Origin of the sequence: Variovorax rhizosphaerae, assembly GCF_037889975.1 — a bacterium.
Lineage (GTDB): Bacteria > Pseudomonadota > Gammaproteobacteria > Burkholderiales > Burkholderiaceae_C > Variovorax > Variovorax rhizosphaerae.
In genome coordinates this window covers 1-56,985 of record NZ_JBBKZT010000005.1, presented here as the reverse complement: position 1 = coordinate 56,985, position 56,985 = coordinate 1, and the positions used below count along the sequence as shown (strand labels likewise).

The 56,985-nt window shown below is 67.0% G+C and carries 51 protein-coding genes and 1 tRNA gene (1 of these 52 only partly in view); 33 read left to right on the top strand and 19 right to left on the bottom strand.

Translation table 11 applies throughout. The features are described from left to right. The 4 genes from WKW82_RS11735 to WKW82_RS11720 form a co-directional block, all read right to left on the bottom strand. A tRNA-Leu gene (locus WKW82_RS11735) sits at positions 1–73 on the bottom strand; it reaches 14 nt to the left of the window's first position. Positions 74–147: 74 nt separating this feature from the next. Beyond that, a complete protein-coding gene (locus WKW82_RS11730; RefSeq protein ID WP_340342476.1) occupies positions 148–3,333 on the bottom strand; it encodes an efflux RND transporter permease subunit in 3,186 nt (1,061 codons plus the stop codon). Positions 3,334–3,473: 140 nt separating this feature from the next. After that, positions 3,474–4,652, bottom strand: a complete 1,179-nt coding sequence (locus WKW82_RS11725; RefSeq protein WP_340342475.1) for an efflux RND transporter periplasmic adaptor subunit — start codon at positions 4,650–4,652, stop codon at positions 3,474–3,476. Between the two features lie 128 nt (positions 4,653–4,780). After that, positions 4,781–6,625, bottom strand: a complete 1,845-nt coding sequence (locus tag WKW82_RS11720) for a potassium transporter Kup (protein ID WP_340342826.1) — start codon at positions 6,623–6,625, stop codon at positions 4,781–4,783. 108 nt (positions 6,626–6,733) lie between these two features. On the opposite strand from WKW82_RS11720, the gene hpnC reads away from it, so the two are divergent. From hpnC to hpnE, 3 genes are read left to right on the top strand one after another with little or no spacing between them, the layout of a single operon-like run. Then, complete coding sequence (gene hpnC / locus WKW82_RS11715) at positions 6,734–7,588, top strand: squalene synthase HpnC (protein ID WP_422823461.1); 855 nt, start codon at positions 6,734–6,736, stop codon at positions 7,586–7,588. A 46-nt stretch (positions 7,589–7,634) separates the two neighbouring features. Further along, complete coding sequence (gene hpnD / locus WKW82_RS11710) at positions 7,635–8,477, top strand: presqualene diphosphate synthase HpnD (RefSeq protein ID WP_340342473.1); 843 nt, start codon at positions 7,635–7,637, stop codon at positions 8,475–8,477. Between the two features lie 58 nt (positions 8,478–8,535). Further along, a complete protein-coding gene (hpnE, locus tag WKW82_RS11705; protein WP_340342472.1) occupies positions 8,536–9,801 on the top strand; it encodes a hydroxysqualene dehydroxylase HpnE in 1,266 nt (421 codons plus the stop codon). Between the two features lie 155 nt (positions 9,802–9,956). On the opposite strand, the gene WKW82_RS11700 is transcribed toward hpnE, so the two are convergent. After that, entirely contained in the window at positions 9,957–10,685 is a 729-nt protein-coding gene (locus WKW82_RS11700) for an HAD family hydrolase (protein WP_340342471.1), read from the bottom strand. A gap of 15 nt (positions 10,686–10,700) precedes the next feature. Between WKW82_RS11700 and hemH the strand changes: the two genes are divergently transcribed. Then, positions 10,701–11,732, top strand: coding sequence for a ferrochelatase (gene hemH / locus WKW82_RS11695; protein WP_340342470.1), 1,032 nt, complete (start codon positions 10,701–10,703; stop codon positions 11,730–11,732). A gap of 133 nt (positions 11,733–11,865) precedes the next feature. Next, on the top strand, positions 11,866–12,126 hold the full coding sequence (locus tag WKW82_RS11690; protein WP_340342469.1) for a hypothetical protein: 261 nt from the start codon (positions 11,866–11,868) through the stop codon (positions 12,124–12,126). Here the strand turns inward: WKW82_RS11690 and WKW82_RS11685 are convergent. The 8 genes from WKW82_RS11685 to WKW82_RS11650 all read right to left on the bottom strand — a co-directional run bounded on the left by WKW82_RS11685 (position 12,108) and on the right by WKW82_RS11650 (position 19,728). After that, complete coding sequence (locus WKW82_RS11685) at positions 12,108–12,614, bottom strand: DUF1993 domain-containing protein (RefSeq protein WP_340342468.1); 507 nt, start codon at positions 12,612–12,614, stop codon at positions 12,108–12,110. The genes WKW82_RS11690 and WKW82_RS11685 overlap by 19 nt on opposite strands. 53 nt (positions 12,615–12,667) lie before the next feature. After that, positions 12,668–13,549 carry an alpha/beta fold hydrolase gene (locus tag WKW82_RS11680; RefSeq protein WP_340342467.1) on the bottom strand — a complete coding sequence of 294 codons (882 nt, stop codon included), beginning with the start codon at positions 13,547–13,549 and terminating at the stop codon, positions 12,668–12,670. Then, a complete protein-coding gene (locus tag WKW82_RS11675; RefSeq protein WP_340342466.1) occupies positions 13,546–14,610 on the bottom strand; it encodes a branched-chain amino acid ABC transporter permease in 1,065 nt (354 codons plus the stop codon). The genes WKW82_RS11680 and WKW82_RS11675 overlap by 4 nt, the downstream gene beginning before the upstream one ends. A gap of 157 nt (positions 14,611–14,767) precedes the next feature. Beyond that, a complete protein-coding gene (locus tag WKW82_RS11670) occupies positions 14,768–15,751 on the bottom strand; it encodes a branched-chain amino acid ABC transporter permease (RefSeq protein ID WP_340342465.1) in 984 nt (327 codons plus the stop codon). Positions 15,752–15,899: 148 nt separating this feature from the next. Then, positions 15,900–16,619 carry an ABC transporter ATP-binding protein gene (locus WKW82_RS11665; RefSeq protein ID WP_340342464.1) on the bottom strand — a complete coding sequence of 240 codons (720 nt, stop codon included), beginning with the start codon at positions 16,617–16,619 and terminating at the stop codon, positions 15,900–15,902. Continuing rightward, on the bottom strand, positions 16,616–17,383 hold the full coding sequence (locus tag WKW82_RS11660; protein ID WP_340342463.1) for an ABC transporter ATP-binding protein: 768 nt from the start codon (positions 17,381–17,383) through the stop codon (positions 16,616–16,618). Before WKW82_RS11660 ends, WKW82_RS11665 begins: the two co-directional genes overlap by 4 nt. Positions 17,384–17,545: 162 nt before the next feature. Next, complete coding sequence (locus WKW82_RS11655; protein WP_340342462.1) at positions 17,546–18,742, bottom strand: substrate-binding domain-containing protein; 1,197 nt, start codon at positions 18,740–18,742, stop codon at positions 17,546–17,548. 152 nt (positions 18,743–18,894) lie between these two features. Then, on the bottom strand, positions 18,895–19,728 hold the full coding sequence (locus WKW82_RS11650) for an AraC family transcriptional regulator (protein WP_340342461.1): 834 nt from the start codon (positions 19,726–19,728) through the stop codon (positions 18,895–18,897). 101 nt (positions 19,729–19,829) lie between these two features. Here WKW82_RS11650 and WKW82_RS11645 point away from each other — a divergent pair, with 101 nt between their 5' ends. Together WKW82_RS11645 and WKW82_RS11640 are read left to right on the top strand one after the other, a co-directional pair. Next, complete coding sequence (locus WKW82_RS11645; protein ID WP_340342460.1) at positions 19,830–20,816, top strand: Bug family tripartite tricarboxylate transporter substrate binding protein; 987 nt, start codon at positions 19,830–19,832, stop codon at positions 20,814–20,816. Positions 20,817–20,818: 2 nt separating this feature from the next. Then, on the top strand, positions 20,819–22,129 hold the full coding sequence (locus WKW82_RS11640) for a PhzF family phenazine biosynthesis isomerase (protein ID WP_340342459.1): 1,311 nt from the start codon (positions 20,819–20,821) through the stop codon (positions 22,127–22,129). A 5-nt stretch (positions 22,130–22,134) separates the two neighbouring features. Here the strand turns inward: WKW82_RS11640 and WKW82_RS11635 are convergent, their stop codons facing one another. After that, positions 22,135–23,667: a sigma-54 interaction domain-containing protein gene (locus WKW82_RS11635; protein ID WP_340342458.1), complete on the bottom strand. Its 1,533-nt coding sequence runs from the start codon at positions 23,665–23,667 to the stop codon at positions 22,135–22,137. A 222-nt stretch (positions 23,668–23,889) separates the two neighbouring features. Between WKW82_RS11635 and WKW82_RS11630 the strand changes: the two genes are divergently transcribed. Both WKW82_RS11630 and WKW82_RS11625 read left to right on the top strand, forming a co-directional pair. Further along, on the top strand, positions 23,890–25,950 hold the full coding sequence (locus WKW82_RS11630) for a carbon starvation CstA family protein (protein WP_340342457.1): 2,061 nt from the start codon (positions 23,890–23,892) through the stop codon (positions 25,948–25,950). 10 nt (positions 25,951–25,960) lie between these two features. Then, on the top strand, positions 25,961–26,170 hold the full coding sequence (locus tag WKW82_RS11625; RefSeq protein ID WP_340342456.1) for a YbdD/YjiX family protein: 210 nt from the start codon (positions 25,961–25,963) through the stop codon (positions 26,168–26,170). A gap of 6 nt (positions 26,171–26,176) precedes the next feature. On the opposite strand, the gene WKW82_RS11620 is transcribed toward WKW82_RS11625, so the two are convergent. After that, a complete protein-coding gene (locus WKW82_RS11620; protein WP_340342455.1) occupies positions 26,177–27,076 on the bottom strand; it encodes a toll/interleukin-1 receptor domain-containing protein in 900 nt (299 codons plus the stop codon). Between the two features lie 138 nt (positions 27,077–27,214). Between WKW82_RS11620 and WKW82_RS11615 the strand changes: the two genes are divergently transcribed. From WKW82_RS11615 to WKW82_RS11595, 5 genes are all read left to right on the top strand, one after another. Next, on the top strand, positions 27,215–27,949 hold the full coding sequence (locus WKW82_RS11615) for a CerR family C-terminal domain-containing protein (RefSeq protein WP_340342454.1): 735 nt from the start codon (positions 27,215–27,217) through the stop codon (positions 27,947–27,949). Then, a complete protein-coding gene (locus WKW82_RS11610) occupies positions 27,946–29,490 on the top strand; it encodes an efflux transporter outer membrane subunit (RefSeq protein ID WP_340342453.1) in 1,545 nt (514 codons plus the stop codon). The genes WKW82_RS11615 and WKW82_RS11610 overlap by 4 nt, the downstream gene beginning before the upstream one ends. Continuing rightward, the gene (locus WKW82_RS11605) at positions 29,487–30,653 is read left to right on the top strand and encodes an efflux RND transporter periplasmic adaptor subunit (protein ID WP_340342452.1); all 1,167 of its coding nucleotides are present in this window, start codon (positions 29,487–29,489) and stop codon (positions 30,651–30,653) included. The genes WKW82_RS11610 and WKW82_RS11605 overlap by 4 nt, the downstream gene beginning before the upstream one ends. 9 nt (positions 30,654–30,662) lie before the next feature. Continuing rightward, positions 30,663–33,770, top strand: a complete 3,108-nt coding sequence (locus WKW82_RS11600) for an efflux RND transporter permease subunit (RefSeq protein ID WP_340342451.1) — start codon at positions 30,663–30,665, stop codon at positions 33,768–33,770. A gap of 120 nt (positions 33,771–33,890) precedes the next feature. Next, complete coding sequence (locus WKW82_RS11595; RefSeq protein ID WP_340342450.1) at positions 33,891–34,235, top strand: hypothetical protein; 345 nt, start codon at positions 33,891–33,893, stop codon at positions 34,233–34,235. Positions 34,236–34,289: 54 nt separating this feature from the next. Here the strand turns inward: WKW82_RS11595 and WKW82_RS11590 are convergent, their stop codons facing one another. Then, positions 34,290–34,418 (bottom strand): hypothetical protein, encoded by a 129-nt coding sequence (locus WKW82_RS11590; protein ID WP_340342449.1) that lies wholly within the window; start codon positions 34,416–34,418, stop codon positions 34,290–34,292. 467 nt (positions 34,419–34,885) lie between these two features. Here WKW82_RS11590 and WKW82_RS11585 point away from each other — a divergent pair, with 467 nt between their 5' ends. The 15 genes from WKW82_RS11585 to WKW82_RS11520 all read left to right on the top strand — a co-directional run bounded on the left by WKW82_RS11585 (position 34,886) and on the right by WKW82_RS11520 (position 49,996). Further along, the gene (locus WKW82_RS11585) at positions 34,886–35,308 is read left to right on the top strand and encodes a holo-ACP synthase (protein WP_340342448.1); all 423 of its coding nucleotides are present in this window, start codon (positions 34,886–34,888) and stop codon (positions 35,306–35,308) included. Positions 35,309–35,513: 205 nt separating this feature from the next. Then, positions 35,514–35,627, top strand: a complete 114-nt coding sequence (locus tag WKW82_RS40855; protein ID WP_479694180.1) for an acyl carrier protein — start codon at positions 35,514–35,516, stop codon at positions 35,625–35,627. Between the two features lie 110 nt (positions 35,628–35,737). Further along, entirely contained in the window at positions 35,738–36,940 is a 1,203-nt protein-coding gene (locus WKW82_RS11580; RefSeq protein WP_340342447.1) for a DUF1972 domain-containing protein, read from the top strand. Between the two features lie 261 nt (positions 36,941–37,201). Next, positions 37,202–38,125, top strand: a complete 924-nt coding sequence (locus WKW82_RS11575; RefSeq protein WP_340342446.1) for a polysaccharide biosynthesis/export family protein — start codon at positions 37,202–37,204, stop codon at positions 38,123–38,125. Positions 38,126–38,225: 100 nt separating this feature from the next. After that, entirely contained in the window at positions 38,226–39,536 is a 1,311-nt protein-coding gene (locus tag WKW82_RS11570) for a Wzz/FepE/Etk N-terminal domain-containing protein (RefSeq protein ID WP_340342445.1), read from the top strand. After that, entirely contained in the window at positions 39,533–40,105 is a 573-nt protein-coding gene (locus tag WKW82_RS11565) for a P-loop NTPase family protein (RefSeq protein ID WP_340342444.1), read from the top strand. The genes WKW82_RS11570 and WKW82_RS11565 overlap by 4 nt, the downstream gene beginning before the upstream one ends. Continuing rightward, entirely contained in the window at positions 40,102–41,607 is a 1,506-nt protein-coding gene (locus tag WKW82_RS11560; RefSeq protein WP_340342443.1) for an O-antigen ligase family protein, read from the top strand. The genes WKW82_RS11565 and WKW82_RS11560 overlap by 4 nt, the downstream gene beginning before the upstream one ends. Beyond that, positions 41,604–43,040, top strand: a complete 1,437-nt coding sequence (locus WKW82_RS11555) for an oligosaccharide flippase family protein (RefSeq protein WP_340342442.1) — start codon at positions 41,604–41,606, stop codon at positions 43,038–43,040. The genes WKW82_RS11560 and WKW82_RS11555 overlap by 4 nt, the downstream gene beginning before the upstream one ends. Positions 43,041–43,056: 16 nt before the next feature. Further along, on the top strand, positions 43,057–44,184 hold the full coding sequence (locus WKW82_RS11550) for a glycosyltransferase family 4 protein (protein WP_340342441.1): 1,128 nt from the start codon (positions 43,057–43,059) through the stop codon (positions 44,182–44,184). Between the two features lie 60 nt (positions 44,185–44,244). Beyond that, positions 44,245–45,192, top strand: a complete 948-nt coding sequence (locus WKW82_RS11545) for a glycosyltransferase family 2 protein (protein WP_340342440.1) — start codon at positions 44,245–44,247, stop codon at positions 45,190–45,192. Beyond that, positions 45,168–46,838: a hypothetical protein gene (locus WKW82_RS11540; RefSeq protein WP_340342439.1), complete on the top strand. Its 1,671-nt coding sequence runs from the start codon at positions 45,168–45,170 to the stop codon at positions 46,836–46,838. Before WKW82_RS11545 ends, WKW82_RS11540 begins: the two co-directional genes overlap by 25 nt. Then, positions 46,835–47,974: a glycosyltransferase family 4 protein gene (locus tag WKW82_RS11535; protein WP_340342438.1), complete on the top strand. Its 1,140-nt coding sequence runs from the start codon at positions 46,835–46,837 to the stop codon at positions 47,972–47,974. Before WKW82_RS11540 ends, WKW82_RS11535 begins: the two co-directional genes overlap by 4 nt. Beyond that, positions 47,971–49,101, top strand: a complete 1,131-nt coding sequence (locus WKW82_RS11530) for an acyltransferase family protein (protein WP_340342437.1) — start codon at positions 47,971–47,973, stop codon at positions 49,099–49,101. The genes WKW82_RS11535 and WKW82_RS11530 overlap by 4 nt, the downstream gene beginning before the upstream one ends. Then, entirely contained in the window at positions 49,098–49,325 is a 228-nt protein-coding gene (locus WKW82_RS11525) for a hypothetical protein (RefSeq protein WP_340342436.1), read from the top strand. The genes WKW82_RS11530 and WKW82_RS11525 overlap by 4 nt, the downstream gene beginning before the upstream one ends. Beyond that, on the top strand, positions 49,322–49,996 hold the full coding sequence (locus WKW82_RS11520) for an SGNH/GDSL hydrolase family protein (RefSeq protein WP_340342435.1): 675 nt from the start codon (positions 49,322–49,324) through the stop codon (positions 49,994–49,996). The genes WKW82_RS11525 and WKW82_RS11520 overlap by 4 nt, the downstream gene beginning before the upstream one ends. A 27-nt stretch (positions 49,997–50,023) precedes the next feature. Here WKW82_RS11520 and WKW82_RS11515 read toward each other — a convergent pair whose 3' ends face one another. The 3 genes from WKW82_RS11515 to WKW82_RS11505 form a co-directional block, all read right to left on the bottom strand. Then, positions 50,024–51,544 carry a tripartite tricarboxylate transporter permease gene (locus tag WKW82_RS11515; RefSeq protein ID WP_340342434.1) on the bottom strand — a complete coding sequence of 507 codons (1,521 nt, stop codon included), beginning with the start codon at positions 51,542–51,544 and terminating at the stop codon, positions 50,024–50,026. 2 nt (positions 51,545–51,546) lie between these two features. Beyond that, on the bottom strand, positions 51,547–52,083 hold the full coding sequence (locus tag WKW82_RS11510; RefSeq protein ID WP_340342433.1) for a tripartite tricarboxylate transporter TctB family protein: 537 nt from the start codon (positions 52,081–52,083) through the stop codon (positions 51,547–51,549). A gap of 336 nt (positions 52,084–52,419) precedes the next feature. After that, positions 52,420–53,379 carry a Bug family tripartite tricarboxylate transporter substrate binding protein gene (locus WKW82_RS11505; protein WP_340342432.1) on the bottom strand — a complete coding sequence of 320 codons (960 nt, stop codon included), beginning with the start codon at positions 53,377–53,379 and terminating at the stop codon, positions 52,420–52,422. Between the two features lie 240 nt (positions 53,380–53,619). On the opposite strand from WKW82_RS11505, the gene WKW82_RS11500 reads away from it, so the two are divergent. The 4 genes from WKW82_RS11500 (at position 53,620) to WKW82_RS11485 (ending at position 56,885) form a co-directional block, all read left to right on the top strand. Continuing rightward, on the top strand, positions 53,620–54,300 hold the full coding sequence (locus WKW82_RS11500; RefSeq protein WP_340342431.1) for a response regulator: 681 nt from the start codon (positions 53,620–53,622) through the stop codon (positions 54,298–54,300). Further along, entirely contained in the window at positions 54,297–55,703 is a 1,407-nt protein-coding gene (locus tag WKW82_RS11495) for a sensor histidine kinase (RefSeq protein WP_340342430.1), read from the top strand. The genes WKW82_RS11500 and WKW82_RS11495 overlap by 4 nt, the downstream gene beginning before the upstream one ends. Continuing rightward, the gene (locus WKW82_RS11490; protein ID WP_340342825.1) at positions 55,703–56,137 is read left to right on the top strand and encodes an RNA-binding S4 domain-containing protein; all 435 of its coding nucleotides are present in this window, start codon (positions 55,703–55,705) and stop codon (positions 56,135–56,137) included. The genes WKW82_RS11495 and WKW82_RS11490 overlap by 1 nt, the downstream gene beginning before the upstream one ends. 172 nt (positions 56,138–56,309) lie before the next feature. After that, positions 56,310–56,885: a hypothetical protein gene (locus WKW82_RS11485; RefSeq protein ID WP_340342429.1), complete on the top strand. Its 576-nt coding sequence runs from the start codon at positions 56,310–56,312 to the stop codon at positions 56,883–56,885. The last annotated feature ends 100 nt before the right edge of the window (positions 56,886–56,985 follow it).

Below are 56,985 nucleotides of genomic sequence, written 5' to 3'. Positions count from 1 at the left end.
GGACTCGAACCGGCACGTTCTTGCGAACGTCAGGACCTAAACCTGGTGCGTCTACCAATTTCGCCACCCGCGCGGTCCGATGAAATCAACGAAAAACGGGCGGTCCTGAAAGCAGACCACCCGCTCGAAATCGGTCAACTGCGCATTTTAAACTGGAACGGAACCCGCTTTCGGCTCGCGCTTGATGCGAAACGCCGCGGCGTACATTGCGGGCAGCGCCAGCAGCGTCAGAACCGTGGCCACGATGAGGCCGCCCATGATCGCCACGGCCATCGGGCCCCAGAAGACGCTGCGCGACAGCGGGATCATCGCCAGCACCGCGGCGGCGGCCGTCAGCACGATGGGGCGCAGCCGGCGCACGGCCGATTCGACGATCGCATCCCAGGCCGGCACGCCGGCACGACGGTCGCTTTCGATCTGGTCGATCAGGATCACCGAATTGCGCTGGATCATGCCCATGAGCGCGATCACGCCCAGCAGCGCGACGAAGCCGAAAGGCCGGTCGAGCAGCAGCAGCGCACCGGCCACGCCCGCGATGCCGAGCGGCCCGGTGATGAACACCAGCAACGAGCGGCTGAAGCTGTGCAGTTGAAGCATCAAGAGCGTGAAGACCAGGAACAGCATGATCGGCACGCCGGCCACGATGGACGAGGAGCCCTTGCTGCTCTCCTCCACAGCGCCGGCCACGGCGATGCGGTAGTTGACCTGGCCGTCGGCATGCCACTTGGCTTCCAGCTCGCGCAGCTTGGGCAGCAGTTCGTTGGTGACCGTCGCGCCTTGCAGGCCCTCGACGATGTCGCCCTGCACGGTGATGGCGTAGTCGCGGTTCTCCCGCCACATCACGCCGGGCTCCCAGGTGAAGACCGGCTTGGCGATCTGCGTCAACGGGATCGAGCGGCCCGACGCGGTGGGCAGGTAGGCGTTGCCGATGTCGGAGATGGCTTCGCGCTCGTCGGGCGACTGGCGCAGCACGATGTCGATGAGCCGGTCGCTCTCGCGGTACTGGCCGACGGGGGTGCCGGTGAACATGGTGCGCGAGGCCTGGGCGATCGCCTGGCTGGTGATGCCGAGCGCGCGCGCCTTGGCCTGGTCGACTTCGAGGCGGATGACCTTGACGGACTCGTTCCAGTTGTCGTTGACGCCGCGCATGTGGTCGTTCGCGCGCAGGGCCGCCTTGACCTCGTCGGCGCGCGCGCGCAGTTGGGTCGGGTCGGTGCCGGTCACGCGGAACTGCACCGGGTAGGTGACCGGCGGGCCGTTGGGCAGCAGCTTCACGCGGCCTCGCACCTCGGGGAATTCACTGGCCAGCAGCGCGGGAACCTTCACGCGCAGCGCCTCGCGCTCCTTCAGGTCGCGGGCCAGCACGATGAACTGCGACACGTTGGTCTGCGGGAACACCTGGTCGAGCGGCAGGTAGAAGCGCGGCGCGCCAGAGCCGACCCAGGTGGCGACCGAGCTCACGCCGGCTTCCTCCATGAAGCGGCGCTCGACGCGCTTTGTCACTTCTTCGTTGGCCGCGAAGGAGGTGCCTTCCGGAAACCAGATCTCGACCATGAGTTCCGGCCGGCTCGAATCGGGGAAGAACTGCTGTTGCACCTTGCCCATGCCGAAGATGCCCAGGCCGAAGATCAGCACGGTCGCGCCGATGGTGATCCAGCGGTGCGTCACGCACCAGTTCACCGCGCGCCGGAAGCTGTTGTAGAACGGCGTGTCGAACAGCTCGTGCGGCGGCGCTTCAGGATCGTGCGGCTTGATCTTGAGCAGCACGGTGCCGAGGTAGGGCACGAAGTACACCGAGACGATCCACGAAAGCACCAGCGCCACCACCGTCACGCCGAAGATCGCGAAGGTGTATTCGCCGACCTGCGACTTGGCCAGGCCGATCGGCAGGAAGCCGGCCGCGGTGATCAGCGTGCCGGTGAGCATCGGCATGGCCGTCACTTCATAGGCGAAGGTGGCGGCGCGGACCTTGTCGTAGCCCTCCTCCATCTTGCGCACCATCATCTCGACGGCAATGATCGCGTCGTCCACGAGCAGGCCGAGCGCGATGATCAGCGACCCCAGCGAGATCTTGTGCAGGCCGATGCCGAAGTAGTTCATCGCTAGGAAGGTGACGGCGAGCACGAGCGGGATGGTGATGGCCACCACCAAACCCGGGCGCAGGTCGACATACCAGCCGCCAGTGAAGCGCGTCCAGCCCTGCTTGCTGCCCTTGTGCAGGCCGAGCGAAATGAAGCTCACGCCGAGCACGATCACCACCGCCTCGATCAGCGTGCCGACGAACTCGTTGACCGAGCGCGACACGGCCACCGGCTGGTCCTGCACCTGGGCCAATTGCACGCCGGCCGGCAGGCGCTTCTGGATGTCGGCGGTGGCAATGCGCAAGGCCTTGCCCAGCGCGATGATGTCGCCACCCTTGGCCATCGAGATGCCGAGGCCGATCACCTCCTCGCCCTGGTAGTGCATCTTGACGGCGGGCGGATCGACGTAGCCGCGCTTGACCTCGGCGATGTCGCCGAGCTTGAGCAGGCTGCCGGAACTGCCGCGGATCGGCATCGCGCGCAGTTGCTCGACGCTGGTGAACTGGCCGCCGACGCGCACTTGCAAGACGTCGTTCGGCGACTGGATGGTGCCGGCGCTTTCCACCGCGTTCTGCGCGCCGAGCTGGGCCAGCACGGCATTGAAGTCGAGGCCGAGTTGGGCGAGGCGCTTCTGCGAGACCTCGATCCAGATCTTCTCGTCCTGCACGCCGAACTGGTCGACCTTGGCCACGTCCTTTACGCGCAACAGTTGCTGGCGCACGTCGTCGGCGAAGTCCTTGAGCTCGGCGTAGCTGAAGCCGTCGCTTTCCAGCGCGTAGATCACGCCGTAGACATCGCCGAACTCGTCGTTGAAGAACGGGCCCTGGATGGTGCCGGGCAAGGTGTAGCGCATGTCGCCGATCTTCTTGCGCACCGTGTACCAGACGTTGGAAACGTCGGCGGGCTTCGAGGAGTCCTTGATGGTGAGGATGATCTGCGACTCGCCGGGCTTGGAATAGCTGCGGATGCGGTCGGCGAAGGGGACTTCCTGCAGCGTCTTCTCGAGCTTGTCCGTGACCTGCTCGGCCACCTGCTGCGCGGTGGCGCCGGGCCAGTACGTACGCACCACCATCGCGCGGAAGGTGAAGGGCGGGTCTTCGTCCTGGCCGAGCTGGAAGTACGACGCGAAGCCCAGCAGCATCAGCACCAGCATCAGATAGCGCGTGAGCGGGCCGTGGTCGAGGGCCCACCTGGAGAGGTTGAAGCCGGGTTTGCCGGGGCTCGCGGGGCTTGCCGTCTCCACGCTGGACATCAGATGGCCACCCTGCCCCTCAAGGGGGTGCGAGCTTGCTTCAGGTTGGCTCGGCGCGGCATTCATCGATGCTTCCGCGCCCAGCACTTCGCGGTCTCGCTGCCCGCCGGGAAGAGGCGAGCCTTGTTCGCCAGCCGCGCTCATCGTGCGGCACCCGCAGCCAACGGGTCGAGCGCCTTCGCTTCCCGCTGCGAAGGCGCGGCGGGTGCCGATATCACCTTGGGCTCATAGAGCGTGACCTTCTGGTTCGGCTGCAGCACATGCACGCCCGCCACAACCACCATCATGCCCGGCGTGAGGCCGCCCGCGACCACGGCTTCGTTGCCATCGGCGGTGGCGAGTTGCACCGGCTGCGAGCGCACCGTCATCGTGCTCTTGTCGAGCACCCAGACCGCGCTGTTCAAGCCGTCCTGGCGCAGCGCGCTGGTCGGCAACTTCATCACCGCCGCGCCACCATGCGAGAGCGACTTCGGACGCGCGTAGACAGTGCTGCCGAGCGGGGGGGATTTCGCGGCGTCGATGGCGACTTTCACCGTGTAGGTCCGCGTCACCGGGTCGGCGCTGGCGGCAACCTCGCGCACCGCGCCGTCGATCTCGCGTTGGTCCGACCACCCCCGCACCGCGACCGGGGAGCCGACCTTGACCAATCCCGCACGGTCTTCCGGCACGGCAAACACAACGTCCCGGGCGCCGTCCTGCGCAATGCGCACCACCGGCATGCCGGCCGTGACGACCTGCCCCGGCTCGGCCTCGATGGCCGTGACCACGCCGGACACATCGGCCACCAGCGTGGTGTAGCTGGCCTGGTTGCCTTGCGACGAAAGTTGCGCCTGCGCCTGCTCGAACTGGGCTTGCGCAGCCTTGAAGGTGTTCTCGCGGTTCTCCAGATCGGCGCCGCTGATGAAGTTCTGATCGCGCAGTTCCTTGTAGCGCTTGAGATGGGCCGCCGCCAGGTCGCGATTGGTGGTGGCCGCGGCCAGTTGGGCACGCGCCGCTTCGGCGGCGAGTCGGTAGTCCTGCGGATCGAGCTGGGCCAGCACCTGGCCCGCCTTCACCTGCTGGCCGATCTCGGCCTGGCGCTTGGTGATCTTGCCCGCCACGCGGAAGCCCAGGCGCGATTCGACGCGCGGCTTGACCTCCGCGGAGAACTCGGGCTCGGTCCCGAAGGCGCTGGCGCCGACGGTCATGACCTTGACGGCGCGGATCGGCTCCTCGGTGGCGACGGGCTTGTGGCATGCGACCAATACGGCAGCGGTCAGCAGCAGCGCGAGAGCCTTGACGGGGAGGGTTGGAAAGTTGCGCGGAACGGTCACGGTCATGGAAACACCCTCAGAGATGGAGCGGTCCAGTTACTGACCGAGCGGTTAGTAATTTAGGGTAAACGCGAATCCTTGTCAATGACAACGATCGCGAAACGACGCAGCGCCCAACGGCTGTGTGAACGACCTCAGTTCCGCTGCCCCATCTCCACCAGCCGATTCCCCGGCAGTTCGAAGTAGTCCGACGCCCTGCCCGCATTGCGCTGCAGCCAGCCGAAAAGCGCCTGCCGCACCGGGTTCATGCCTGGCAGTTGCGCTGCAGTGACGGAAGCGCGCGAGGTGAAGTAGGACGTGCTCATCGCCTCGCAGGCCAGCCCCTTCTGGTACGCGAAGATGCGGATGAATTCCGGCACGTCGGGTCGCTCCATGAAGCCGTGGTTGGCGGTCACCGCCCAGATGCCGTGGCCGAGGTCCCGCGCCTGGATCCGGTCGACGGCATCGACGCGCGGCGTGGGGCTCGAAAGCACCACCAGCACGATCACCTGTGTGTGCAGCACCTGGTTGTGCTTGAGGTTGTGCAGCAGTGCGTGCGGTACCGAACGCGCATCAGCGTTCAGGAACACGGCGGTGCCGCTGACCCGGTGCGGCATCTGGCCGGCCAGCGATTCGATGAAGGGCTCCAGCGGCAGCTGGTGGGCTTCGGCTGCCTTCAGGCCGAGGCGGCGGCCCTTGGCCCAGGTGCTGAACAGCACCATCACGATCGCCGCGACCGCCAGCGTCAGCCATCCGCCCTGCGCCACCTTGAGGCTGTTGGCCACCACGAAAGTCAGGTCGATCACCGCGAAGACGCTGGCGCCGACGATCACCGCCAGGCGGTTCCAGCGCCACAGCTTGTAGGCCACCACGCTCGCCAGCAAGGTGGTGGCAACCATCGTGATCGACACCGCGATACCGTACGCGGCCGACAGCGCGCTGGAACTGCCGAAACCCACCACCAGCAGCAACACGCCCACCATCAGCAGCCAGTTGATGGCGGGCACATAGACCTGCCCGATGGCCGTGCCGGAGGTCTGCACCACGCGCATGCGCGGCAGGTAGCCCATGCGCATGGCCTGCGCGGTGAGCGAGAAGGCCCCCGAGATCACGGCCTGCGACGCGATCACCGTGGCCATCGCGGCCAGCGCCACCATCGGCAGCACGGCCCAGGACGCGAACATGCGGAAGAAGGGGTTGTCGATGGCGGCCGGATTGCCGAGCACCAGCGCACCCTGGCCGAAGTAGTTGAGCACCAGCCCCGGCATCGCGATGAAGAGCCAGGCGAGCCGGATCGGCCGGGCGCCGAAGTGCCCCATGTCGGCATAGAGCGCCTCGCCGCCGGTGAAGGCCAGGAACACCGCCCCGAGCACGGCCAGCGACTGGGCCCGGTGCGTCACCAGGAACCCGACCGCCCGCGACGGATCGAGCGCCGCCAGCACCTGCGGCTGCTTCAGCACCTGCAGCAATCCGGCCAGGCCGAGCACCGCGAACCACAGCAACATGACCGGCCCGAACACCTTGCCGACCACATGCGTGCCATGGCGCTGCACCGCGAACAAGACCACCAGGATGGCCATGGTGATCGGGATGATGAAGGGCTTGAGTGCATGGGCCTCGACCTCCAGGCCCTCGACGGCCGACAGCACCGAAATGGCGGGCGTGATCAGGCTGTCGCCGTAGAACATCGCCGAGCCGATCAATCCCAGGAGGCCGAGGAAGCGCCACATCCGGGTTGGCGTGCTGGGGCCCCGCACCGAGCGCCGTGCGAGCGCCTGCAGGGCCAGGATGCCGCCTTCGCCGTCATAGTCGGCACGCAGCACGAAGATCACGTACTTGAGCGTGACCACCACCATCAAGCCCCAGAAGATCAACGACAGCAGGCCCAGCACGGCATCGGGCGTGAAGGCTACGCCGTGCTCCGGGTTCAACGTTTCCTTGAAGGCGTAGAGCGGCGAGGTACCGATATCGCCGAAGACGACGCCCAGGGCCGCGACCATCACGCCCAGCGATCCGCCGGCATGGGCCGCGTGGTGGCCACCGGGTGAATTCGGCGTGGTCGCGGAGGTGATCGTCATCTTGCAAGGATGGCACAGGCGTGCCCGACAATGCGCCGCGTGGCTGAACATTACGAAAACTTCCCTGTCGCTTCGCTGCTGTGTCCACCACGGCTGCGGCCCCCTATCACGGCCATCTACGGCTTCGCGCGCACGGCCGATGACATCGCGGACGAAGGCGATGTCTCCGCCGACGAACGCCTCGCGCAACTGAAGGCCTACCGCACCGACCTGCGCGCCGTGGCGCGTGGCAGCAAAGTATCGGCCCGGTGGCCCGAAGTATTCGGCCCGTTGTCCAAGGCCATGCACGACTTCGCACTGCCGGAGCCGCTGCTGGCCGCCCTGCTGTCGGCCTTTGCACAGGACATCGAGAAATCCCGCGACGGCACCGACTACATCGACCGCACCCAACTCCTCGACTATTGCTCACGCTCGGCCAATCCGGTCGGGCGGCTGATGCTGCATCTGTTCGACATCCATGAGCCCGAGTCGCAGGCACGCAGCGACGCGATCTGCACGTCCCTGCAGCTCATCAATTTCTGGCAGGACCCGAGCGTGGATTTGCCGCGTGGCCGCTTCTACTTTCCGCTGGCCGATTGCGCGGCGCATCGGGTGAAGCCGGGCAAGCTCAAGGCGTACAAGTCGTCGTCTTCCACGCCGCCATCGCAAGCCATGAAGAAGCTGATCGCGTCCGAGGTCGCCTGGGCGCGCGAGCTGATGGACCAAGGCGCGCCGCTGGTGCACCGCGTGCCGGGCCGCATGGGCTGGGAGCTGCGGCTCGTGGTTCAAGGCGGGCTGCGCATCCTCGACAAGATCGAGGCGCTGGACTTCGACACGCTGCGCAACCGCCCGACTGTCGGCGCGACCGATGCGCCGCTGCTGGCCTGGCGCGCGATGATGATGTGAGCGCCGCGCGTCGTTGACAATTGAGGGCAATGATTCCGGATTCACGATGACCACGCCCGAGCAATATGTCCAGCAAAAAGCCGCCGCATCGGGCAGCAGCTTCTACTACGCCTTCCTGTTCCTGCCCAAGCCGCGCCGCGCGGCGATCACGGCCTTCTATGCCTTCTGCCGCGAGGTCGACGATGTGGTCGACGAAGTGCGCGATCCGGGCGTCGCGGCCACCAAGCTCGCCTGGTGGCGCACCGAGGTGGCCCAGGCCTTCGCCGGCCAGCCGAGCCATCCGGTGATGAAGGCGCTGATGCCCTGCGCCGCCGAATTCGGCATCGAGGCGAGTCAACTGCAGCAGGTCATCGACGGCTGCCAGATGGACCTGGAGCAGACGCGCTACCTCGCGTTTCCGAACCTTGCGCAGTACTGCCACCTGGTGGCCGGCGTGGTTGGCGAGGTGGCGGCGCGCATCTTCGGCCAGACCGAATCGGGCACGACCGAGTACGCGCACAAGCTTGGCCTGGCGCTGCAACTGACCAACATCATTCGGGACGTGGGCGAGGACGCGATGCGCGGTCGCATCTACCTGCCGGTGAACGAATTGCAGCGGTTCGACGTGAAGGCGCACGAGTTGCTCAACCGCGTGTACTCCGAGCGCTTCGTCGCGCTGATGAAGTTCCAGGCCGCGCGGGCGCATGTGGCCTACGACGAGGCGCTGGCGCTGCTGCCACCCGCCGACCGGCGCACGCAGAAGCCCGGCCTGATGATGGCCAGCATCTACCGCACGCTGCTGCGCGAGATCGAGAGCGACGACTTCCAGGTGCTGAACCAGCGCGTGAGCCTGACGCCCGTGCGCAAGCTGTGGCTCGCATGGCGGGTGCAAGCTCTGGGCCGGATGTGACCCGGTTTTTCCTCCCTCTCCCGCAAGCGGGAGAGGGCTGGGGTGAGGGCAAGCGCCGATGACAAGGCACATCGCCATCATCGGTGCCGGGTGGGCCGGCCTCGCAGCCGCGGTCGAAGCCACTGCCGCCGGCCACACCGTCAGCGTCTTCGAAACCGCCCACACCCTTGGTGGCCGCGCACGCGCCGTACAGGCGAGGCGCGGCGACGGCACACCCATCACGCTCGACAGCGGCCAACACATCATGATCGGCGCTTATGCGCAGACCTTGCGGTTGATGCGGCAAGTGGGCATCGATGTCGACGCAGCGCTACTGCGCACACCATTGGCGATGGTGTTCCCGGATGGCAACGGCCTGCGCTTGCCGAAGGTGCCCGCACCGATCGATGCGTTGGTCGGCATCCTCCGGGTGCGCGGCTGGTCGTGGCGCGACAAGTTCGCCCTGCTACGCGTCGCCACAGGCTGGCAGCGAGCGGGCTTTCGCTGCGATGCGGCCCTGTCCGTCGCGGACCTGTGCACCACCCTCACGCCGCGCGTGCGCGACGAGATGATCGATCCGCTGTGCGTGTCCGCGCTCAACACGCCGACGGCGCAGGCCAGCGGGCAGGTCTTCCTGCGTGTGTTGCGCGATGCGATGTTCGGCATCAGTGGCGGCTCGAACCTGCTGCTGCCGCGACAGGACTTGGGCGCGTTGTTTCCCGATGCCGCAGCCCGCTGGATCGGCGAACACGGTGGCCGCATCGCCATCGGCCATCGTGTGCAGGCCATCGCGTCGACGGCAGGCGGTTGGCAGGTCGACGGTGAAGGCTTCGATACGGTCCTGCTCGCTTGCCCGCCGGGCGAAGCCGCACGGCTCGTGGAGGGCAGCGGGGTCGGCAACAGCGACTGGTGCGGCGAGGCCCGCGCGCTGCGCTTCGAAGCCATCGCGACGATCTACATCGAAGGCGGGCACCGCCTGCCGGAGCCCATGCTCGCACTGCGCTCGACGCGGAATGCACCCGCGCAGTTCGTGTTCGACCGCTCGCAACTCTGCGGCGATGAAGGCGTCTGGGCCATGGTGGTGAGTGCCAGCGGAACCGAGCGCGCCGCGCTGGAGGCCCGGGTCTGCGCGCAGGCCGCCGAGCAACTGGGCTGCGCCGATCCGCGCGTGCTGCAGACCGTCATCGACAAGCGGGCGACTTTCGCCTGCACGCCCGGCCTCCAGCGCCCGCCCATGGCCATTGCACCCGGCCTGATCGCGTGCGGAGACTACGTCGAAGGGCCCTACCCCGCGACGCTGGAAGGTGCAGTGCTGGCTGCCATCGCTGCCGTATCGGCTTCCTGAACGCAGCGCTTCAACTTCAGGCACGACGCAGCCTGTGCTGGATCGAGGGCATCGGGTGTTCCCCGCAGCGAAATAAAGGAGGAGGCCGAAAGGCCGGGGGACATTCGCGGAGGGGAATACCCGGTGTCCTCGATCCTCGCTCCGCCCTGCCCCATTCAGTTCGCGTCAGGCTCCAACGCCGCGCACAGCGCATGCAGGTTCGGCACGATCAGCTGCGGATGCATGCCGTGCACCCAAGGGCGCTCGTCGCGCACCAGCCAGGCTGCCTGCATGCCGGCATTGAGCGCACCAACCACGTCGAGTTCCGCGTCGTCGCCGACGTGCAGCACATCGCGCGGCAGCAGCCCGATCGACGCAGCGGCCGCACGGAAGATCGGCGCCTGCGGCTTGCCGCTGCCGAAGGACCGCGCGCTGAACGCGGTGCGGAACCAGCGCCCCACCCCGGTGAGATGGATATCGGCATTGCCGTTGGAAACGGCGACCAGCGGATAGCGCTCGCTGAGCCATTGCAGCGCGGGAAGTGCATCGTCGTAGAGCTTGACCCGCTGGCGCGCGGCGAAGAAGGCGTCGAAGGCCGGCTCGGCCAGCGTCGGGTCCTCGCCCGCGCGCTTCAGGGCCGCACGGATCGACTCCAGGCGCATCAGGCTCATGTCGTGCGCCAGATCCGAGCGCTCCTTTTCAGTGGCCTCGCGCAGTTCGCGCATCACGCCCGGCGTGAGCAGCAAGGCCGCGGTCTTGGGCGCTTCCGCTTCCAGCCACTTGTGCAGCGTGCTCTCAGCGTATTCGATGGTGGGCCAGATCGGCCAGAGGGTGTCGTCGAGGTCGAGGGAGATGCCCGCAATGCGCTTCACATCGAGCGGTGGGGCCAGGGTCGCGGAGGTCATGCGCCAGAATACCCCATGCCTTTTCGCCCCGAACCGCCTGCAGTTTCTCCTGCCGACGAGCGCGTTGCCGTGCTCTGGTGCAACCTTGGCTCGCCCGACGAGCCGACCGCCCGTGCCGTACGCACCTATCTCGCCGACTTCCTGGGCGACCCGCGCGTGGTCGAGATACCCAAGCTCCTGTGGTCGCTGATCCTGCACGGCATCATCCTGCGCACGCGGCCGGCCAAGTCGGCCGCCAAGTACGCCAGCGTGTGGACGCCCGAAGGTTCGCCGCTGAAGACCTGGACGCAGAAGCAAGCGGTGCTGCTGACCGGCTGGCTCGGTGAACGCGGCCATAGCGTGAAGGTGGTGGAGGCGATGCGCTATGCCAACCCATCGATCGCGGCGCAGCTCGATGCGCTGAAGGCCGAAGGTGCGACCCGCGTGCTGGTGCTGCAGGCCTATCCGCAGTATTCAGCGACCACAACGGCCAGCATGATCGATGCGGTGAACGACTGGAGCCGCGAAGTGCGCCGCCTGCCCGAGTTCCGCTTCGTCAACCAGTACCACGATGACCCGCTCTACATCGAGGCGCTGGCCGCCAGCGTGGAGGCGCACTGGAAGCACCACGGCCGGCCCGACCAGTTGGTGATGAGCTTTCATGGCATTCCGGCGCGCAACGTGCAGTTGGGCGATCCGTACCAGGCGCAGTGCCTGGAAACCGGGCGCCTGCTGGCGGAGCGGCTGCAACTGGCGGTCGACCAGCACCGCGTGACCTTTCAATCGCGCTTCGGCCGTGCCAAGTGGCTGGAGCCGTACACCGAGCCGACGCTGCGGGCGCTGGGCACGGCGGGGGTGGGCCGCGTCGATGTGATGTGCCCGGGTTTCCCGGCGGATTGCCTGGAGACGCTGGAGGAAATCGCGATGGAAGGGCGGGATGCGTTCCTGCAGTCGGGCGGGAAGGCGTTCCACTACATCCCCTGCCTCAACGACAACCCCGCATGGATCACCGCGCTGGCCGGGATCGCGGAACGAAACCTGTTTGGCTGGCCCACCGGCGCGGAGTGAAGGGTCAGCTCTGCGCACCGGGAGAAGCCGTTTGCAGCGCTCCGGCTATGCCGAAAGAGAGACGCAATCGTGCAACGGATTGCGCCAATCGGCACATTGACCCCTTGCGGCAGGCAAGTGATTCTCGATGCCCATGAAACTCGCATTCAGGCTCGCCGCCACCACCCTGTCGTTGATCGCTTGCATCGTCGCATTGGGCGCGGTGGCGACCCTGCTGTATGACGCGATCATGGGGGCTCGGCAGAACTTCGGGACGCTGGGCATCCTGATGCTCATCGGCCTGCTCGCGGGTCAGCTCCGAATCCTCTGGGTGCTGCTGCAACCAGCGACGGCCGAGGAGCCGAAGCTGCCGTACACCCCCGCCGTCTACGAGCCTCAGGCCCGGCCGAGATAGTCGCGCTTGCCAATCGGCACGCCGTTGTGGCGAAGGATGTCGTAGGCGGTGGTGACGTGGAAGAAGAAGTTCGGCAACGCGAAGTGCAGCAGATAGGACTGGCCGACGAAGCTCAGCTCCGTCGGGCCGGCCTTGAAGCTGACCGCACGTTCCTCGCTGGCGGCAAAGGCCTCGCGTGACAAGCCTTGGAGCCACTCGCGCGTCTTTGCGATGCGCGCCTTCAGCTCCTCGAAAGTGGATTCGTTGTCTTCGTAGCTAGGCGCAGTGGTGCCGGTCAGGCGTGCGGCGGCGAGCTTGGCCGTGTCGCTGGCGATCTGCACCTGATTGGACAAGGGCAGCATGTCTTCCGCCAGGCGCGCGCCGATCAGCGTGGCCGGGTCGATGCCGGTGGCGTTGGCATGCGCCAGGCCCTTGTCGAGCAGGTGCGAGAGCTGGTTCAGGTTGTGCTGGAAGACGGTGACAGACGCGTCGTACATCGAGAGGGGCATGAGGAGATCTCCTTGTTGTGTGTTTGGCGCGAGATTGTGGCCCCAAAAATCCCTCAGCTCGCCGCAGCGCGAATGAAAGCCTCGATCGGCTCCAGATGCCCAGGCACGTTCAGCGCCGGCGCATGGCCGCAGCCCGGCACCTCGATCACCTGCAGACTTCCGCGCGCACCCGGGCCGCGACCGTGCATCTCGACGATCGTCTCCCGCCGCACCAGGTCCGAGTCCACGCCGCGCAGGCACAGCACCGGTGTTTCGATCGCGTCGTAGTGATTCCAGATGAGGTAGTCGTCCGGGTGGACGATGAACTGCCGCACCATGGCCGGGTCGTAGTGCGGCGTGACGCGGCCATCGGGCAGGCGGCGGGTAGAGGTCTCGGTGAGACGGCGCCATTGCGCATCGCTGAGCCAGCCGTAGGGCTTGTAGACGGTGCGGAAGAAGGCTTCGAGTTCGAGCACGCTGTCGAAGGCGGGCGGGCTGCCGGCGTAGGAGCGGATGCGCTCGATGGCGGAGGCCGCGACTTCGGGCGCGGTGTCGTTGATGACCAGGCTGCGGATGCGCTGCTTCATGCGCGCTTGCGCCAGGCCCGACGCGCAGACCATGCCGATCGCGCCGCCCATCGATGTGCCGACCCAATGCAGGCGGTCCAGGTTCAGCGCCTCGCAGAAGGCATCGGCGATCCGGGCGTAGAAGGAGAGCTGGTATTCGTCGTCCGGCACCGGGCTCCATTGGCTCAGGCCGCGGCCGATGGTGTCGGGGCAGAGCACGCGAAAGCCGCGTTCGGCAAAGTGCTGCGCCAGCTCGTCCATGTCGCGGCCGGTGCGCGCCAGGCCGTGCCAGGCGACGATGACTTCGCCGTCGCGCGGGCCCCAGTCCATGTAGTGGATCTCGCGGCCGACGAGCTGGACATAGTTGGAAGACGGTGCAGCAAGATTCATCGCAAAGCCCTAGTGCGGAGCCGGCCGACGATGCCGGTCGGGAAGTAATAAACCGAAAGCACGAACAGCACGCCGAGCCACAGCAGCCAGCGGTCCGGCGACAGCAAGGCCGACAGCCACGGCAGGTCGCTGGCGGCGCTGTTGGCCAGCTTGAGCAGATCCTGCAGGTAGCTCTGCGCGATCACGAACAGCGTCGCGCCGATGACCGCGCCGTAGATGCTGCCCATGCCGCCGATCACGACGATGAGCAATACGTCCACCATGATCTCGAAGCTCAGCGACGTATCCGGCCCGTTGTATCGGAGCCAGATCGCGAGCATGGCACCGGCCAGGGTGGCGAACAGCGCCGACAGCACGGCCGCCGTGGTGCGGTAGACCACCACGCGGTAGCCGATCGCCTCGGCACGGAACTCGTTCTCGCGGATCGCCTGCAGCACACGGCCGAAGGGCGAGTTGACGATGCGCAGCAAGGCCAGCACCAGTACCACCGCGGCGACGAACAGCAGGTAGTAGCAGAGCAGGCGCCCGTCGAGCGAGACGCCGAGGAAGGGCTCGTCGGAAAACTCGAAGCTCGGCGAGATCAACTCCGGCAGCTTGAAGGTCAGGCCGTCTTCGCCGCCCGTGATGTCAGACAGTTGCGAGGCCAGCGTCTGGAACGCCGAGGCCACGGCCAGCGTGATCATCGCGAAGAAGATCGCCCGCACGCGCAACGAGAACAAGCCGATCGCGAACGACAGGACCAGCGAGACGACGAGCGCACCGCCCAGCCCGACCAGCATCGCGCCCCACCCTGCCCCCAGCCGCGTGGCCGAGATCGCGATGCCATAGGCGCCGATGCCGAAGAACATCGTGTGCGCGAAGCTCACGATGCCGGTGTAGCCCAGCAACAGGTCGAAGCTCGCGACCAGCACGATGAACACCAGCACCTTGGCCGCCACGCTGAGCGCCTTGACGCCGGGAAAGATGAACGGCGCGAAGGCCAGGCCGAGCACGACCGTGATCAGCAACATGGCGAGCAGGTGGCTGCGCGGCGAGTCGTGGGAGAAGAGTCTTTTCAGCATTTGGGGCCGGAATGCGGGAGCGGACAGCCGTACGCAGAGGACGCGAAGGTTCCGCGAAGGACGCGAAAGGACAGCCAGAAAAAATTTCTTGGATTCATTTGCGACCTTCGCGCTTCTTCGCGACCTTTGCGGCCGGTCAAGTCCGGATTCAAGGAGTTCATCGATTCGCCACCGGATACACGCCTTGCGGGCGCCACAACAGGATGCCGACCATCAGCAGGATGTTCGAGAACAGCGCCAGCTTGGGCAGCAGGAAGCCGCTGTAGTTGGCCATCAGGCCGACGAGCAGCGCACCGATCAACGCGCCACCGGTCGAGCCCAGCCCGCCGATGATGATCACGATGAACAGCAGCACGTTCACCTGCGCGCCGATCTGCGGCACCACGCTCTGCTGGAACAGGCCCCACATCACGCCACCCAAGCCGGCCAGCGCGCTGCCCACCACGAAGATGCCGATGAAGAGCCGCCGGATGCGGTAGCCGAGCGACTCGACCATCTCGCGGTCCTGCACACCGGCGCGGATCAGGAGGCCGACCTTGGTGCGCGACAGCGTCCATGCCATGCCGCCGAACACGACCAGCCCGATGGCCACCGCGAAGAGCCGGTACTTCTCGATCGCCGCACCGAGCCAGAACACCGTGCCGGCCATCGCTGTGGGCGGCAGCAACGGCAGTTGCGCCGGTCCCCAGATCACCTTGATGAGTTCCTCGCCGATGATCATGCCGCCCATCGTGATGAGGATCTGCTTCAGGTGCTGGCCATACACCGGCCGCACGATGAATCGCTCGAACAGCAGGCCCAGCGCGCCGGCCGCGACCATCGCGATGACCAGTGCAGGCGCGAGCGCCATCAGGTTGCGGCCCAGCGCGTCCGCCGTCGACCAGTCGCTCAGCCCGCCAAGCACCGTGGTCGCCATGTAGGCACCGAGCGCGATGAACACGCCGTGACCGAAGTTCAGCACGTCCATGAGCCCGAAAACCAGCGTCAGGCCGGAGGCGATGATGAAGATGATCATGCCCATCGCCAGGCCGGCGATGGTGAGCGTCAGCCAGGTCGAGAACGAGCCGGTGAGCGGCAGCGCGATGAGCGCGAGCACAGGGACGAGGAGCAGCGGCTTCCAGTCGAAATCCATCCCCTTCATGCCGCCATCTCCTCGCTTTGCTCCCTCTCCCCCTGGGAGAGGGTTGGGGTGAGGGCACTGGGCCTTTGCAAGGGGGGACGCGCGAATCCACCGCCGCATGCCCTCACCCTGCCCTCTCCCGGCGGGAGAGGGAAAAGATTCAAAACCTTCATAGCGCCAATCCCAGCAGCGACTGCTGCAACTGCGCATCGGCCGAGAACGCCGTCATGCTGCCGCTGTGCACCACACGGCCGTTGTCCATGACCGCAACCGTGTCGCCGAGCCGTTGCGCGAAATTGATGTTCTGCTCCACCAGCAGGATCGTCACGCCGCTGCGCTTCAGCTCGTCGAAGGCATCGATCATGTTGTTGATGATGGCCGGCGCCAGGCCTTTGCTCGGCTCGTCGATGATCAGCAGTTCACGTGGCTCGACGATCGCGCGCGACACGGCCAGCATCTGCTTCTGCCCGCCGGACAGCTTGCCGGCCGGATGGTTCCAGAACTTCTCCACCGCCGGGAACAGCTTGAAGATCCATTTCAGCCGGGCATCGTCCATCTGCGACGCGTTCTTCGCGGCGCGCGCGGCCAGCAGCATGTTCTCCTTCACCGTGAGGTCGGCAAAGATGCCCATGTTCTCGGGCACGTAGGCGATGTTCAGGCCGGCGATCTGCGGCGTCTGCAGGGCAGTGATCTCCTTGTCGCCAAAGCGCACGCGGCCTTGCGACGCATGCCACAGCCCCATGATGGTCCGCAGTGTCGTCGTCTTGCCGGCGCCATTGCGCCCGAGCAGCATCGTGAGTTGCCCCTTCGGCACCGCGAGGTCCACGCCATGCAGGATGTGATACGCCCCGATGTGCGTGTGCACGCCGCTCAGTTCAAGCAGGTTCATGCAGCCTCCTTCGGCGCCACGCCCAGGTAGGCTTCCTGCACCACCGGCGAGGCAATCACCTCGGCCGGATCACCGTCGGCGACCAGCGCGCCGTTGTGCAGCACGATGATGCGGTCGGCCAGTTCGCGCACCACGTCCATCTTGTGCTCGACCAGCAGGATGGTCTTGCTCTTGTCCTTCTTCAATTGGCGGATCAGGTCGAGGATGACCGGCGCCTCCGCCGCGTTCATGCCGGCCGTGGGTTCGTCGAACATGAAGACCTTCGGCTCCAGCGCCATCAGCAATGCAACTTCGAGCTTGCGCTGGTCCCCGTGCGGCAGGCTGGCAACTGTTGCGTACTCCTTGGACTTCAGGTTGATCTGCGCGAGCAGTTGGTCCGCCCGTCTGATCAGCGCCTTGTGATCGCTCCAGATGCTCCAGAGGTTGAGTCCGTGGCGATGCGCGCCGGCACGCGTGGCCTGCACGGCGAGTCGCACGTTCTCCAGCACCGTGAGATTGGGAAACAGGTTCGTGAGCTGGAACGCCCGCCCCAGCCCCGCGTGCGTGCGCGCCGACGGCGACATGCCCGACAGCGACTTGCCATCGAGCGACACCGTCCCTGCACTCGCCTTGAGCTGGCCGGAGATGAGATTGAAGTACGTCGTCTTGCCGGCACCGTTGGGGCCGACGATGGCGGTCAGCGTGCCGGGCGCGAACGCGCAGGACACGCCATTGACGGCCACATGGCCGCCGAAGCGGATGGTCAGGTCTTTGGTTTCGAGCATCTGGAATTCGGGGTCGGACTTCCGGACGCAGAGGACGCGAAGGTTCCGCGAAGGACGCGAAAGAACATCCAAAGAAATTCTCTGGATTCCTCTCGCGTCCTTCGCTTTTCTTCGCGCCCTTCGCGTACGGTCAAGTCCGCATTGGGCTGCTTCGCCTTCCGCTTAACGCTTGTTGCGGATCGGGATATTCATCTCTTCCGGCTTGATCTCATGCACCAGCTCCGGCACGCCCCACGCGAACGCGGGGTCCACCTTGATCTTGAAGTGGTACATCGACTGCATCGCCTGGTGGTCTTCCTTGCGGAAGGTCATCTTGCCCTTGGGCGTCTCGAAGCTCATGCCTTCCATGGTCGAGATGAGCTTGTTGGTCGTCGTGTCGCCGCCGGTCTTCTTGAGCGCGGTGACGATGGCAGTGGCCGCCGCGAAACCACCCGCGGTGAAGAAGTCCGGCGGTGCCTTGTACTTCTTGTAGTGGTTGGACACGAGCCACTCGTTGACCGGGTTCTTCGGGATGCCGAAGTAGTAGTAGATCGAGCCTTCCATGCCCGGGAAGGGCTTGTAGTTGACCAGCGCCGGCAGGATGTTGCCGCCGCCGGCGATCTCGATGCCGCTGCTCTTCAGGCCCAGGTCCGACACCTTGAACGGATTGGCCGCGCCGGCCCACACGATGTAGACCACCTTGCGGCCCGCCGTGCCCTTGAACTTGTCGAGGATGCGCTGCGCGGCGGCGGTGAAGTCCGTGGTCGCGGGCGGCAGGTATTCCTCGCCGACCACCTTGGCCTTCTTCAGCGATTCCTTGAACGCGGTCATGCCGTCGCGGCCGAAGGCGTTGTCCTGCGCCAGCAGCACGATCGAGGTGCCGTCCTTGTCCTGCGCGACGGCGTTGCTGATCGCGTCCTGCGAGCTGTTGCGCGACGTGCGGAAGACGTACTTGTTCCACTTGTCGCCGGTGATCGAATCGGCCACGGCGGGCTCGACGACCAGCAGCTTCTTGTATTCCTCGGCCACTGGCAGCATCGCGAGCGCCGCGCCTGACGAGGAGGTGCCCACGGCCAGGTCGGCCTTGTCGTCGCTGTAGGCCGCGGCCAGCAGCGACTTGGCGACGTCGGGCTTGCCCTGGTCGTCCTTCTCCATCACGACGATCTTGCGGCCGTTGACCGTCATGGTGCCTTCGGTCGCGTACTCCAGGCCCAGGTTGAAGCCGATGGCGGTCTGCTTGCCGTAGGCTTCCAGCGGGCCGGTGTTGCTGTAGATGTGGGCAATGCGGATGTCCTTGCCGGACTGGGCAAGGGCCGGGGCGGAAGCGGCGGACGCGATGGCGGCGAGGGCTGCGATCGCGACGAGGCTGCGACGGTTCATGGATCAGGTCTCCTGGTTGCAATGGCTGAATATTGCACAGTCCGTGCCAGCGTGGAGACGTTTGATTACAAAAGGATTTCCCCTGCGAAGAGGGAACCACATCTCGCTTTCAGACAAATGTACTGATCAAGATTCAGTCAACTGCCTGAATTTCAGTCAGGGTTTTCCAGAGTTCTCAACTCCGCTGCCGTGCGCGCCCAGGTCTTGCGCAGCACCCTCGACAGGTACGAGCCCGATTCCCAGCCCACCTGCTGCGCGATCGACAGCACCGAATCGCTGGTTGTCTGCAGCAGGTAGCGCGCGCGCTCGACGCGCCGCGCCTGCTGGAATTCCAGCGGCGACATGCCGAATGCCGAACGAAACTGCCGCTCCACCTGCCGGCGCGACAGCCGGTGCTTCTCGGCAAAGGCGTCGAGCGACAAGGGCCGCGCCAGGTCCGCATCGATGAAGTCGGTGAGCAACTGAGCCACCATCCGGGCGGGCGTGCCGCGTTCGTGCAGCACCGGGTTCGCGCTGAGCCGCGCGGCCTCCATGATCAGCGCGCCGCAATAGACCGCATTGGCCTCGCTGTCCGCGCCTTCGAGTGAAGTCTGCAGGAGCTTCTGCGAGAGCATGTTCATTGCCACGCTGCCGGAGCGCATGCCCTGCTGCGGTCGCTCGATGCCCTGGGCGCGCAGCACCAGCGACCAGAAATCGGGATCGACATAGATCGCCAGGTGCGTCTGCCGCAAGGTCTGTGCCGTGGTCGCATGTCCCTCGCCCGCCGCGAACCAACTGAACTCGCCCGGCCCCGACGTGAGCGGCTCGCCATCCGGGCCGATCACGTCGAAGCGGCCGGCCACCGGCACGAACAGCATGTCGCAATCGTGCGCGTGCCAGGGCGTCTGGTAGCCCTCGCGCACGTTGACGACCGTCTTCGTGCGACCGCTGAGTTGTTCCGCGTACGGCGACAACCGCGGCGCCGGCCCTTCGTCCTTGGGTTGCATGGATTCGATTGTCGCGATTGTGGGCGTCCGCGTCGCGATCGGAGCCATCGCCTGGCGCCTGCTCGACAAAACTGCGGGCACCCCAGCAAAGGATCCCCCGAATGACCGCACACCGACTCCTCCGCCGCAGCCTGCTCCAGCTTGCCGCGGCAAGCGCCCTGCTTGCCACCAGCATCGCATCGGCCGCACCTGAAACGTGGCCCGCCAAGCCGGTCACCATCGTCGTGCCCTTCCCTGCGGGCGGCGGCACCGACGTGATTTTTCGCGCGGTGCAGGTGCGCCTGCAGGCGGAGCTCGGCGTGCCGGTGATCATCGACAACCGCGCCGGCGCGGGCGGCACCGTGGGCACCGGCTACGCGGCGAAGACCACGCCGGACGGCTACACGCTGGTCGCGGCCACCACCACGACGATTGCCTCGGCCCAGGCGGTCTACGCCAAGCTGCCCTATGACCCGGTGAAGGACCTAGTGCCGGTGGCCACACTCGGTTCCACGCCCTTCGTGCTGGTCGCGAGCCCGACGCTGCCGGCGAAGTATCTGCAGGAGCTAATGCGCTACGCCAAGTCGAAGCCCGGCACGCTGAACTACGGCAGCATCGGCAACGGAAGCTCGAGCCATCTGGTCGCGGAGTTGTTCAAGCAACGCACCGGCATCGAGATGACGCACATCCCGTACAAGGGCGCGGCGCCGGCGCAGGCCGATCTCATGGGCGGCCAGATCCAGCTGTTGTTCGACAACCCGACGGCGCTCGTCGCACAGGTTCGCGCGGGGCGCATGCGCGCCATCGCGATCAGCGAGGCATCGGCCGTGTTCCCCGAAGTGCCGACCTTCGAGTCCGCGGGCGTCAAGGATTTCAAGCCCGAACTCTGGTACGGCCTGATGGCGCCGGCCGCCACACCCAAGGACGTGCTCCAGCGTTTGCGCGGCGCGGTCGACAAGGTGATGCAGGATCGCGCACTGCGCGCCGACATGCTGGCCAAGGGCGTGGCACCGCTGTCGCTGGCCCCCGATGCCTTCGCGCAGAAGATCCGCGCCGACATCGCGCTGTGGGGCGGCATCGCGCGCTCCGTCAACGCAAAGGCGGACTGAACATGACCACGATGCAGATGATCCGCGTCTTCGGCATGAAGGACCGCGAGGATGGCGGCAACCCCGCGCCGGTGTGGCTCGATGCCGACGCAATGAGCGCCGACGACATGCTGGCCCAGGCGCGCCGCAGCGGCCATGAGTCGGTGTTCGTGCTGAAGCCCGCCGACGCGGCACATGCGCTCCGCCTGCGCTACTTCGTGCCGCGGCACGAGATGGAGATGTGCGGGCATGCGACTGTGGCGGCCCTCTGGCTTCTGCACGAGCGCGGCGAATGGGACGGCAGCGCCACGACGATCGAGACACTGAGCGGCACCGTTCGCGGGCGCTTCGTCGATGGCATGGTGGAGATCAGCCAGCCGTCTGCCGTCATGCATCGCGTCGACGATGTACTGGTCGCGGAGATCGCGGCCTGCCTGCGCATTGCGGTCGGCGACATCCGCGGGCCGGTGGTGAATTCGTGCACCAGCCGCGTGAAGACGCTGATCCCGCTCGACGCCGCAACGCTCGCGGGGCTGCAGGTCGATCTCCCGCGCGTCGAGTCGCTCTGCGAGAAGCTCGGTTCGACCGGGCTCTATCCCTATGCCTTGGTGGCCGGCGAAACGGCCACAGCGAGCGCTCGGCAGTTCCCGAAATCCTCCGGCTATCCGGAAGACCCGGCCACCGGCATCGCGGCCGCCGCCCTGGCCTGGGGGCTGCGCCAACGCGGGGCGGTCGGCGATGCGGGAGTGCTGGTGACCGTTCGGCAAGGCGAAGCCATGGGTTCGCCTTCGGAGATCTTTGTGCGGCTGCCGGCAGCCGATGCGGCATCGCAAGACTGCTGGCTGCGCGGCGACGCACGGCCGATGCTGGCCGATGCCGATCGGCGCCTGGACGCCGTGGCGCCACGCGACGAAGTCACGCGCGCACGGCCGTCCGGCCACTACGCCAGCCTCTCGCGGGCGGGCGACATGCTCTACACCAGCGGCGTCGTGGGCCGCGAGAACGGCCGCATCATCACGGGCCGCCTCGAAGGCCCGGGTGACGTGTCGAACGGACAGCGCGCGGCCATGGCCGCGGTGCGATCCCTGTTGCACGCCGTGCAGCATGAACTGGGCAGTCTCGGCCAAGTGCGCAGGGTCGTCGCGCTCAACGGATACCTCGCCGCATCGGCCGGCTTCACGGACCACGTGCAGGTGATGGACGCCGCTTCGAAGCTGTTGCGCGAGGTCTTTCCTGACTCGGCCCTCCCTGTTCGCACAACGGTGGGCGTGTCATCGCTGCCCGGCGGCGGGATGGTCGAGGTGTCGATGGTGCTCGAACTGCAAGCGCCCTGACGCGGCTACTTCGCGTTCGGGTCGGTCATCCGGTCGTACAGCGTCGCGCGGGAGATGCCAAGCAAGCGCGATGCCGCGAGCTTGTTGCCGCCCGTCTTCGCCATCGCAGCGGCGATCGCGCGTTGCTCCAGCTCCGCGATCTGCTCGGTGAGCGGGCGCAACAGGCGTTCGCCTTCGGCATCGTCATGGGATTCGGTCATTGGCGCCGGGGTGGCGATCTGTTCCAGGCCGGTCTCCGCGAGCACGCGCTTGACTTCGGCCGCATCGATGCGCGTCGAATCGCTGCGCATCGCGAGCTGCTCCAGCACGTTGCGCAACTCGCGCGTGTTGCCGCGCCAGTGCTGCGCCGCGAGCAGCGCCAACGCGTCGGGCATCAACTCGGGCGGCGCCTCGCCGCTGCGCTGCGCCATGTCCTCGCCCAGCGCCTCGACCAGCGCCGGAATGTCGCCCCGGCGCTCCCGCAACGGCGGCACGCGCAAGGGCAGCACGTTGAGGCGGTAGTAGAGGTCTTCCCGAAAGCGCCCGTCGCGCACCAGCGCAGGCAAGTCGCGCGAGGTGGCGGCGATCACGCGCGCATCGAAGGCGACGAGCTTGTTGGAACCCAGCGGCTCGATCTCGCCCTCCTGCAGCGCCCGCAGCAGCTTGGCTTGCAGGCTCATCGGCATGTCTCCGATCTCGTCGAGGAACAGCGTGCCGCCATCAGCCAGCTTGAACTTGCCCTCACGCCCGCGGCGGTCGGCGCCAGTGAAGGCGCCGGGTGCGAAGCCGAAGAACTCCGCCTCCAGCAAGGTGTCGGGCACAGCCGCGATGTTCAGGCTGACGAACGGCCCGTTGGCCCGCGCCGAGGCCGTGTGAATGGCATGCGCTAGCAACTCCTTGCCCGTGCCCGTCTCGCCGAGCAGCAGCACCGGGCTCGACGACTGCGCCGCGCGCCGCGCATGGCGCTTCACGTCCACTGCCGCGGGGCTGCTGCCGATAAAGCTCGCGAAGGTGTACTTGGCGCGCCGCTGCCCGTCGCTCGACGGCCGCAGCAGCGGATTGGCCCGCTGCGTAGCCAGTTCGCGCCGCGCATCGTCCAGGTCGCGCTGCAGCATCGCGAACTTGCTGATCAACGGTTGCAGCGTCGTCTCCGGATGGTCGAACAGCACGATGCCGATCGCGCCGATCACCTCGCCCGGCACATGGCCTGCGTCGCCTTCGCGCTCCTCGTGCAGCGGGATGCGGCTGACCACGAAGGTACCGGCCTTGTTGGTCAGCAGGTCGATCAGGATCGGCTTGCCGGTCTCCAATACCTGCCGCATCAGCGTGTTGGGAATCACGTCCTCGACCATGCGCCCCATGAACTGGTCCACCGAAGAGAAACCGAGGGCCGGCAGGAAGCGCTTGTAGCCCTCGTTGACCCAGACGATGCGCCCGCTGCGGTCGACCAGGAACATGCCCTGGCTGATGCTGGAGAACAGGTGGAACATCGAACGGGCAGCCAGCGCATGGATGGCGTTGGCGTCGAGGGGAAGCGCAGGGCTTGCGGGAGATGGCATGGCGCGGATCGTAGCCGGCGCATCTCGCATGGCGCACCGAGGCGCGATTGCCGTTCTCGAGTCGATGTGGCTTTGCCAACTCGACTCGACGCCCAGGCGGGGAGGCGGGCTGGCCGCAGCCCGCCGCTGGGGCCTCGAAAAACAGTCACCAGCCGTCACCGCGGTTGACGGCCCGCCCGAATTCATCAAACATGCAACCCCATCCACCGGGGGAGAACAAGCATGCAGAACATCGGCAAGCATCTGGTCTGGCTCATCATCGCCGTGCTCGGGGCCTTCGCGCTCGGCACGGTGGCGCTGTCGCGCGGCGAGTCCATCAACGCACTCTGGATCGTGGTCGCGGCGATCTGCGTGTATCTCATCGCATACCGCTACTACAGCCTCTTCATCGCGAACACGGTGCTGGGCGTGGACCCCAAGCGCAAGACCCCGGCGCACCGCCACAACGACGGCCTGGACTACGTTCCCACCGACCAGAAAGTGCTGTTCGGCCATCACTTCGCGGCCATCGCGGGCGCGGGCCCGCTGGTCGGCCCGGTGCTGGCGGCGCAGATGGGCTACCTGCCCGGGCTGCTGTGGATCCTGGCTGGCGTGGTGTTCGCGGGCGCAGTGCAGGACTTCATCATCCTGTTCATCTCGACCCGGCGCGACGGCCGCTCGCTCGGCGAGTTGATCAAGACCGAGATGGGCACCGTGCCCGGGATGATCGCCCTGTTTGGCACCTTCATGATCATGATCATCATCCTCGCGGTGCTGGCGTTGATCGTGGTGAAGGCGCTGGCCGAATCGCCATGGGGCACCTTCACCGTGGCGGCAACGATTCCCGTGGCCATCTTCATGGGCATCTACCTGCGCTTCATCCGGCCCGGCAAGATCGGCGAGATCTCGGTGATCGGCTTCGTGCTGCTGATGGCGTCCATCTTCGGCGGCCAGGCCGTGAGCCACAGCGAATACTGGGCGCCGCTCTTCACCTTCGATGGCAAGCAACTGACCTGGATGCTGATCGGCTACGGCTTCGTCGCCGCGACGCTGCCGGTGTGGCTGCTGCTGGCGCCGCGCGACTACCTCTCGACCTTCCTCAAGATCGGCACCATCGTCGCGCTGGCGATCGGCATCGTCTTCGTCGCGCCGACCTTGCAGATGCCCGCCATCACGCAGTTCGCGCAGGGCAACGGGCCGGTCTGGTCGGGCAACCTGTTCCCCTTCCTGTTCATCACCATTGCCTGCGGCGCGGTGTCGGGCTTTCACGCGCTGATCTCGTCGGGCACCACTCCCAAGATGGTCGACAACGAAAGCCACATGCGCCTGATCGGCTACGGCGGCATGCTGGCCGAATCCTTCGTCGCGGTGATGGCGCTGGTCGCGGCATCGTGCATCGAGCCGGGCGTCTACTTCGCGATGAACAGCCCGGCCGCACTGGTCGGCTCGACGCCGGAAGCGGTGGCGCAGGCGATCTCCGGCTGGGGCTTCGCGGTGACGCCGGAGATGCTGACGCAGACGGCCAAGGACGTGGGCGAGACCACGATCCTCGGCCGCGCCGGCGGCGCGCCCACCTTGGCGGTGGGCATGGCGCACATCCTCCAGCAAGCGGTCGGCGGCCCCGGGATGATGGCCTTCTGGTACCACTTCGCTATCCTGTTCGAGGCGCTGTTCATCCTCACCGCGGTCGACGCCGGTACGCGCGCCGGGCGCTTCATGCTGCAGGACTTGCTCGGCAGCTTCGTGCCGGCACTGGCCAAGACCGATTCACTGCCGGCCAACCTCGTGGCCACAGCGCTGACGGTGGCGGCCTGGGGCTACTTCCTCTACCAGGGCGTGGTCGATCCGCTCGGCGGCATCAACACCTTGTGGCCGTTGTTCGGTATCTCCAACCAGATGCTGGCGGCGGTGGCGCTGATGCTCGGCACGGTGGTGCTGTTCCGCATGAAGCGCGAACGCTACGCATGGGTGGCGATGGTCCCGGCGACGTGGCTGCTGATCTGCACCTTGACGGCCGGCTGGCAGAAGATCTTCTCGGCGGACCCGAAGGTCGGCTTCCTCTCGCATGCCAGCAAGTACGCCGAGGCACTGGCGCAAGGCACGCTGCTGGCGCCGGCCAAGACGCCGGAGGCCATGTCGCGCATCGTGTTCAACGACCGGCTCGATGCGGCCTTGTGCGGCTTGTTCATCTTTGTTGTGCTCAGCGTGCTGTTCTACAGCGTGAAGACCTCGCTGGCCGCGCGGGCCATCAACCGCCCGACCACGCGCGAGACGCCGTTCGAGCCGGCCACTTCGGCCGGATGAGGCTGCGATCATGTTGAACACCTCGCTTCCCGAAGCCGGCCGCTACCTGGCTCGAACGCTGACGCAGACACTGCGCCTGATGGTCGGCGTGCCGGACTACGACGTCTACGTAGACCACATGAGGATCACGCACCCCGACCGCGAGCCGATGAGCTACGAAGCCTTTTTTCGGGAACGGCAGCAGGCGAGGTACGGTACGGGGCGGGGGCGCTGCTGCTGAAACGAGTCACTCGTCCACGACGACCTTCACCGACCCGTCCTGATTCACCACAACATTGAGACCCACTTCCGCCTCGGCCACATTGTCGAAAGGCGGAATACGCACGCCTGCGAGCCGTTGCAGCGCGCATTCGCCAAACGGCGGCGCCTTCAGGGCGCAGGAGCCGGAAGCGAAGTACACATTGCGCACGCTGCCGTCGGGCACGAAGCTGAAGACCAATGGACACTCTCCCGCCAGGCCCCGGGCGGGCTTGCACGCTGATGCGGCCTTGGTGGTGGCGGCCAAGGTGATCTCGTGAGCCCGGCCCCGGTCGAATGCAGCGGGCGCCGGCGGCGACTTCAATGCCAGCCAGGCCACTGACGCAGCGAGCGCCGCCACAACGACCCCGCCCGCCGCGATCGACCGCACCGGCCGGCTGATCTTGAGCGCGACCCTCAATTCGCGGGCGAGATTCGCGACATCGTCTTTCCACCGGTCGTCCCGGATGACCGTGGCCTGGCGGTTCACCAAGGGCTGCAGGTCGGCCGGCAATTGCCCGGCGGCCGGCAGGCTTGCGCCCTGCATCAGCACGGGCACCACCCGCACATCCGCCTGCGCGAGCGCTTGCGCCAGTTCCAGGCGTACGTAGTCCTGACCCTCGCGAGGCGCGTCCAGGGCTTCGCGCCAGCGCGGGCCGATGACAGCGAGCACCGCACCACACGAACTCAGCTCGCTGTGCAACGCACGCTCGAAATCCACGCCGGGTGCGATATCCGCAACGTCCATGAACACCCGATCGCCCAGCATGCGGGTGAGGTCGTCATTCAGGCGTCCGGCGTGGCCAGCGCTGTCGGCGCGGCGATAGCTGATGAAGATCCGGTCACGCCGTACCCGCCGGGGATCGGGCTCGGTCTTCTGCGTGTTCATCGCCCGATCTTCGCAGGGACCGCGCCCGCCGTGTGCGCACGCGAAGGCACGTCACAGCCCGGCAGTCTTCATGGCAAGTCCACACGCCGACCTGGGTCAAGTCAATCAAACGATTGACTTATGTTCCAATACGAACCCATGCCCGCACCCACCCTGCCACCCCATCCCACCCGTGCCGACGGCGTGGAGGCGCGCGCCCGCATCCTCCATGCCGCCCTCGCGCTGTTCGCGGAAAAGGGCTTCGCCAAGACCTCCACGCGCGAGATCGCGCAGGCGGCCGGCGCCAACATCGCCGCCATCAGCTATTACTTCGGCGACAAGGCCGGCCTCTATGCGGCGACCTTCACCGAGCCCATGGGCAGCGATGCCGGCGAACTGATTGCGCAGTTCACGGCCCCCGACCTGTCGCTGGAACAAGCACTGCGTATCTTCATGACCGGCTACGTCGCGCCATTGAAAGACAGCGAGACGGCACGGCAATGCATGCGCCTGCACATGCGCGAGCTCATCGAGCCCACCAGTCAATGGAAGATGGAGCTGGAGCGCGACCTCAAGGCGCCGCATGAAGCCCTCGTCGGCCTGCTGTGCCGGCACCTCGGCATGCCGGCGAACAAGGCCGACGACGACATGCACCGCCTGGCCTTCTCGGTGACGGGCTTGGCCATCCAGCTCTTCGTGATGCAGGACGTCATCGGCGAGATTCGGCCGCCGCTCCTACGTTCGCCATCGCATATCGATACATGGGCCGAGCGCCTCGTCCAGTACGCTCTTGCGCTGGTCGCCTCGGAGGCCCGACGCCGCGGCGCCATCCCCTCCCCCCAACCCCGGCGGGAGCCTGTCGCCCGCAAGAAGAAGACCGACAAGATCCTATGAGCCTTCGCAGATCGAGACGGTTCGGTCCGGCCGCCTGCCTCTCCGTCCTGGCGCTCGCCTTGGGCGGCTGCAGCCTGACGCGACCACCCTCCAGCGTCAACGCGCCGCTGCCCGCGCAATGGCACGCACCGTTGCCGGCACCCGGCGCTTCGGCCGCCCTGCCGCACGGCGGATCGGTCCGCGTGATGACCGAATGGTGGCGCCAACTCGACGACCCCTTGCTGGTCGAACTGATCGACGCGGCACAGAACGCAAGCCCGACGCTGGCCAGCGCCGCGGCACGTGTCAGCGAGGCGCGCGCCAGCAGCGTCGCGGCGGGTGCAGCCCTGTTGCCCAATCTTTCCGGAACGGCGTCGGCTTCGCGCGGCAATTCGCAGTTCGCTGGGACCAGCAGCTTCGGCAGTGCGGCCACGAGCAGCGGCGGATCGACCGCCACGCCCATCGTCACCACCTACCAGGCCGGCCTGCAGGCCAGCTGGGAAATCGACCTGTTCGGCAAGCTGCGCGCGGGTCGCGACGCCAGCTCCCTGCGCCTCGCCGGCGCCGACGCGCGCTGGCACCAGGCACGCGTGTCCGTGGCCGCCGACACGGCCAACCTCTACTTCAACGAGCGGGCCTGCGAGCAGCTCGTGACGGTGGCCGAGAACGACGCGAAGTCGCGCGGCGAAACCGCCCGCCTGACTGAACTCTCGATGCGCGCCGGCTTCACCGCCCCCGCCGACGCCGCCCTGGCCCGCGCCAGCGCGGCCGACGCATCGAACCGGCTCAAGCTGCAAAGCTCGCAGTGCGCCGTGGTGCGCGCCGGCCTGGTGGCCTTGACCGGCCTCAGCGCCAGCACGATCGAGCAGAAGATGCGCGCGACACCCCCGGACAGCGCCCTCCCCAAGACCCGCGCGATCGACAGCGTGCCGGCCGAGGCGCTGGCACAGCGGCCCGACCTGTATGCGGCCGAGCTCGATGTCGCGGCCGCCAGTGCCTCGGTCGGCGAGGCGCAGCGCGCGCGCTACCCGAGCCTGTCGCTCACCGGCACCGTCGGCAAGTTGCAGCTCCGTACGCAGGGCTTCAAGGAGACGCTCGACACCTGGAACATCGGCCCCCTGCAGCTCACGGTGCCGATCTTCGACGGTGGCGCACTGGCAGCCAACGTCGATGCCGCGACCGCACGCTATGACGAAGCGGCCTCGGTCTATCGCGGCAACGTGCGGCAGGCCGTGCGCGAAGTCGAGACGGCATTGCTCAACCTCGACAGCACCACCCGCCGCGCCGACGATGCCAACATCGCGGTGCTGAACTACCAGGCCTCGCTCGATGCGATGCTGGCCCGCTATGAAAGCGGCCTGGCCAGCCTGCTCGACCTGGAGACCTCGCGCCGGCTGCTGATCACCGCGCTCACCGCCCGCGTGCAACTGCAGCAAGAGCGCGCCGATGCCTGGGTCGCGCTGTACCGCGCCATGGGCGGCGGATGGGTCCGGCCCGACGGCGCTACCGCCATCAGCCAGGCAGCGCCCCAACAAGAAACGACATCCTCGAAGTCGCAATGAACATCAAACGTCCCACCCTCATCGTCGCCGCCCTGGTGCTGCTGGTCATCGCGGCCGGCGCCTTCTTCATGATGCGCAAGCCCGAGCAGCCCGCCGCATCGGGCGCCGCCAGCCCGGCCAGCGCGAAGCCAGGCGCGCCACCGGCACGGCCCACCCTGACGGTCACTGTCGCCAAGCCCGAATCCGCAGAACTCACCGACACGCTCGCAGCCAACGGCAACGTCATGCCCTGGCAGGAAGCCAGCGTCGGTTCCGAATCGAACGGCCTGCGCCTGGCCGAGGTGCGCGTCAACGTCGGCGACGCGGTCAAGCGCGGCCAGGTCCTCGCCACCTTCGCGCCCGAGACGATCAACGCCGACATGGCCCAAGCCAAGGCATCGCTCGCCGAAGCCCGCGCCACCGCCGCCGATGCCGCCGGCACGGCCGAACGCGCACGCACGCTCGACAAGACCGGCGCCCTGAGCCAGCAGCAGATCAACCAGTACACCACCGCCGCACAGACCGCCAAGGCCCGCGTCGAAGCCGCCGAAGCCGTGCTCGCCGCGCAGCAGGTCCGTGGCCGCAACACGCAGGTGCTGGCCCCCGATGACGGCGTGATCTCCGCACGCACCGCCACCGTCGGCAGCGTGGTCGCCGCAGGCACTGAACTCTTCAAGCTGATCCGCCAGGGCCGCCTCGAATGGCGTGCCGAAGTCACCTCCGCCGAACTGGGTCGCGTGCCCGTCGGCACGCCAGCCACCGTCATCAGCGCCAGCGGCGCACAGGTGCAAGGCAAGGTGCGCGCCGTGTCGCCGATGGTCGACCCGCAGACGCGTGCCGCCATCGTCTACGTGGACATGCCCAACCTGCAGCAGAACAGCGCCATCAAGGCCGGCATGTTCGCGCGAGGCGATTTCCAACTGGGCCGCAGCAACGCACTGACCGTGCCCCAAGCCTCCATCGTGCCGCGCGACGGCTTCAACTACCTGTTGCTGCTGCAGCCCGACAACCGCGTGAGCCAACTCAAGATCGATACCGGCCGGCGCGTGGGTGAGCGCGTCGAGATCACGACCAAGCTGCCGCCCGATGCAAAGGTGGTGGTGCAAGGCGCAGGCTTCCTCAACGATGGCGACCTGGTGCGCGTCGTGGACTCGGCCAATCCTGCCCCCGCTGCAGCCAAGTAAAGGATCACCATGAACGTCTCCGCATGGTCCATCCGCAACCCGATTCCAGCGGTGATGCTGTTCGTGCTGCTCACCTTCGGCGGGCTGCTGTCCTTCAATGCGATGAAGGTGCAGAACTTTCCGGACATCGACCTGCCGACCGTCACGGTGTCGGCCGCTTTGCCCGGTGCGGCACCATCGCAGCTGGAAACCGACGTCGCGCGCAAGCTCGAGAACGCCATCGCCACCATTCAGGGCCTGAAGCACATCACGACCAAGGTGCAGGATGGCGCCGCCACGCTGATCGTCGAGTTCCGCCTGGAGAAGCCGGTACAGGAAGCCGTCGATGACGTGCGCTCCGCCGTGCAGAAGGTGCGCTCCGACTTGCCCGCCGACGTGCGCGATCCGGTCGTCACCAAACTGGACTTCGCGGCCCAGCCGGTGCTCGCCTTCACCATCGCATCGAGCAAGCTCGATGCCGCGGCGCTGAGCTGGTTCGTCGACAACGACGTCACCAAGAAGCTGCTGGCGCTGCCGGGCGTTGGCGCGGTCAACCGCGTCGGCGGCGTCACGCGCGAGGTGCACGTGGACCTGGACCCGGCCAAGCTGCAGGCGCTCGGCGCCAGCGCGGCCGACATCTCGCGCCAGCTCCGGCAGGTGCAGACCGAAAGCGCCGGCGGCCGCACCGACCTGGGCGGCAGCGAACAACCCGTACGCACGCTCGCCACGGTGCAGTCCGCCGATGAACTCGCCGACCTGCAGATCGCCCTGTCGGACGGCCGTCGCATTCGCCTCGACCAGGTCGCGCGCGTGAGCGACACCATCGCCCAGCCACGCGCCGCCGCCTTGCTCGATGGCAAGCCCGTGGTCGGCTTCGAAGTCGCGCGCAGCCGCGGCTCCAGCGAGGTCGAGGTCGGCGCCGCGATCCAGAAGGCGCTCGGCGAGATGCGCGCGGCACATCCCGACATCCAGCTCACCGAGGCCTTCAACTTCGTCAAGCCGGTCGAGGAAGAGTACGAAGGCTCGCTGCACCTGCTCTACGAAGGCGCCATCCTGGCGGTGCTCGTGGTGTGGCTGTTCCTGCGCGACTGGCGCGCGACCTTCGTCTCGGCCGTGGCCTTGCCGATGTCGGTCATCCCCGCCTTCATCGGCATGTACCTGCTGGGCTTCTCGGTCAACGTGATCTCGCTGCTGGCGCTGTCTTTGGTGGTGGGCATCCTGGTGGACGATGCGATCGTCGAGGTCGAGAACATCGTGCGCCACCTGCGCATGGGCAAGACGCCTTACCAGGCCGCCATGGAGGCCGCCGACGAGATCGGCCTGGCCGTGATCGCCACCACCTTCACGCTGATCGCCGTGTTCCTGCCGACCGCCTTCATGAGCGGCGTGGCCGGCAAGTTCTTCAAGCAGTTCGGCTGGACCGCATCGCTCGCTGTGTTCGCCTCGCTGGTCGTCGCGCGCGTGCTCACGCCGATGATGGCCGCCTACATCCTCAAGCCCATCGTCGGGCAGGAGAAGGAAGCCGGCTGGCTCAAGGTCTACATGCGCATGGTGGGCTGGTCCATGAAGCACCGCTTCTCGACCATGGTGCTGGCCACGCTGTTCTTCTTCGGCTCGCTGGCGATGATCCCGCTGCTCAAGACCGGTTTCATCCCGCCCGACGACAACTCGCAGACGCAGGTCTACATCTCGCTCGCACCCGGCGCCACTTTGGCCCAGACCACGGTGACGGCCGAGGAAGCACGGCGGCGCGTGATGGAGGTCAAGCACGTGCGCAGCGTCTACACCACGGTGGCCGGCGGCAGCGCGGGCGGCGACCCGTTCGCCAACTTCGGCACGCCGGAAACGCGCAAGGCCACGCTCACGATCCAGCTCGACGAGCGCGGCGACCGCCCGCGCAAGCAGGTCATCGAGAACCAGATCCGCGCCGCGCTCGAAACCCTGCCCGGCGTGCGCAGCACCGTGGGCCTCGGCGGCTCCGGCGAGAAGTACATCCTGGCCCTCTCCGGCGACGACCCGAACGCGCTGACCACCGCTGCCCGCGCCGTGGAGCGCGACCTGCGCACCATCCCCGGCCTCGGCAACATCACCTCCACCGCGAGCCTGATCCGCCCCGAGATCGCCGTGCGCCCCGACTTTGCCCGCGCCGCCGACCTCGGCGTGACCAGCAGCGCCATCGCAGAGACCCTGCGCGTGGCCACGCTCGGCGACTACGACGTGTCGCTGCCCAAGCTCAACCTCGCGCAGCGCCAGGTCCCGATCGTGGTCAAGCTCGAAGACTCCGCGCGCACCGATTTGGCCCTGCTCGAACGCCTGAGCGTGCCGAGCGCACGCGGCCCGGTCATGCTCGGCCAGGTGGCCAAGCTCACCGTCGAAGGCGGCCCGGCCGTGATCGACCGCTACGACCGCTCGCGCAACGTCAACTTCGAGATCGAACTCTCGGGCGTGGGCCTGGGCGACGCGAAGGACGCGGTCATGAAGCTGCCCTCCATCACCAACCTGCCGCCGGGCGTGCGCGTCGCGGAAGTGGGCGATGCGGAAGTGATGACCGAACTGTTCAACAGCTTCGGCCTCGCTATGCTGACCGGCGTGCTGTGCATCTACATCGTGCTGGTGCTGCTGTTCAAGGACTTCCTGCATCCGGTCACCATCCTCTGCGCCCTGCCGCTGGCCCTGGGCGGCGCGTTCGTCGGCTTGCTGATCGGCCAGAAGGCCCTGTCGATGCCCTCGCTCATCGGGCTCATCATGCTCATGGGCGTGGCGACGAAGAACTCCATCCTGCTGGTGGAGTACGCCATCGTCGCGCGGCGCGAGCACCACATGAGCCGCTGGGATGCATTGCGTGACGCCTGCCACAAGCGCGCCCGGCCGATCATCATGACCACCATCGCCATGGGCGCAGGCATGTTGCCGATCGCGGTGGGCTTCGGCTCGGCGGATTCGAGCTTCCGCTCGCCGATGGCCGTGGCCGTGATCGGCGGGCTCATCACCTCGACCGTGCTGAGCTTGCTGGTGGTGCCCGCCGTCTTCACCTACATCGACGACATCGAGCACTGGATCCGGCGTACCGTGCGCAAGGTGCGCGGTCAACCTGCCGACCCGCACATCGACGACGACCTGAAAACGACGCCGGGCTGAGAAGTTGACCCCAGGCCGGGCCCAGCGCCCCGGGGATCAGGTCGAGTTGGCGAGCTCAAGTCGGCTTGGGATGTCGCCGTAGCGGCGGGTGACTGGTAATGGACAAAGCGAGGTTCTTCCATGAAATTCTTGCGCATCCCTGGAGTCCTGGCCCTGCTGGCGCTTGCCTCGTCGACGGCAAGCGCACAGCCCTCCGAGGCCGCCCGCCTGCGTTACGAGCAGGCGATCGCGCAGTGCGACAGCGCCAACCTGCCGCGGCCCGTGCGCAACGCCTGCATCCGCGACGCCGGCGAGGCGCTGGCGCGAGCAGGCGGCGGGCAGATCACGGCATCCCCGGACACCATCCCCGACAGCCGCTCCACGGTGATCGGCCCCGACGGCACGCCGAGGCGCGGTGATGACAACAATTCGCCCTACATCACCCCCGACGGCCGCGCCGTCGTCGTGCCGCCTGCCGGGGACTGACGCCGAAGCCACGGAGGACCTGCTCGAAGACCTCGCCCCGGCCATGGCCTCCCTTCACGCCGGAGGCAGGCGCAATCCCTGCGCGACGAGCGCATCGCGGAACGCATGGGCGTCGTACCGATCGACGGAATCCGCGACCGGCAGGGACGGGTTCGTGATGTAGAGGCCTCTCTTGTCACCCAAGCAAGAAAGTCCAGGCAGCGTCACTACCGCGATTGCCGGCGACCTGTCTGTAGTGCATTGCCAACATCATCGCGCTCGAAGCGAAAAAATACGGAAGGGTCGGCAGCACTTCACGCGCTGTCGCACGCCCCGCCCCGCATCATCCAGCGGGCGCGGCCGTTGAACCGAAGACACGTTTGCCTCGCGCCGTGCCGCGAACGCCAGGGCCGGAAATCGTGCGGACGCAGCGCCTGCCAAGCGCAGCGACCGTGGCCCTGGCGACAAGGTGCCCCTGCCCCAAGCCTGCGAATCGCCGCACCGGAAGGGACAGAAGGCGGGATCACCCTGAAGTAACAAGAACGTAAACATCCCCGACCTACACCCAAAGCAGCCCCCTGAACGATACCTCTGGAGGTAGTCGAGATGACTATGTACAACCTTTGGTCAGGCCGCTACGCTCCTAAAGTCGGATTCCGGAAACAATTTGCATGCCAAGCGCCACTCGCCACGACTTCATGTCCAATCTCCTCCTTGGCGTGGATTGGGTGGACGTGCATGCGATCGAGGATTCCCTGGGGGAGTTCGGGGGCCGATTCGTGCATCGCATCTTTTCCGCGCACGAGGTCGAGTGTTCAAACGGATCGCCTGAGCGACTGGCCGCGGATGTCGCGGGCAAGAAGGCTTTGACCCAGGCGCTCGAGCATGGCGAACTCGGTATCGATTGGCGAAATATCGAAGTCCGAAGCGATGCCACGGCGCTCCCGGGAATGCGCCTCGCGGGCAAGGTCGCGGCACGTGCGCGCGGACTCGGCACACATGACATCGCTGTCTCGCTCAGTCATGAAGGAAACTGGGCGTTGGCCACGGACATAGCGCAGGTCGGCCCGGAGGAACTGGCCGATACGGGGTAGCCCCGGGGGGCCGGGTATGGATAGTCAAAAAAAATGAGATCGTTTCAGCTGTCACACACATGAATACAACATTCGACATCACACCGTCGCGGGCGCAGTACGGGAGGTACGCGCCAGACATGGGCGTCTTGTCCAGGACGTATCCACGCTCGCCAATGACGCGAGCTTCCGCAAGGCCGGCCTCACTTCTCTGGCCAATGTCCACGTGACGCTGGCGCTGGAAGCGGCGTTCGGCGAGATCCCGGAACACCTGCTCACGCGCAGGGTGTTCCGCAGCATGGCCTCCATCACCCGGGCCATGCAGTCGCTCACGGCCTGAAGGCGCCCTCGTCCGATCCGGACGTCCCCGACAGATTCCCTCGCGAGCTTCGCCAGCCCTGACGCCTGCATGCGTGGCGAGCAGCACTTTCCTTCGTTCGATTGCCGCCTATGAAGTCAACTACGTCTATTTCAACGACCCCGTCGAAGTCCATTGCCATCATGGGAATTCGAGGCATTCCCGCCAAGCACGGTGGCTTCGAGACCTTTGTGGAGCAACTTGCGCCCTACCTGTTGTCCGCCGGGTGGGCGGTCACCGTCTATTGCCAGGAGGAGGGCACGGCGCCGACCTGGGAAAGCACGTTCCACGGCATCCGGCGCGTTCACATCGGCGTCGGGCGGGACACGGCCTTCAACACGATACGCTTCGACTGGGCCTGCATCTCGCACGCGTTGAAGGACCGTCCCTCGCTGGTGCTCACGCTGGGCTACAACACCGCCCTCTTCAACCTGCGCCTGCGCGCGGCCGGCATACCGAACGTGATGAACATGGACGGCATGGAGTGGGCGCGCCGGAAGTGGGGCCCGATGGCGCGCGGCTGGCTGTACCTGAACGACTGGGCGGGCTGCATGGGCGCGACGCACCTCGTGGCGGATCACCCGGAGATCGCGCGCCACCTGAACTCGCGCGTGCATGCACGCAAGATCACGACGATTCCCTATGGCTCCACATCCATCGAAGAGGCGGACACTGCGCCGTTGAAGGACCTGGGCGTGCAGCCGGGCAAGTTCGTGACCGTGATCGCACGCCCCGAGCCCGAGAACTCCATCCTGGAAATCGTCCAGGCCTTCTCGGCGAAGAAGCGTGGCGTCGACCTGGTGGTGCTGGGCAACTACCGGGCGGAAGTCGCCTATCACGCCCAGGTGCGGGCAGCGGCCAGCAGCGAGGTGCGCTTCCCCGGGGCGATCTACGACACCACCACCGTCCATTCGCTTCGCAAGCACTCCATCCTCTATGTGCATGGCCACCGGGTGGGCGGAACCAACCCTTCGCTGCTCGAAGCGATGGGCTCCGGCAACGCGGTGCTGGCGCACGACAACCATTTCAATCGCTGGGTCGCAGGCGACGGCGCTGGCTACTTCAAGGACTCCAGCAGCTGCCGCGACGCACTTGACGACCTGATTGACAACGCCCCGCGGCGCCACGAGATGAGCAGCGCGACGTTGAAGCGGGCCCATGTCACCTTCGCCTGGCGCGACGTGCTGGCGGCCTACGCCTTCCTGCTCTCCGATGTGCACTCCTGGGCGCATGGCCGCCCCTCCACCTGGCAACGCCTTCCCGCATCGCTCCCGCAAGAACCTGAAAGCACATAGATGATCTTTTTCCGATCGATGGTCGCGGCGCTTGAGTCGATGTGGCTTCGCCATCTCGAGTCAATCCCCCGCGGGGGGCGGGCTGGGCGCAGCCCGGCCCTGGGGGCTCTCGAGTCGATGTGGCTTCGCCATCTCGACTCAATCCCCCGCGGGGGGCGGGCTGGGCGCAGCGCGGCCTTGGGGGCTCTCCTGGCATTCGCACTCGCAGGTTGTTCGAACCCATCCCGTCAGCAGGAGGCGAGCACATCGTCGCCGCCCGTCATGGCGGCCGCGACGACGACCGGCAGCGCGCCGCAGCCCGATGCCGACTACACCTTCTCGCCCGGTGACGAATTCGACCTGCGCGTGCCGGACGCGCCGCAACTCGACCAGTCGCTGCGCGTGCTGCCTGACGGCACCGTGAGCCTGCCGCTCATGGGCTTGGTGCGCTTCCAGGGCCGCAGCGTCGACGAGGTGCAGAAGGACTTGCGCACGCGCCTCGACAAGCTCGCCGGCGAAGCGCCGAACCGCGACTACCTGCTGCGCCGGAACGATGAACTCGAGATCAAGTTCCCCTTCGCAGTGATGCTGAACGACGTGGTGCGGCTGCGACCCGACGGCAAGATCCAGCTCCAGCTGGTCGGCATGGTCCGCGCCGAGGGCCGCTCGCCCGAAGAACTGGCGCAAGACCTCCGCACCCGGTATGCCACCTACCTGCGCAACCCCGACCTCGCCGTCATCGTGCGTTCGGTCAACTCGCAAAGCGTGCGCACCGCCAATGGCGTCGGGCGCGCCGGCCTGCAGGGGCTCCGGCCGACCATCGTGGTCCGCAGCTTCCAACCCGCGCAAGTCTTCGTCGGCGGCGAAGTGGCGCGGCCAGGCATGCTGCCGTTCCGGCCCGGCCTGTCGCTGGTCCAGGCGATGGTCGAGGCCGGCGGCCAATTGCCCAGTGGCGATCCGTCGGCCCTGATCCTGTTGCGCCGCGGCCAGGACAACACCCTCGAGGCCGTCAACGCCGGCTTCACCGCCGACGCGCTGCGTTCGCCCGATCGCGACATCCTGCTGCGTCCCTACGACGTGGTCATGCTGCCCAAGTCCGGCGTAGCCATCGTGGCCGACAACCTCAACCAGTACCTGTACAACCTCGTGCCCTTCCTGCGCAACGGCTCCGTCGCGCTGAACTACGACAACGTCGGCAGGCGCTGAACAAAGAAGAACAAAAGCTCCAATGCCCGGTATCACGCCCCTGTTTCCAAACCCACCCACCGCTCCATCGACCCTCATCTCGCCCGGCGAAATCGCAGGCATGTTCTGGCGCAACGGCCGGCTCGTCGCGAGCTGCACCGTGCTCGTCTCGGCGCTCGCACTGGGCCTGTACTTCGTGCAAGTGCCCGTCTACACATCCACCGCCCGGTTGCTGGTGCAGATCGACCAGATCGGCACGCCTTCGTTCCTGTCTGGCATTGCGGCCTATCGCGAATCCCAATTGGCCGAGCCGGTCAGCCGGAAGATCGAAACCGAGATGGCGCTCGTGCTCAACCGCACCAATGCCATGGAAGTGGTCGACAAGCTCGGCATCCAGCCTTCGCAGCTGCCGGTGTCGCCCATCGCCAGCGCCAAGTCGCGGCTGATGGAGATATTCCCCGCCTTTGGCGCACCGGAGAAGACGGACAGTGCGACCCGCCAGAGCCGCATCGCCAGCGACGTGCTGGCCAACATGAGCATCGAGCCCGTGCGTTCCAAGACCGCCGAGACCACGTCCAACGTGCTCGAGGTCCGCTTTTCCAGCACCGATCCCGACCTTGCGCCGCGGGCGCTCGAGGGCATGCTCGACGCGTACCTGCGCGTCGGTTCGCAGCAGAACCGGCGCCTCGGCACGGCCACGACCAACCTGTTGAAGTCCCAGATCGAATCGGCCCAGGCCGAACTGAAGAGCGCCGAGGATGCGATGGTCCAGTTGGCCATTCGCGAGAGCCACGACACCGATCTCACCGCCTCCGCCACACTGGCCGGCGCGACGACCGGCGCAGCCGGCACGCGCCGCGAGACCGGCCGCGGCGCCAACCAGGCCGCAAACGCACAACTGGTCGTGCAATACCTCGACCTGCAGAGCCAACTCGACGAACTGCGGCAGACCTTCACCGACGAGACGGACGGCGTCAGGAAACTGAAGCAGCGCGTGGCCGACATGCGGGCCCGGCTCGCCTCCCAGGTGCGCTCGACCGCCACCAATACGGCAGCCTTCAACCGCCTGGAACGGCAGCGCTCGCTGGCGCTGGACCGCTATGTGGAACTGCGCCGCAAGTTCGACCAGATCGACATCTACATGCAGCTCACGCCCGCGGCCCTCGATGGCCGGATCGTGGTCGACCCCCCGAGCGCGCCCGACACGCGGCAGGCAGGCAAGAAGAAGCTGATCGCGCTGGCCGGCCCCGTTGCCGGCCTGTTGCTGGGCCTGCTCCTGGTCACGTTGAAGCAGTTCATTCGTCCGCGCCTGCAAAGCCGGCGCGAAGTCGAGCGCCTGCTGGGCGTTCCCGTGCTCGGCACGCTGCCGACCTTTGCCGAAAAAGCTGCAAGTGCCGGCCCGCCAGACGCCACCCGAGGCGCCCTCCAATGAAAAGCCATGACTCGCTGCTGGCGGCCCGCATCACGCTGGCCATGCTGGAACAACTGCCTGCCCGCGACGACGGCGGGCATGTGGTGCTGGTGACCAGCGCAATGGCCGGCGAAGGCAAGAGCTTCGTCTCGCGCATGCTCGCCCATGAATCGGCCCAGACGACACTGGGCGATATCGGCCTGGTGTCCACCGGTTTCATCGATGCCACCATGGGGACCAAGCTGGTCGACACGTCCATCCACGCCACCCGCACGCCGCACCTGTTCTACATCCCGTTCTCGCAGGAGCAGCGGGCCGACGAGCTCTACAACGCCACCGCAGTTGCCGCGGGCATCGTGGCGCTGCGTGCTCGCTTCCAGCTCAGCCTGATCGACGGACCGGTGCTCGCGGACTGCGGCGCCTTGCTGACGCGCGTGGACGCGGTGCTGCTGGTGGTCGACGCGGGCCGCACATCGCCGCGGCAGGTCCGGCGCGCCTTGAGCGAGGCAGCGGTGGCGCCGTCCGACATTGCGGGCGTGGTGCTGAACCATGCGCCGCAACCCCTTCCGGCGTGGATGGGCTGCGATTGAACACCTCGCCGGCCCGTGCCACGTCGAGCTTCGAGTGCATTGCGCTCGCGGCCGGCGTGGTGCTGGGCGGGTTTGCCATGGCGGCATTGCTGGGTGCGGAGTCCATCGGGTTGCAGGTGCCGGGGCTGGGCGCCGTCGCGGCGGCCGCCCATGCGCTGGCCACGCGCCAGTTGCGGCGGCCTCTGCTGGCGGCGATGTTCTTCCTGGCGCCGGTCGGCATCAGCAAGGCCGTCATCGCGCCGCTGACGGATTGGTACTACCCCGCCGGTCCCTACTACTCGCCGGGCCTGTACCTGACGCTGTCTCATGTCGCGCTGCTGGCGCTGCTGGTCGCATGGCTGGGCCGCCGGGCGCTGCTGGAGCGGCGCTGGCCACCCATGACCCGGCTCGACGGGCTCGCCATGGGCTTCATGGTGTTCATCTGGATCCGCAGCTTCGGCTCGCCGCAGGGCCTGCTGTCGCTGGGCAGCGCGGCGACGTATTCGCTGGCGGTGATCGGCTTCTACGTCGCCTCGCACGCCATCCAGGACACCTCGGACCTGCGGCTGGTCGTCAAGGCCTCGCTGGCGATGCTGTTCCTGACCATCGTCTACGTCGCGCTGCAGGCGATCACCCAGTTGCCGCTGTCGCTGCCCGGCTCCAAGGGGCTTTCCTTTGGCGCCATCGTGGACTTCGGCGGCGGCGTGACGACCTATCGGCCCGCGGGGTTCATGAGCCACCCCAATTCGCTGGCGCACTACCTGGTCATCGTTCTTCCGCCCGCCATCGCGCTGTGCCTGCTGGGGCGGGCGCGCATTCCCCCGGCGGCCTGGTGGGCGGCCGTCGTGGCGACCGTGGGCGGGCTCATGATTCTCCTGCTGACCCTGTCGCGGGGCGGGTGGGCCAGCGCCGCGCTCGCCACCTGTGTCATCGTGGCCGTCTACGTGCGCAGGGGGCTCATCGGCCGCACCCACCTCGCACTGATCGTCGTGGCTGTGATCGTGGGCGCGCTCGTGGTGGTGACCGTCTACCCCACGATCCTGCTGCGCCTCACGGCGCCGGACAACCGCTCGCTCGAGTCGCGCGTGCTGCTGGCAGACATGGCCTTCACCATCATCAAGGCCAATCCCTTCATTGGCGTGGGCTTCGGCGACTACAACCGGGCGGCCTTCGAGTACGCCGCGCCACTGTTCGCCACCGTGACAGCCGACTACCAGCACGAATTGCGTCAGCTGGTGGTGCACAACCATTTCCTGCTGCTGGCAGCAGAACTGGGCATCCCGGCGATGCTGCTGTTCGTGGTCCTGCTGTGGCGCCTCGCCCGCCTGCCCTGGCCGCTCACACGCTGGCAGGACCATGGCAGCTTCGCCGTCGCGATCGGGCTGTCGGCGGCGGTCGTCGGCGAGGCGCTGTTCTTCAACTCCGACAACTACTACGCCGACATCCGGGTCTACATGTTCTGGCTGGGCGCCGGCGTGTTGCAGGCGCTGACGCTGCTCGCCGACCGGGAGAGCGCGCGGTGAAGCGTGGCAAGTTCCTGGCGGCGCTGGGCTCGGCCATGGGTTCGCGGCTGGCGACGGCCGCGCTCAACTACGGGCTGTTCTGGGCGCTGTCGCGGCTGCTCGGCACCGAGGCGCTGGGCGGCTTCTCGCTGTTGATGAACGTGTTCCTGATGGTCCAGTTGCTGCCATTGCTGGGCCTGACGGTGCCGTTGATGCGCCGGGTCGCGACCACGCCGGGCAGCCTGCCGGCGGAGACCACGAATGCCTTCGCGTTCGCGGTGCCCGTCAGCGTGGTGCTGGCATTGATCGTCGCGGTGTGGGGCCATGTCTCGTACAGCGGCGACATCGCGCTGTCGTTCGGCCTGGTCGCGCTCTCGCTGCTGCCGACGGCTTGGACCATCGTCGCTGAAGCGGGGTTGCTCGGGCAGGAACGCGTGGCCGACGTGGCGCGGCTCTACTTCATCGAGGCGCTGTTGCGCACCGTGCTGGCCATTGCCTGCGTCTGGCTCGGCCATGGACTGGTGGGCGTGTTCACCGTCTTCCTGGTGCTGCGCTTCGTCGCGGCGCTGCTGTATGCGCTGCATTCGATGATTCCCTTCCCGCGACTCGCGGCCTGGAATTGGCAGTTGCAGAAGCGCAACTGGTCCGAGGTGCCCGTGTTCCTCAGCATCGCCGTGGTCGCGGCGCTGGTGTCGCGTCTCGACGTGCTGACGCTGTCGCACCTGCGCGGGCTGCATGACGTGGCCACGTACTCGGCCGGCTCGCGGCTCTACGACGCGGCGCAGATGCTGCCGACGATGACCGCGCTGGTCGTGCTGCCCACGCTGTCCCGGCAGTTCGTGTCGGCGCGCGACCGGTTCCGCACGACGCTCGGACTGTCGGTGCAGATCGGCCTGCTGCTGGGCCTGGGTTTCGCGATGGTGGCCGCCGCGTTCGCGCAACCCGTGATCGACCTGCTCTACCGCCCCGACATGGCCTCGGCCGCGGCCGGCCTGCGCTGGCTGATATTCGCGGGGTCCATCATGATGGTGGACGTGATCCTGTCGTCCACGATGCTGGCGGCGAGCGCGCAAAAGCATGACCTGCGCTCACTGACTCTCGGGCTCGTGGCGCTGGTGCTGGCACTGGGCGCGCTGGTGCCCAGCTTCGGGCCCACCGGGGCCGCCGCGGCCGTCGTGATCGGCCTGTCCGTCCGCGTGCTGTGGCGCCTGCGCTGGGCGGTGCGGGAGCTCAGCATGCCCCCGCCCTGGCTTCACATCGCCCGGCTGATGGTCGGCTGCGCAGCGGGCGTGGCCGCCCTGTCGCTGGCGCTGCCCCATGGCGCGCTGGCGGCAGCGCTGGCGGCGCCGACGGCCTACACGGCCACCGTCGTCCTGCTGGGCACGCTGGGTCGCCACCCCTGGCGCACGCTGCGCGCCGACATGGCGTTGCTGACCCAGCGCAATCCGCAATGAAGGAAACCCGCCAACCATGCAAATCCTCCACCTCGATCCGGATGACATGGGCAACCCCTTGTCGGGCGGCGGTCCGGTACGGACTTACGAAATCTACAAGCGCCTCGCGCTGCGGCACGAGATCACTGTGCTCACGCCGACCTACGCCGGGTCGACGCCGGAGATGCACCGCGACGGCATCCGCTATGTGCGGCTGGGCCGCAAGATCCGCAACCACGGCTCGTCGCACCACATCACCTACCTGGCCTCCCTGCCCCGCGCCGTGCGGCGCTTCGACCACGACCTGCTGGTGGAAGACTTCATGCCGCCGTCGTCGGCCACGTACACCCCGCTGTTCCGGCATCGCGACCGCCCGTTGATCGCCTCGGTGCAGTGGTTCTTCGCGCGTGCCTACACCCGTCGGCTCAAGCTGCCGTTCCACTGGGGCGAGGAATACGGCGTGCGCCTGTACGACAACTTCGTGGTGTTGACCGAAGCGATGCGGGCCTTCATCGAGGCACGGCATCCGAAGGCCAATTGCCGCGTGGTCGCGAACGGCGTCGACGACGCCCTGTTCGAAACCCATCCGCTGCCGGGCATGGGCATCCTGTACCTCGGCCGCATCGAGATCCAGGCCAAGGGCATCGACCTGCTGCTCGCCGCCTACGCGCAGATCCCCGAGGCCGAGCGCGAAGTGCTCACGCTGGCCGGCACGGTGCAGGAACCGCAGCAACTCCAGCAACTGATCGACCGCTACAAGCTGCAGCGCTGGGTCCGCGTCACCGGCCCCTTCAATGCGGCCGAGCGACTTCGGCTGCTGGCGGGATGCCGCTTCGTGGTGATGCCGTCGCGCACCGAGACCTTCGGCATGACCATCGCCGAGGCCAACGCTGCCGCCCGGCAGACTGTGACCTGGGACATCGCGCCGATGAACGAGGTGGCATCGCCGTTCAGCCCCCGCGTCAGGGCCTTCGATGTCGAAGCCTATGCCGCGGCCATGCGCGTGTTGCTGCACGCGCCCCTGGCCAACTTGGCCGGGCTCGGCGAGGGCTCGCGCGAACACGCGCGACGATGGGACTGGAGCGCAGTGGCCGATGCGCAGGAATGCTTCTACCTGGATGTGATGGACCGGCACCGGCACCAGCGCGCCAGGTCCCGGGCCTGAGCGCCACGACATCACGCGCGGCGGCACCGGCACTGCCCATCCCATGAATCAGGACAAGACATGAATCTTCAACCGCTGGTCAGCATCGTCATCGTCAACTGGAACGTGCGGGAACTGCTGCATGCCTGCCTCAAGTCGGTGTACGAACAAGGGGGCCTCCCGGCTGATGCGATGCAGGTGATCGTCGTCGACAACGCCTCCGGCGACGGCAGCGCCGCCATGGTCCGGGACGGCTTCCCGCAGGTTCAACTGGTCGCCAACGTCGACAACGTCGGCTTCGGCCGCGCCAACAACCAGGTGCTGGAGGACTGCGAGGCGCCCTACGTGCTGCTGCTGAATCCCGATACGGTGGTCGAGCCCGATGCCATCGTCGACCTGGTCAAGGCCATGGACGCACGGCCCGACGTTGCCGTGATCGGCTGCCGGCTCCTCAACGCCGACGGCACCCTGCAACGCTGGACCGGCGGCGCCTATCCGCGCCTGCTGAACCTGATGACGCACAACTTCTTCCTCGACCTGCTGCTGCCCGCTGCGTGGCGGCCGCAGCCGCTCTACCTCGACCACGACGTGCAGGAGGACATCGATGTCGACTGGGTCTCCGGCGCCTGCATGATGCTGCGCGGCAGCAAGCTCGGCGGGCGCCTGTTCAACCCCGACTACTTCATGTACGGCGAGGACATGGAACTCTGCCACCGCCTCAAGCTCGCGGGCAGCCGGGTCGTCTACAGCCCGAAGGTATCGATCATTCACTACCAGGGCGCGAGCATGAAGAAACAGCACGGCGACGTGCTGCTGTCCTCGCTCAAGGGGCCGCGCCAGTTCTACCGCCAGATGCGAGGGGGGCGGGGCCTGCGTGCCTACGACATCGTTACCGTCTCCGGCTTCGGGCTGCGATGGCTGATGTACCGCCTGGCCAGCCTGCTGAGCCCCGACAGCGGCTTCGACCGCAGGGCCCGTTCCAGCCAGGACATGATGCGACGCGCATGGGCCATCCTGCGTACCCACTGACGCGGCGCGCCTGGCTCGCGCGCTCGACGCTGGCCGTCGGGGCCGGCGGCGCGCTGCTGCTGCAATCGCCATGCCGGGCCTCTCCAGTCGATGTGGCCTTGCCTTCCCGACTTGATCCCCGGCGGGAGGCGGGCCGGGCGGAGCCGGGCCATGGCGGCCCGGGAGAGGCAGCGTTCGCGCCCACCCGTGAATCGCATGCCTTCAACGTGACCCTGGACGCGCGCGCGTCCGGGACGCCGGTCAACCGCCGCGTGCTCGGCAGCAACGTCGGCTGGGTGTACGGCGGCGACAACATGGTGACGGCCGATGGCGCTTTCGCACCCGCCATGCTCGCGATGGCGCGCCGCCTCGGCCCGACCGTGCTGCGCTACCCGGGCGGCACCTTCTCCGACCTGTTCCATTGGGACGCGCCCATCAACGAACACGTCTTCAGCCGCGAGCGCCACCGCACGTTGATGGACACGCAACGCTTTCTCGAACTGTGCGAGGCGGTCGGGGCGCAGCCGCTGATCACCGTCAACATCATGACCGGCACCGCCGATGAAGCGGCGCGCTGGGTGGCGGCCACCAACGTGGCGCGCATGACATCGCGCATCACCGGGAGCAGGCTGCCACGCGTCGTGTACTGGGAACTCGGCAACGAGCCTTATCTCAAGGAAGCGTCGCGCACCGACGTCGACCTGCTGCCGCCGGAGTTCGCACGGCGCGTCAACCTCTTCATCCGTGCCATGCGCGCGGTCGACCCGGACATCGTGCTCGGCCTGCCGCTGACCACCGACCAGCGCGCCGGCCTGCCAGTGACGCCGTACCCGGGCTTCACGCGCACGGTGCTCGGCATTGTGACGGAACGCTTCGACTATGTGTGCCTGCACAACGCCTACATGCCCTTCGGCACCCAGCGCGGCATGTCGCCGTCCGAGTTGTACTGGGGCGCGGCCGCGGGCGCACTCACCGTGAAGCGCGACTTCGGCGTCATGCGGCAACTGCTCGCCGAGTTGCGGCCAAAGCAGAAGCTGCCGCTGGCGGTGACCGAGTACAGCGCGCTGTTCAGCCTCGGCCGTGGCCCGTCGGACCAATGGACCAGCGCACCCGCCGGCGCCGTCTTCCTGGCCGACGTGCTGCGCGTGTTCGCAGAGACGCCCGACTTCCTGATGGCGAACCACTGGTCGCTGTCGGCCAACGGGCTGTTCGGCGCCATCCATGCCGGCGCGTACCCGAGGCCGGCCTTCCAGGTGCTGCAGCTCATGCGCGAGGCACTCCAGGGGCAGCGCATCCCGGCCATCGTGCAGGCGGAGACCGTGCGCGTCGCGCGCATCGGTCAGGTGGAGGCCGTCGATGCCATGCCGCTGGTCGAGGTCCTCGCCACGCGCGTCGACGCCGACAGTGGCCGCCCGGCCCTGCGCATGCTGGTCATCAACAAGGACCCTCGCCGCGCGGCCCTGGGACAGTTCAATGTCGGCCCCCTGCGCACCGCGCAGGCGCGCATGAGCCTCCTGTCCGCCGCCAATGTCTTCGATGCCAGCGACCGACCGGACATGCTCGTGCGCAGCGAGTCGTTGCTCGACGGCCCTGCCAACCAGAAACTCGGCGCGCACCTGCCTCCGCACAGCGTGGCGCTCATCACCGTGGACCTCCCGATCTCATGACCCCCACTCCTCCCCGCCCGCGCGTCGGCGTGGATTTCCATACTTTCGACGGCATCTTCCAGGGCAGCCGGAGCCACATCCTCGGCATCTACCAGGAAGCGATCGTGCAGGCGCCCGAAATCGACTTCGTCTTCCTGCTGGGCGACACGGCGCGGCTGCGCGCGGAATACCCGGTGTTCAATGCACCCAATGTCGAACTGGTCGCAGTGCCGCACACCGGCGGCATGGTGCGGCTGGGATGGCAACTGGCGCTGCTGCAGCGCAAGCACAGGATCGACCTGCTGCACATGCAATACCGCCTGCCCTTCCTGCGCTCGGGCGACTGTGCCTGCACGATCCACGACACGCTGTTCGAGACGCATCCGCAGTACTTCACGCCCAACTTCGTCCGCATGTCGCAGGTGACGAGCCTGATCGCCACGCGCCATGCCAGCCTCCTCTTCACCGTGAGCGCGTTCTCGCGCGGCGAGATCGCGCGGCTCTACGACATCGACCCGGCGCGCATCGCGATCACCCCCAACGGCATCGACACCGCACGCTTCCATCCGGGCGCAGAAGGCGCCGACCATGTGCGCAGCGCCGGCCTCGAACCCGGCGGCTACCTCTGCACCCTGGGCCGGCTGGAGCCGCGCAAGAACCACCTGAACCTGCTGCGCGCCTATGCCTTGCTGCCCGGACCGAGGTTGCCGCTGGTGATCATCGGCCAGCGCGACTTCCACAGCGAACCCATCTTCGACGCCGTGCGCACGCTCGGCCTGGAACAGGACGTCCGTTTCATGGAGAAGGTGCCTGACGCCGCCCTGCCCGCGCTGCTGCGTCATGCGTCGGTGTTCGTCTATCCGACCTTTGCCGAAGGCTTCGGCATGCCGGTCGCGGAGGCGATGGCCAGCGGGGTGCCCGTGGTGACCTCGAGCACCACCTCCCTGCCCGAGGTCGCCGGGAACGCGGCGCTCACCGCCGACCCCAACTTCCCCACCGCCATTGCGGCGGCCATTTCTACGCTGCTGTCGAACCCGGTGGCACGGTCGCGCGCCATCGAGCGCGGCCTTGTACAGGCGGCGAAATTCAACTGGCATGCGTCGGCGCAGGTGCTGGTCGCGGCTTATCGGCGGCACTTCGGGAAAGGCGCGCCGTGACCCTGCCGGCTCCGGCGCCTTCCTATCCCGACGGCCTTGCACAGCTCTCGCGGGGCCGCGACAACAACCTCAACCTGATCCGCATGGTGGCCGCCACGATGGTGCTGTTGAGCCACAGCTACGTGGTCGCATCCGGCGACATGAAGTCCGAGCCCTGGCTGGCCCTGCTGGGCATGACGCCCGGTGGCGTGGCGGTGGATGCGTTCTTCGTGCTCAGCGGCTTCCTGGTGATGGGCAGCCTGCAACGCAGCGGTCGGATCGGGCCCTTCGCAGTTGCGCGCTCGCTGCGCATCTACCCCGGCCTGTGGGTCGCGCTGCTGGTGTCGACCCTGGTTGTCGGCGCGGCATTCAGCGAACTGGGCTTCAGGGCCTTCATCTCGGACCCTCAGACCTGGCGCTACCTGGCCCGGAACGCGACGATGGTGGGCGGCAGCGAGGCCGTGCTGCCCGGTGCCTTCGCGCACAACCCGTTCGCGGACCAGGTCAACGTTTCACTCTGGACCCTGCGCTGGGAACTGCGGCTGTACATCGCACTGGGACTGATGGGGTGGTGCGCGACACGCTGGCCGCGCGGGGCGCGCCTCATGCCGGCGCTGGTGCCCGGGCTGGCCGTGACGCTGCTTGCCACCACCTTCATCCTGCTGTTCCTGGACAAGCCGAACGATGCGCCGCGGCTGGGGGCGATGTTCCTTTCTGGCGCGGCGTACTGGATCCATCGCGACCGCTTGCGCATCCAGGGCCGCTGGGCCTTGGCGGTTTGCATGGCAATGGCCGCAGGGGCGGCAGTGGCGCCCCACGCATTCGAGGTCATCTATCGCCTGGGCTTCCCCTACGTCCTGATGTACCTGGCCTTCGTGCCTGGCAGTACCCAAGGACCGGCGACCCTGCGCGGTATTCGCGCCTACAACCGGGTGGGCGACTATTCCTATGGCATGTATGTCTATGCATTCCCGGTGCAGCAATGCACAGCCGCGTTGTTGCCGGGGATCTCGACGTGGACAATGACCGGCGTCGCCGGCGCCGTGACGCTGATGCTCGCCATGCTGTCCTGGCATCTCATCGAAAAGCCCGCCACGTCCTGGAGGCGCCGCCCCGCAACGAGAGCTGAGCCTGGAAAAAGCAGTTGACCGCGCTCAACCTTTGGAAAAGCAGCATGGAGCCTGAGACTTCCGCCTTCGATCACGTTCGCCGCCGGGGTGAGAGCGCTATGCACCCGATTGCACCGCGCTCGACGCGCCATGCGGCGTTGCTCGGCCTTGCGGGCATCAGCCCGCCGCGTTCTCCCGCCTTGCCTGGCACGCCGATCACGGCGCACTCGGGCGCATCCAACTGCTTTTTCCAGGCTGAATGAAATCCTTCGCCAAACTGGGCCTGGTCATCGGCCTTGCCGCATGCCACTGGGTCACTCCCACCGACAACACGGCCATTGCCGCGACGTCCGCGGCCCCTGCGCCCAAGCCAACGCGCATCGCCTTCATCGGCAACAGCCTGACGCTCCATCCGGAGAGCAAGGAACTGGGCTGGATGAATCACTGGGGGATGGCGGCATCGGCCCAGGCCCGCGACTACGCACACCTGACCGGGGCGGCACTGAAACTGCCCGTGTCGGTCGTCAACCTCTCCAACCTTGAACTCGATCCGGTCACCAATGCCGGGCGCCTCGCCGAGGTGGCCCCTCGCATCGACGCCACGACCCTGGTGGTCGTCGAGCTCGGGGACAACGTGCGAGCCGCCCACCTCGCATCCTTCACGGAGATTTACGCCAAGCTGGTGGCGACGGCGGCCCAGGGGCTGCGCCTCGTGTGCCTGTCCACCTGGTGGCGCAATCCTTCGACCGACGCCGTCATCCGGCAGCAGTGCACCTCACACGGCGGTCGCTATGTGGACATCGGCGACATCCATGCCGATCCGGCCAGCCAGGACCGGCAGCGGACCCAGTTCGCCAACCCCAGCGTCAACGCGCATCCGCATGACTGGGGCATGGCCCGCATCGCGGAGCGCGTCGCGGCGGCGCTGCGATAGCGCCGCCGCAAACCCTTCGCGCAACCGTCAGGAAGAGGCCAGCGCCGCCCGAGCCGCCTTGCGCTCGCCATAGCGCTTGGCCAGCCGCGGCAGGATCAGCACGCCCAGCACGATGATGACCAGCGCGATCGACATCGGCCGCTGGAAGAACACCACCGCACTGCCCTCGCCGATCGACATCGCATTGCGCAGTTGCGCTTCAGCCAGCGGCCCGAGGATCATGCCGACCACCACCGGCGCGGTCGGGAAGTCGAAGCGCCGCATGAGCACGCCCAGGATGCCGATGCCGTAGAGCAGGAACAGGTCGAACGAGCTCTGGCGCATGCCGTAGGCACCGACCGTCGCGAAGATCAGGATGCCGGCGTAGAGCTGCGGCTTGGGGATCTTCAAGAGCTTGACCCACAGGCCGACCATCGGCAGGTTCAGCACCAGCAGCATGACGTTGCCGATGTAGAGCGAGGCAATCAGCGCCCAGACCAGCGCGGCCGAAGTGGTGAACAGTTGCGGCCCCGGCTGGATGCCGTAGTTCTGGAAGGCGCCGAGCAGGATGGCCGTGGTGTTGCTGGTCGGGATGCCCAGCGTGAGCAAAGGGATCAGCGCCGCCGTCACCGTGGCGTTGTTGGCGGCTTCGGGGCCGGCCACGCCTTCGATGGCGCCCTTGGTGCCGAAGTCCTTCTTGTGCTCAGGCTTTGCCAGCTTCTTTTCCGTCGCATAGCTCAGGAAGGTCGGGATCTCGGTGCCACCGGCCGGGATGCAGCCGAAGGGCGTGCCGATGGCCGTGCCGCGCAACCACGCAGGGATGGAACGCTTCCAGTCGCTCGCGCTCATGTGCACGCGGCTCAGCTTGTTCTGGCCTTCGACGAGCTTGCCTTCGTACAGCACCGCATAGAGCACTTCCGCCACCGCGAACAGGCCGACTGCGACCAGCACGATCTCGATTCCATCCAGCAACTCGGGCACGCCGCCCGTGTAGCGGCCTTGGCCGGAGATCTGGTCGAGTCCGACGCAGCCTGCGGCCAGCCCGACGAACAATGCCGTCATGCCGCGCAGCGTGCTCTTGCCCAGCACCGCGCTCACGGTGGTGAAGGCCAGCAGCATCAGCAGGAAGTATTCCGGCGGCCCGAGCTTGACGGCGAACTCGGCGACAAAGGGCGCGAACAAGGTGACGATGACCGTGGCGATGGAACCCGCCACGAAGGAGCCGATGGCCGCGGTGGCGAGCGCAGCGCCCGCCCTCCCGCTCTTGGCCATCTTGTTGCCCTCCATGGCAGTCACCATGCTCGCCGTCTCCCCGGGCGTGTTGAGCAGGATAGAGGTGGTGGAGCCGCCGTACATCGCGCCGTAGTAGATGCCGGAGAAGAAGATCATCGAGGCCGTGACCTCGACCTTGGCCGTGATCGGCAGCAGCATCGCCACCGCGACCGCCGGGCCGATGCCGGGCAGCACGCCGACGGCCGTGCCGAGCGCACAACCGACCAGGCACCAGAGCAGATTGGCAGGGGTGATCGCGAGCGCGAACCCGTGCATGAGGGCGTTGAAGATGTCCATGCTCAGATCCAGCCGGTGTTGGTCAGGCCCGGCAGGTTGATCGCCAGGAACTTGGTGAAGGCCCAGTACACCGGGGCCGAGATCAGGAGACCCGTCAGGGCGTCGGTGAGCCACATGCGCGGCTGGTTGGCTGCCGCCTGCCCGTTCGCGCGGCGCAGGCCCTGCACGGCCAGCACATAGGTCAGCGTGCAACTCAGGATGAAGCCCAGCGTGGTGATGAGCGCCGCGTTGAGCAGCAGCCCCGCCGAGACCCACACGAAGCCGGGCCAGTAGGCAGGCACGTCATCGTCCGACGCCTCCAACTGGCGAAAGCCGCCCGTGCGCGCCTCCCAGATGATCCAGGCGCCGCAGATGGTGAGCACGATCGACACCATCCAAGGCAGGAAATTGGGGCCGACGCCGCCATAGCCTGCCTCGGACGAGATGTCGATGGCGCCCATCGCGAGCAGCAAACCGGTCAACAACACACCAATCCCGACCAGGGTCTGCGGCCAAAGTGCCGCGGATGGCGTTTCCACCGCGTTTTCGGAAGTAGTCATTTTTCTGTTCCAAGAATCCCGAATTCAGGGCCGTGTGGCCGGTTCCAGAAACACCGCGGACCCGGGCCGCTGGCGTCGCCCCTTGTCGGGGTGGGCGACCTGCGCCAAGCGAGGCCGACCTGGGAAGCTATCGCGTGACCCGCGACGAATGCCTTGCTGAGCCATGCCTGTTCGTGGGCACCCGCGGAACCGGCTTTGCCCGGCCGCTGGGTGCGCCCACTTGAGGGGCTGAGGACCGAGGCTCCAAGCCTGCCTGCGCAGGCTTGGACGGTCCGCAAGAGCAGCCGCTTCTGGCGACCGCCCCGGCGCCGCAGGCGCATTCGGGGGTGGGCTTGTTCAAACCATGCCGGACTTGGTCATGATGGCGCGCAGGCTCGCAAAGTCGTCGTCCACGAACTTCGCGAATGCTTCGCCGGAGATGACCGCCGGGGTCCAGTCGTTCTTCTTGAGCGCATCGGCCCAGGCCGGCGTCTTCAATGCGGCCAGCACCAGGTCGGTCAGCGTCTTGCGTTGTTCCGGCGTGATACCGGGCGCGCCGTACACACCGCGCCAGTTGCCGATCTCGACATCGATGCCCTGCTCCTTGAGCGTCGGCACGTTGATGCCGGGCAGGCGCTGCGCCGAAGTGACGGCGATGGCCTTCATCTTGCCGTCGGCGATGTAGGGAGCGAACTCGCTGTAGCCGCTGCCGCCCACCGTGACGTTGCCGCCCAGGATGGCCGCCGTGGCCTCGCCGCCGCCACGGAAGGCGACGTAGTTGATCTTGGACGGGTCCGCGCCGACCTTCTGCGCGATCATGGCCGCGGCGATGTGCTCGGTCGAGCCGCGCGAGCCGCCGCCCCACTTGACGCTGCCCGGGTCCTTCTTGAGTTGCGCGACCACGTCGGCCATGGACTTCAGCGGCGAATTGGCGGGCAGCACGAACACGTTGTACTCGGTGGTCAGGCGGGCCAGCGGCGTGGCCTGTTCGAGCTTGACCGGCGGCTTGCCGGTGATGATGCCGCCCAGCATGACAGAGCCCATCACCATCAGCGCGTTCGGGTCGCCCTTGGAGCCGTTCACGAACTGGGCCAGGCCCAGCGCGCCGGCGGCGCCGCCCTTGTTGTCATAAGTGACGGTGTCGGCCAGCTTGCCGTCCGACAGGGCCTTGCCGAGTGCGCGGCCGGTGGTGTCCCAGCCGCCGCCGGGGTTGGCGGGGATCATCATCTTGACGTTGGCCCCAGCCCAGGCCGACAAGGGCAAGGCACCGGTGGCGGCCAGTGCTGCAAGGGATTTCAGAAAGGTATCGCGACGCATATGAGGAAGTCTCCTGTGACTGTGGTTCTGACCGGTAGCTGACTGGGTATCATGCGCCGCCTTGCTGTCAGTTGGCTGTCTGGCGGCTTGGGGAAAACACTGAAGCTTGACAGGGCACTTGATCGCGCCCAATCCTCGGGACTGATCCCATGAACATCCACTCTTCTGGCTTCGACCGCCCGCACCTGTCGGGTGCATGTCATTCACCGGCGTGCATGCAGCCACCCCTGCAAGGATGAAATGAAGCTGCTGCTGGTCGAAGACGACCCCTCCATGCAGGCCACGCTGCAACGCGCGCTGGCCCGGCGCCGGATCGATGTGCGCCTCTGCGGGGACGGCGCGCTCGCCGTGGCGCAGTGGCGCGAACTGGAACCCGACGTGGTCGCGCTCGACCTGAGCCTGCCCAATCTCGACGGCCTGCAGGTGCTGGCCCAGGCGCGCGCCGCCGGCCTGCGCACCCCCGTGCTGCTGCTGACCGCGCGCGGCACGGTGGGCGACCGCATCATGGGACTCAACGCGGGCGCCGACGACTACCTGCCCAAGCCTTTCGACCTGGACGAACTGGAAGCCCGCCTGCGCGCCCTGAGGCGCCGCCACCAGGGCATGGGCGCCGATAACCCGGTGCGCTCGCAACAAGTGGGCGCGCTGCGATTCGAAGCCGACAGCGGCGCCATCTATCACCGCGGCGAGGTGATGGAACTCACGCCGCGGGAACTGGCATTGCTCGCCGCATTGATGGCCAAGCCCGGCCACGCGGTGACGAAGGAGCGCCTGTTCGAGCTGGTGTTCCCCGGCGAGACCGAAGTGCAGTACGAGGCCATCGAGGTCGTGGTCTACCGCCTGCGCAAGAAGCTCGCCGGCACCGGCACCGCCCTGATGACCTTGCGCGGCCTCGGCTACCTGCTGCGCGAAGAAGGATGAAGCGCGCCACCTCGCTGCGCCGCACCTTGCTGATCGGCATCCTGGCACCGATCGGCCTGTTCATCATCATCAACTCGATCAGCCTCTACCGGCAGAGCCTGGCCGCCGCCACGCTGGCCTACGACCGCACGCTGCTCGCGTCGGCCAAGACCATCGGCGAGCAGCTCGACGTGGAAGGCTATGAGGACAAGGCCGAACTGCGCGCCAAGGTGCCCTACTCCGCGCTGGAAGCCTTCGAGGCCGACAACCAGAGCCGCATCTTCTATCGGGTGTCGGACCTGTCCGGCGCGATGGTGTCGGGCTTCGACGAGTTGCCGTTCTGGCACGGCCGGATACCGCTGCGCCCGGCCTACGCCGCGCTGGTCGACTTCTACGATGCCACCGTGCACGGCGAGCCAGTGCGAGTGGCCGTGTTGCTGAATCCGGTGGCCAGCGAACGCGGCCGGGGAATGGCCGTGGTGCAGGTGGCCGAAACGCTGGAACTGCGCCAGACGCTGGCACGGCGCATCCTCCTCGACACGCTCTGGCGGCAACTGTTGCTGATGGCAGTGATTGCCGCCGTGGTGGTGCTGGTGGTGCAGCGCGCGACGCGGCCGGTTCGCCGCCTCAGTGCGGAACTGGCGGCGCGTTCGGAAAGCGACCTGTCGCCCATCGATGCGCCCGATGCCCCGCGCGAACTGCGCCCGCTGGTCGATGCCACCACCGAGGTCATGGGGCGGCTGCAACGGCTGCTCGACCACCAGAAGCGCTTCGTGCGTGACAGCGCACATCAGCTGCGCACGCCGCTCGCGGTGCTGAAGGCGCAGGTGCAGTCGGCCCGGCGCGGCGACATGCCGCCCGACGAGGCGCTGCGCGAGATCAGCGAGACGGTCGAGCGTGCGACTGCGCTGGCCAACCAGATGCTCTCGCTGGCCAAGGTCGAACAGTTGCGCCAGCAACCGGAGTCGACCCGCATCGATTGGGCCGACATGGCGCGCGAGGTGGCGCTGGACGTGTCGCCGCTGATCGCCGACAAGGCGCTGGATTTCGAGTTCGAGGAAGCGCCGTCGCCCGTGCGCGCGCACCACTGGATGCTGCAGGAACTGACGCGCAACCTGCTGCACAACGCCATCAAGCACAGTCCGCACGGTGGCCGGCTGCTGCTCGCGCTGCGGTCCGAGGATGAAGGCGTCTGCCTGCGGATTCAGGACGACGGCCCCGGCATTTCGGCCGAGTTGCGGCAGCGGTTGTTTGCGCCCTTTGCCGCGGGCGACGTGACGCGCGGATCGGGTCTTGGGCTGGCGATCTGCCGCGAGATCGTGCTGGCGCTCGGCGGGCGTATTTCACTGGACAACAGGGAAACCGACGGACGGATTGTCGGATTGACCGCAATGGTCTGGCTTCCGCTGGACAATCCGCCTTGATGGAACGACTCCGCATCGACAAATGGCTCTGGGCCGCGCGCTTCTACAAGACGCGGTCGCTGGCCGCCGACGAGATCGGCAAGCACCGCGTGCAGGTGAATGGCGACATTGCCAAGGCCTCGCGCGAGGTGAAGGTCGGCGACCTGGTCACGCTGCGCCAGGGGGCGGTCACGCGGGTGGTCAACGTGCTCGGCCTCAGCGGGCAGCGCGGGCCGGCGCCGGTTGCGCAGAAGCTGTACGCGGAAACGCCGGAGAGCATCGCCGCGCAGGCCGCCGCGCGGGAGTTGCGGCGCATGGGCACCGAGCCCGCGCACAGCCTGGAGCAAGGACGGCCGACCAAGCGGGACCGGCGGCTGCTCGACGATGCCAAGGGCGGGGGCTGGGGGACGCGGTGGAGTGCGAGCATCGATGACGAGAAGGACGGCGAGGAGTAGCTGTCAAAGGGCTGCCTCGTACTTGGCGGACGACCGGCCGAGCGCCGCATCGTCGCACCGCTCAGCGGGAAGAGTTAGGCCTCATCAAGGCAAGGGATGCTGCGGCTCGCAAAATGCCGTAAAAGTGCGTTTGCGAAGCGATCTCCTGAACTAGGTAATAGCGGGGTATGCAATGGCCGAGCAAGTGAATCCATACGTTGAGTTGGCAAAGTATCCGCTCGCGGTAGCTTCAATTTTCTTAGCCTTGGTTGGCGCCAAGTTCGTCTTGGGCATCCCCTTTGGAGCCATTTCGAAGTTAACAAAGGACGGGGTTGAATTCGCGCAAGAAGCGAAGGGGGAGATTGCCTCTCTAAGCGCGCAGGTCAACGCAGCAACCAAAGCGATCGACGAAATCAAGAAGCAAGTGCCGAGCAAACCCCTGTCCAGTGAGGCCAAGTCAGATATCTTTGAAGCTAGTCAGACCGTGTCAAACCAGACGGCACAGGTAGCAACTGTCGGAAGCGATTCACTGTCAGGAAGAAGTCCCGCTGCAGGCTTCATATGGATTGGCGACTACACGAAGAGTTTGTCGGCGTGGCAGCGGGTCAAACTAGTCTCCCCAACGACAAACGCACCACTCACCACACCTCCCTCCAGCGTAGCGCCTGGTACCGTCTTCACCTTGTCTAGCAACATGGTGCTGCGCGATGGTCTACCTGCGAACGACACTGAATACTTCCAGGGGCGGAGGAGTCTAGCAGGCTGCTGAAATACTCCGCGTCAACTTGAGCCATGCTCTGCGGCGAGAGTACCGTTTCACATCGTGCATTGATCGGTGAGTTCTGAAGCCGTTTTTTGCTGATTTGAGG

Bases quoted from the DNA above. Each gene is read 5' to 3' on its own strand.
- WKW82_RS11630 (WP_340342457.1), top strand. From the start codon at position 23,890: ATGCAGAACATCGGCAAGCATCTGGTCTGGCTCATCATCGCCGTGCTC.
- WKW82_RS11585 (WP_340342448.1), top strand. From the start codon at position 34,886: ATGCCAAGCGCCACTCGCCACGACTTCATGTCCAATCTCCTCCTTGGC.
- WKW82_RS11575 (WP_340342446.1), top strand. From the start codon at position 37,202: ATGGCGGCCGCGACGACGACCGGCAGCGCGCCGCAGCCCGATGCCGAC.
- WKW82_RS11515 (WP_340342434.1), bottom strand. From the start codon at position 51,544: ATGGACATCTTCAACGCCCTCATGCACGGGTTCGCGCTCGCGATCACC.
- WKW82_RS11595 (WP_340342450.1), top strand. From the start codon at position 33,891: ATGAAATTCTTGCGCATCCCTGGAGTCCTGGCCCTGCTGGCGCTTGCC.
- WKW82_RS11700 (WP_340342471.1), bottom strand. From the start codon at position 10,685: ATGACCTCCGCGACCCTGGCCCCACCGCTCGATGTGAAGCGCATTGCG.
- WKW82_RS11540 (WP_340342439.1), top strand. From the start codon at position 45,168: ATGGGCCATCCTGCGTACCCACTGACGCGGCGCGCCTGGCTCGCGCGC.
- WKW82_RS11670 (WP_340342465.1), bottom strand. From the start codon at position 15,751: ATGAAGGGGATGGATTTCGACTGGAAGCCGCTGCTCCTCGTCCCTGTG.
- WKW82_RS11610 (WP_340342453.1), top strand. From the start codon at position 27,946: ATGAGCCTTCGCAGATCGAGACGGTTCGGTCCGGCCGCCTGCCTCTCC.
- WKW82_RS11640 (WP_340342459.1), top strand. From the start codon at position 20,819: ATGACCACGATGCAGATGATCCGCGTCTTCGGCATGAAGGACCGCGAG.
- WKW82_RS11580 (WP_340342447.1), top strand. From the start codon at position 35,738: ATGAAGTCAACTACGTCTATTTCAACGACCCCGTCGAAGTCCATTGCC.
- WKW82_RS11505 (WP_340342432.1), bottom strand. From the start codon at position 53,379: ATGCGTCGCGATACCTTTCTGAAATCCCTTGCAGCACTGGCCGCCACC.
- WKW82_RS11565 (WP_340342444.1), top strand. From the start codon at position 39,533: ATGAAAAGCCATGACTCGCTGCTGGCGGCCCGCATCACGCTGGCCATG.
- WKW82_RS11500 (WP_340342431.1), top strand. From the start codon at position 53,620: ATGAAGCTGCTGCTGGTCGAAGACGACCCCTCCATGCAGGCCACGCTG.
- WKW82_RS11490 (WP_340342825.1), top strand. From the start codon at position 55,703: ATGGAACGACTCCGCATCGACAAATGGCTCTGGGCCGCGCGCTTCTAC.
- WKW82_RS11650 (WP_340342461.1), bottom strand. From the start codon at position 19,728: ATGCAACCCAAGGACGAAGGGCCGGCGCCGCGGTTGTCGCCGTACGCG.
- WKW82_RS11550 (WP_340342441.1), top strand. From the start codon at position 43,057: ATGCAAATCCTCCACCTCGATCCGGATGACATGGGCAACCCCTTGTCG.
- hpnC (WP_422823461.1), top strand. From the start codon at position 6,734: ATGCGCCGCGTGGCTGAACATTACGAAAACTTCCCTGTCGCTTCGCTG.
- WKW82_RS11660 (WP_340342463.1), bottom strand. From the start codon at position 17,383: ATGCTCGAAACCAAAGACCTGACCATCCGCTTCGGCGGCCATGTGGCC.
- WKW82_RS11545 (WP_340342440.1), top strand. From the start codon at position 44,245: ATGAATCTTCAACCGCTGGTCAGCATCGTCATCGTCAACTGGAACGTG.
- WKW82_RS11510 (WP_340342433.1), bottom strand. From the start codon at position 52,083: ATGACTACTTCCGAAAACGCGGTGGAAACGCCATCCGCGGCACTTTGG.
- WKW82_RS11520 (WP_340342435.1), top strand. From the start codon at position 49,322: ATGAAATCCTTCGCCAAACTGGGCCTGGTCATCGGCCTTGCCGCATGC.
- hpnD (WP_340342473.1), top strand. From the start codon at position 7,635: ATGACCACGCCCGAGCAATATGTCCAGCAAAAAGCCGCCGCATCGGGC.
- WKW82_RS11535 (WP_340342438.1), top strand. From the start codon at position 46,835: ATGACCCCCACTCCTCCCCGCCCGCGCGTCGGCGTGGATTTCCATACT.
- WKW82_RS11620 (WP_340342455.1), bottom strand. From the start codon at position 27,076: ATGAACACGCAGAAGACCGAGCCCGATCCCCGGCGGGTACGGCGTGAC.
- WKW82_RS11725 (WP_340342475.1), bottom strand. From the start codon at position 4,652: ATGACCGTGACCGTTCCGCGCAACTTTCCAACCCTCCCCGTCAAGGCT.
- WKW82_RS11655 (WP_340342462.1), bottom strand. From the start codon at position 18,742: ATGAACCGTCGCAGCCTCGTCGCGATCGCAGCCCTCGCCGCCATCGCG.
- WKW82_RS11675 (WP_340342466.1), bottom strand. From the start codon at position 14,610: ATGCTGAAAAGACTCTTCTCCCACGACTCGCCGCGCAGCCACCTGCTC.
- WKW82_RS11680 (WP_340342467.1), bottom strand. From the start codon at position 13,549: ATGAATCTTGCTGCACCGTCTTCCAACTATGTCCAGCTCGTCGGCCGC.
- WKW82_RS11720 (WP_340342826.1), bottom strand. From the start codon at position 6,625: ATGGTCGCGGCCCTGGGCGTCGTCTTCGGCGATATCGGTACCTCGCCG.
- hpnE (WP_340342472.1), top strand. From the start codon at position 8,536: ATGACAAGGCACATCGCCATCATCGGTGCCGGGTGGGCCGGCCTCGCA.
- WKW82_RS11485 (WP_340342429.1), top strand. From the start codon at position 56,310: ATGGCCGAGCAAGTGAATCCATACGTTGAGTTGGCAAAGTATCCGCTC.
- WKW82_RS11645 (WP_340342460.1), top strand. From the start codon at position 19,830: ATGACCGCACACCGACTCCTCCGCCGCAGCCTGCTCCAGCTTGCCGCG.
- WKW82_RS11570 (WP_340342445.1), top strand. From the start codon at position 38,226: ATGTTCTGGCGCAACGGCCGGCTCGTCGCGAGCTGCACCGTGCTCGTC.
- WKW82_RS11600 (WP_340342451.1), top strand. From the start codon at position 30,663: ATGAACGTCTCCGCATGGTCCATCCGCAACCCGATTCCAGCGGTGATG.
- WKW82_RS11730 (WP_340342476.1), bottom strand. From the start codon at position 3,333: ATGTCCAGCGTGGAGACGGCAAGCCCCGCGAGCCCCGGCAAACCCGGC.
- WKW82_RS11665 (WP_340342464.1), bottom strand. From the start codon at position 16,619: ATGAACCTGCTTGAACTGAGCGGCGTGCACACGCACATCGGGGCGTAT.
- WKW82_RS11495 (WP_340342430.1), top strand. From the start codon at position 54,297: ATGAAGCGCGCCACCTCGCTGCGCCGCACCTTGCTGATCGGCATCCTG.
- WKW82_RS11635 (WP_340342458.1), bottom strand. From the start codon at position 23,667: ATGCCATCTCCCGCAAGCCCTGCGCTTCCCCTCGACGCCAACGCCATC.
- WKW82_RS11615 (WP_340342454.1), top strand. From the start codon at position 27,215: ATGCCCGCACCCACCCTGCCACCCCATCCCACCCGTGCCGACGGCGTG.
- WKW82_RS11690 (WP_340342469.1), top strand. From the start codon at position 11,866: ATGAAACTCGCATTCAGGCTCGCCGCCACCACCCTGTCGTTGATCGCT.
- WKW82_RS11605 (WP_340342452.1), top strand. From the start codon at position 29,487: ATGAACATCAAACGTCCCACCCTCATCGTCGCCGCCCTGGTGCTGCTG.
- WKW82_RS11685 (WP_340342468.1), bottom strand. From the start codon at position 12,614: ATGCCCCTCTCGATGTACGACGCGTCTGTCACCGTCTTCCAGCACAAC.
- WKW82_RS11625 (WP_340342456.1), top strand. From the start codon at position 25,961: ATGTTGAACACCTCGCTTCCCGAAGCCGGCCGCTACCTGGCTCGAACG.
- hemH (WP_340342470.1), top strand. From the start codon at position 10,701: ATGCCTTTTCGCCCCGAACCGCCTGCAGTTTCTCCTGCCGACGAGCGC.